48 protein-coding genes (2 of these 48 running past the window's edge) are annotated in these 56,798 nt (G+C 72.1%); 24 read left to right on the top strand and 24 right to left on the bottom strand.

All coding sequences use genetic code 11. From position 1 onward, the window contains the following. The 3 genes in view from ACR68M_RS01125 to ACR68M_RS01115 are tightly spaced (at most 6 nt apart) and all read left to right on the top strand, a layout consistent with a single transcriptional unit that may run on beyond the window. Positions 1–1,155, top strand: partial view of an FHA domain-containing protein gene (locus ACR68M_RS01125; protein WP_441248464.1) — the end only. Its footprint begins 1,182 nt before the window's first position; 1,155 of the gene's 2,337 nt are visible here — the last part of the coding sequence; the start codon falls outside the window, past its left edge; the stop codon is at positions 1,153–1,155. Between the two features lie 6 nt (positions 1,156–1,161). Beyond that, positions 1,162–1,650 (top strand): hypothetical protein, encoded by a 489-nt coding sequence (locus tag ACR68M_RS01120; protein WP_441248463.1) that lies wholly within the window; start codon positions 1,162–1,164, stop codon positions 1,648–1,650. After that, on the top strand, positions 1,647–2,615 hold the full coding sequence (locus ACR68M_RS01115) for a serine/threonine-protein kinase (protein WP_441248462.1): 969 nt from the start codon (positions 1,647–1,649) through the stop codon (positions 2,613–2,615). The genes ACR68M_RS01120 and ACR68M_RS01115 overlap by 4 nt, the downstream gene beginning before the upstream one ends. Positions 2,616–2,635: 20 nt before the next feature. Here the strand turns inward: ACR68M_RS01115 and ACR68M_RS01110 are convergent, their stop codons facing one another. Continuing rightward, the gene (locus ACR68M_RS01110; RefSeq protein WP_441248461.1) at positions 2,636–3,832 is read right to left on the bottom strand and encodes a streptophobe family protein; all 1,197 of its coding nucleotides are present in this window, start codon (positions 3,830–3,832) and stop codon (positions 2,636–2,638) included. A gap of 113 nt (positions 3,833–3,945) precedes the next feature. On the opposite strand from ACR68M_RS01110, the gene ACR68M_RS01105 reads away from it, so the two are divergent. Both ACR68M_RS01105 and ACR68M_RS01100 read left to right on the top strand, forming a co-directional pair. Beyond that, entirely contained in the window at positions 3,946–5,133 is a 1,188-nt protein-coding gene (locus ACR68M_RS01105; protein WP_441248460.1) for a DUF6777 domain-containing protein, read from the top strand. A gap of 16 nt (positions 5,134–5,149) precedes the next feature. Beyond that, positions 5,150–5,359, top strand: a complete 210-nt coding sequence (locus ACR68M_RS01100) for a DUF2277 domain-containing protein (protein ID WP_441248459.1) — start codon at positions 5,150–5,152, stop codon at positions 5,357–5,359. Positions 5,360–5,367: 8 nt separating this feature from the next. Here ACR68M_RS01100 and ACR68M_RS01095 read toward each other — a convergent pair whose 3' ends face one another. Further along, a complete protein-coding gene (locus ACR68M_RS01095) occupies positions 5,368–6,114 on the bottom strand; it encodes a FadR/GntR family transcriptional regulator (RefSeq protein ID WP_441248458.1) in 747 nt (248 codons plus the stop codon). Positions 6,115–6,301: 187 nt separating this feature from the next. On the opposite strand from ACR68M_RS01095, the gene ACR68M_RS01090 reads away from it, so the two are divergent. Genes ACR68M_RS01090 through ACR68M_RS01070 form a run of 5 tightly spaced genes read left to right on the top strand, consistent with a single transcriptional unit; the run spans position 6,302 to position 12,048 of the window. Continuing rightward, positions 6,302–7,825: an amino acid permease gene (locus ACR68M_RS01090; RefSeq protein ID WP_441248457.1), complete on the top strand. Its 1,524-nt coding sequence runs from the start codon at positions 6,302–6,304 to the stop codon at positions 7,823–7,825. Next, positions 7,822–9,180 carry a glutamine synthetase family protein gene (locus tag ACR68M_RS01085; RefSeq protein ID WP_441248456.1) on the top strand — a complete coding sequence of 453 codons (1,359 nt, stop codon included), beginning with the start codon at positions 7,822–7,824 and terminating at the stop codon, positions 9,178–9,180. The genes ACR68M_RS01090 and ACR68M_RS01085 overlap by 4 nt, the downstream gene beginning before the upstream one ends. Beyond that, positions 9,177–9,908 (top strand): gamma-glutamyl-gamma-aminobutyrate hydrolase family protein, encoded by a 732-nt coding sequence (locus ACR68M_RS01080; RefSeq protein ID WP_441248455.1) that lies wholly within the window; start codon positions 9,177–9,179, stop codon positions 9,906–9,908. Before ACR68M_RS01085 ends, ACR68M_RS01080 begins: the two co-directional genes overlap by 4 nt. Further along, positions 9,905–11,275 (top strand): aldehyde dehydrogenase family protein, encoded by a 1,371-nt coding sequence (locus ACR68M_RS01075; protein WP_441248454.1) that lies wholly within the window; start codon positions 9,905–9,907, stop codon positions 11,273–11,275. The genes ACR68M_RS01080 and ACR68M_RS01075 overlap by 4 nt, the downstream gene beginning before the upstream one ends. Positions 11,276–11,280: 5 nt before the next feature. Beyond that, entirely contained in the window at positions 11,281–12,048 is a 768-nt protein-coding gene (locus ACR68M_RS01070; RefSeq protein WP_441248453.1) for a 3-oxoacyl-ACP reductase, read from the top strand. Positions 12,049–12,058: 10 nt separating this feature from the next. Here ACR68M_RS01070 and thrS read toward each other — a convergent pair whose 3' ends face one another. The 4 genes from thrS to ACR68M_RS01050 form a co-directional block, all read right to left on the bottom strand. Beyond that, positions 12,059–13,252: a threonine--tRNA ligase gene (thrS, locus tag ACR68M_RS01065; RefSeq protein ID WP_441248452.1), complete on the bottom strand. Its 1,194-nt coding sequence runs from the start codon at positions 13,250–13,252 to the stop codon at positions 12,059–12,061. A 175-nt stretch (positions 13,253–13,427) separates the two neighbouring features. Next, a complete protein-coding gene (locus ACR68M_RS01060; protein WP_441248451.1) occupies positions 13,428–15,524 on the bottom strand; it encodes an MMPL family transporter in 2,097 nt (698 codons plus the stop codon). Positions 15,525–15,536: 12 nt separating this feature from the next. Beyond that, positions 15,537–19,205, bottom strand: coding sequence for a SpoIIE family protein phosphatase (locus ACR68M_RS01055; RefSeq protein WP_441248450.1), 3,669 nt, complete (start codon positions 19,203–19,205; stop codon positions 15,537–15,539). 220 nt (positions 19,206–19,425) lie between these two features. Further along, a complete protein-coding gene (locus tag ACR68M_RS01050; protein ID WP_441251797.1) occupies positions 19,426–20,358 on the bottom strand; it encodes an ROK family protein in 933 nt (310 codons plus the stop codon). Positions 20,359–20,498: 140 nt separating this feature from the next. On the opposite strand from ACR68M_RS01050, the gene ACR68M_RS01045 reads away from it, so the two are divergent. Both ACR68M_RS01045 and ACR68M_RS01040 read left to right on the top strand, forming a co-directional pair. Next, positions 20,499–21,713: an MFS transporter gene (locus ACR68M_RS01045; protein ID WP_441248449.1), complete on the top strand. Its 1,215-nt coding sequence runs from the start codon at positions 20,499–20,501 to the stop codon at positions 21,711–21,713. Between the two features lie 403 nt (positions 21,714–22,116). Then, entirely contained in the window at positions 22,117–22,878 is a 762-nt protein-coding gene (locus tag ACR68M_RS01040) for a transglycosylase family protein (RefSeq protein ID WP_441248448.1), read from the top strand. A 91-nt stretch (positions 22,879–22,969) separates the two neighbouring features. On the opposite strand, the gene ACR68M_RS01035 is transcribed toward ACR68M_RS01040, so the two are convergent. Both ACR68M_RS01035 and ACR68M_RS01030 read right to left on the bottom strand, forming a co-directional pair. Next, on the bottom strand, positions 22,970–23,440 hold the full coding sequence (locus ACR68M_RS01035; RefSeq protein WP_441248447.1) for a hypothetical protein: 471 nt from the start codon (positions 23,438–23,440) through the stop codon (positions 22,970–22,972). Between the two features lie 46 nt (positions 23,441–23,486). After that, positions 23,487–24,014 (bottom strand): GNAT family N-acetyltransferase, encoded by a 528-nt coding sequence (locus tag ACR68M_RS01030; protein ID WP_441251796.1) that lies wholly within the window; start codon positions 24,012–24,014, stop codon positions 23,487–23,489. Between the two features lie 100 nt (positions 24,015–24,114). On the opposite strand from ACR68M_RS01030, the gene ACR68M_RS01025 reads away from it, so the two are divergent. Next, positions 24,115–24,921 (top strand): hypothetical protein, encoded by an 807-nt coding sequence (locus ACR68M_RS01025; protein ID WP_441248446.1) that lies wholly within the window; start codon positions 24,115–24,117, stop codon positions 24,919–24,921. On the opposite strand, the gene ACR68M_RS01020 is transcribed toward ACR68M_RS01025, so the two are convergent. Then, a complete protein-coding gene (locus tag ACR68M_RS01020) occupies positions 24,900–26,426 on the bottom strand; it encodes a M1 family metallopeptidase (RefSeq protein WP_441248445.1) in 1,527 nt (508 codons plus the stop codon). The genes ACR68M_RS01025 and ACR68M_RS01020 overlap by 22 nt on opposite strands. Before the next feature lie 185 nt (positions 26,427–26,611). Between ACR68M_RS01020 and ACR68M_RS01015 the strand changes: the two genes are divergently transcribed. Continuing rightward, positions 26,612–27,139, top strand: a complete 528-nt coding sequence (locus ACR68M_RS01015; protein WP_441248444.1) for a gamma carbonic anhydrase family protein — start codon at positions 26,612–26,614, stop codon at positions 27,137–27,139. 167 nt (positions 27,140–27,306) lie between these two features. Next, positions 27,307–28,203, top strand: a complete 897-nt coding sequence (locus ACR68M_RS01010) for an AurF N-oxygenase family protein (RefSeq protein WP_441248443.1) — start codon at positions 27,307–27,309, stop codon at positions 28,201–28,203. A 389-nt stretch (positions 28,204–28,592) separates the two neighbouring features. Here the strand turns inward: ACR68M_RS01010 and ACR68M_RS01005 are convergent, their stop codons facing one another. From ACR68M_RS01005 to ACR68M_RS00985, 5 genes are all read right to left on the bottom strand, one after another. Further along, entirely contained in the window at positions 28,593–29,204 is a 612-nt protein-coding gene (locus tag ACR68M_RS01005) for a GNAT family N-acetyltransferase (RefSeq protein ID WP_441248442.1), read from the bottom strand. Between the two features lie 57 nt (positions 29,205–29,261). Then, complete coding sequence (locus ACR68M_RS01000) at positions 29,262–29,708, bottom strand: DUF4231 domain-containing protein (protein ID WP_441248441.1); 447 nt, start codon at positions 29,706–29,708, stop codon at positions 29,262–29,264. Between the two features lie 74 nt (positions 29,709–29,782). Continuing rightward, a complete protein-coding gene (locus ACR68M_RS00995) occupies positions 29,783–30,565 on the bottom strand; it encodes an SGNH/GDSL hydrolase family protein (RefSeq protein WP_441248440.1) in 783 nt (260 codons plus the stop codon). A gap of 124 nt (positions 30,566–30,689) precedes the next feature. Then, positions 30,690–33,503, bottom strand: a complete 2,814-nt coding sequence (locus tag ACR68M_RS00990) for a penicillin acylase family protein (protein ID WP_441248439.1) — start codon at positions 33,501–33,503, stop codon at positions 30,690–30,692. 59 nt (positions 33,504–33,562) lie between these two features. Continuing rightward, positions 33,563–34,510: a pseudouridine synthase gene (locus ACR68M_RS00985; RefSeq protein WP_441248438.1), complete on the bottom strand. Its 948-nt coding sequence runs from the start codon at positions 34,508–34,510 to the stop codon at positions 33,563–33,565. A gap of 140 nt (positions 34,511–34,650) precedes the next feature. On the opposite strand from ACR68M_RS00985, the gene ACR68M_RS00980 reads away from it, so the two are divergent. Both ACR68M_RS00980 and ACR68M_RS00975 read left to right on the top strand, forming a co-directional pair. Next, positions 34,651–35,106, top strand: coding sequence for an N-acetyltransferase family protein (locus ACR68M_RS00980; RefSeq protein WP_441248437.1), 456 nt, complete (start codon positions 34,651–34,653; stop codon positions 35,104–35,106). Between the two features lie 350 nt (positions 35,107–35,456). Beyond that, positions 35,457–35,966, top strand: a complete 510-nt coding sequence (locus ACR68M_RS00975; protein ID WP_441248436.1) for a DoxX family membrane protein — start codon at positions 35,457–35,459, stop codon at positions 35,964–35,966. A 120-nt stretch (positions 35,967–36,086) separates the two neighbouring features. Here the strand turns inward: ACR68M_RS00975 and ACR68M_RS00970 are convergent, their stop codons facing one another. Further along, on the bottom strand, positions 36,087–38,087 hold the full coding sequence (locus tag ACR68M_RS00970; RefSeq protein WP_441248435.1) for a galactose oxidase-like domain-containing protein: 2,001 nt from the start codon (positions 38,085–38,087) through the stop codon (positions 36,087–36,089). A 334-nt stretch (positions 38,088–38,421) separates the two neighbouring features. On the opposite strand from ACR68M_RS00970, the gene ACR68M_RS00965 reads away from it, so the two are divergent. Beyond that, positions 38,422–40,728 carry a Dyp-type peroxidase gene (locus ACR68M_RS00965; protein ID WP_441248434.1) on the top strand — a complete coding sequence of 769 codons (2,307 nt, stop codon included), beginning with the start codon at positions 38,422–38,424 and terminating at the stop codon, positions 40,726–40,728. Positions 40,729–40,854: 126 nt separating this feature from the next. Here the strand turns inward: ACR68M_RS00965 and ACR68M_RS00960 are convergent, their stop codons facing one another. The 3 genes from ACR68M_RS00960 to ACR68M_RS00950 all read right to left on the bottom strand — a co-directional run bounded on the left by ACR68M_RS00960 (position 40,855) and on the right by ACR68M_RS00950 (position 44,009). Next, the gene (locus ACR68M_RS00960; RefSeq protein ID WP_441248433.1) at positions 40,855–42,384 is read right to left on the bottom strand and encodes a helix-turn-helix domain-containing protein; all 1,530 of its coding nucleotides are present in this window, start codon (positions 42,382–42,384) and stop codon (positions 40,855–40,857) included. Between the two features lie 155 nt (positions 42,385–42,539). Beyond that, positions 42,540–43,757 (bottom strand): cytochrome P450, encoded by a 1,218-nt coding sequence (locus tag ACR68M_RS00955; protein WP_441248432.1) that lies wholly within the window; start codon positions 43,755–43,757, stop codon positions 42,540–42,542. 51 nt (positions 43,758–43,808) lie between these two features. Further along, on the bottom strand, positions 43,809–44,009 hold the full coding sequence (locus ACR68M_RS00950) for a ferredoxin (protein WP_441248431.1): 201 nt from the start codon (positions 44,007–44,009) through the stop codon (positions 43,809–43,811). 335 nt (positions 44,010–44,344) lie between these two features. On the opposite strand from ACR68M_RS00950, the gene ACR68M_RS00945 reads away from it, so the two are divergent. Then, a complete protein-coding gene (locus ACR68M_RS00945) occupies positions 44,345–44,908 on the top strand; it encodes a hypothetical protein (protein ID WP_441248430.1) in 564 nt (187 codons plus the stop codon). A gap of 47 nt (positions 44,909–44,955) precedes the next feature. Here ACR68M_RS00945 and ACR68M_RS00940 read toward each other — a convergent pair whose 3' ends face one another. Beyond that, the gene (locus ACR68M_RS00940; protein ID WP_441248429.1) at positions 44,956–45,693 is read right to left on the bottom strand and encodes a DUF998 domain-containing protein; all 738 of its coding nucleotides are present in this window, start codon (positions 45,691–45,693) and stop codon (positions 44,956–44,958) included. A 212-nt stretch (positions 45,694–45,905) separates the two neighbouring features. On the opposite strand from ACR68M_RS00940, the gene ACR68M_RS00935 reads away from it, so the two are divergent. After that, positions 45,906–46,112 (top strand): hypothetical protein, encoded by a 207-nt coding sequence (locus tag ACR68M_RS00935; protein ID WP_441248428.1) that lies wholly within the window; start codon positions 45,906–45,908, stop codon positions 46,110–46,112. A 129-nt stretch (positions 46,113–46,241) separates the two neighbouring features. Here the strand turns inward: ACR68M_RS00935 and ACR68M_RS00930 are convergent, their stop codons facing one another. Further along, on the bottom strand, positions 46,242–47,207 hold the full coding sequence (locus ACR68M_RS00930; RefSeq protein WP_441248427.1) for an ABC transporter substrate-binding protein: 966 nt from the start codon (positions 47,205–47,207) through the stop codon (positions 46,242–46,244). A gap of 326 nt (positions 47,208–47,533) precedes the next feature. On the opposite strand from ACR68M_RS00930, the gene ACR68M_RS00925 reads away from it, so the two are divergent. Both ACR68M_RS00925 and ACR68M_RS00920 read left to right on the top strand, forming a co-directional pair. After that, positions 47,534–48,958, top strand: coding sequence for an amidase (locus ACR68M_RS00925; RefSeq protein WP_441248426.1), 1,425 nt, complete (start codon positions 47,534–47,536; stop codon positions 48,956–48,958). Further along, positions 48,955–49,569 (top strand): maleylpyruvate isomerase N-terminal domain-containing protein, encoded by a 615-nt coding sequence (locus tag ACR68M_RS00920; RefSeq protein WP_441248425.1) that lies wholly within the window; start codon positions 48,955–48,957, stop codon positions 49,567–49,569. Before ACR68M_RS00925 ends, ACR68M_RS00920 begins: the two co-directional genes overlap by 4 nt. Before the next feature lie 61 nt (positions 49,570–49,630). Here the strand turns inward: ACR68M_RS00920 and ACR68M_RS00915 are convergent, their stop codons facing one another. After that, positions 49,631–50,290 (bottom strand): transcriptional regulator, encoded by a 660-nt coding sequence (locus tag ACR68M_RS00915; RefSeq protein ID WP_441248424.1) that lies wholly within the window; start codon positions 50,288–50,290, stop codon positions 49,631–49,633. Between the two features lie 105 nt (positions 50,291–50,395). Further along, positions 50,396–51,070, bottom strand: coding sequence for a YbhB/YbcL family Raf kinase inhibitor-like protein (locus tag ACR68M_RS00910; protein ID WP_441248423.1), 675 nt, complete (start codon positions 51,068–51,070; stop codon positions 50,396–50,398). A gap of 222 nt (positions 51,071–51,292) precedes the next feature. Here ACR68M_RS00910 and ACR68M_RS00905 point away from each other — a divergent pair, with 222 nt between their 5' ends. Then, complete coding sequence (locus tag ACR68M_RS00905) at positions 51,293–51,973, top strand: DUF6445 family protein (RefSeq protein ID WP_441248422.1); 681 nt, start codon at positions 51,293–51,295, stop codon at positions 51,971–51,973. A gap of 43 nt (positions 51,974–52,016) precedes the next feature. On the opposite strand, the gene ACR68M_RS00900 is transcribed toward ACR68M_RS00905, so the two are convergent. Then, positions 52,017–54,896, bottom strand: coding sequence for a hypothetical protein (locus ACR68M_RS00900; protein ID WP_441248421.1), 2,880 nt, complete (start codon positions 54,894–54,896; stop codon positions 52,017–52,019). Positions 54,897–55,182: 286 nt separating this feature from the next. Between ACR68M_RS00900 and ACR68M_RS00895 the strand changes: the two genes are divergently transcribed. Next, on the top strand, positions 55,183–56,703 hold the full coding sequence (locus tag ACR68M_RS00895) for a hypothetical protein (protein ID WP_441248420.1): 1,521 nt from the start codon (positions 55,183–55,185) through the stop codon (positions 56,701–56,703). A 27-nt stretch (positions 56,704–56,730) separates the two neighbouring features. Here the strand turns inward: ACR68M_RS00895 and ACR68M_RS00890 are convergent, their stop codons facing one another. Beyond that, positions 56,731–56,798, bottom strand: the 3' portion of a protein-coding gene (locus ACR68M_RS00890; RefSeq protein ID WP_441248419.1) for a rhomboid-like protein. 586 nt of this gene lie beyond the right edge of the window; the window shows 68 of its 654 coding nt (coding positions 587–654); its start codon lies beyond the right edge, outside the window; its stop codon occupies positions 56,731–56,733.

Raw genomic sequence — 56,798 nt, 5'->3', positions numbered from 1 at the left:
ATGGACCGCTCCGTGATGCACATGCTCCGCGCGCTGGCCGACGACGGCCGCACCGTCATCGTCGTCACCCACAGCGTGCTCAGCCTCGACCTCTGCGACCGGCTGCTGCTGCTCGCCCCCGGCGGCCGCACCGCCTTCTACGGCCCGCCCGGCGAGACTCTCGGCTTCACCGGCCACGAGCAGTGGCCCGAGGCCTTCGAGGCCTTCGAGAACGACCGCGCCCGCGACTGGGCCGGCGACTACCGGCGCTCCGACGAGTACCGCCGCTACATCGGCGACCAGCTGGAGCGCCCCCGCCGCACCCCCGCCGAGACCCCGGCACCCGTCCAACCCCCGCCCCCGCAGGGCTGGTTCGCCCAGCTCGGCACGCTCTGCCGCCGCTACGCCACCGCGCTCGCCGCCGACAAGACCTTCCTCGCCGTGATGATCGCGCTGCCCTTCGTGATGGGCGCGATGGCGCACGCCCTGGCCGGCAGCCACCTCGACCAGAACAGCGCCCTCAACGCGCTGCTCATCCTCTGCGTCGGCGGCGTGCTCACCGGCGCCGCCAACGCGGTACGCGAACTCGTCAAGGAACGCGTCATCTACCAGCGCGAACGCGCCGTCGGCCTGTCCAGATCGGCGTACCTCTGCTCCAAGATCGTGGTGCTCGGCACCGTCACGGTGGTGCAGGCCGTCGTCCTCACCATGGTCGGGCTGGCCGGTGTCCGGCTCCGGCCGCAGGGCGGCGGCGGAGTCTTCATGCCGCCGCTGATCGAGATCACCCTCGCCGTCGCGCTGCTCTCCGTCACCGCGATGATGCTCGGCCTGGTCATCTCCGCACTGGTCCGCAAGGAGGAGGTGACGATGCCGCTGCTGGTGCTGCTGGCCATCGTCCAGGTGGTCTTCTGCGGCGCGTTGCTCCAGCTCAACGGCGTCCTGGTGCTCGGCCAGCTCTCCTGGCTGATCCCCTCCCGCTGGGCGCTCGGCGCGATGGCCGCCACCGTCGACCTGCACGCCGTCGTCCCCGGCAAGCTCACCGACGACCCGCTGTTCGCGCACCGGGCCTCCACCTGGCTGCTCGACATGGGCATGCTGGTGGCCCTCTCGGTGCTCTTCGGCTTCCTCGTCCTGCGCCTGCTGCGGCGGCACGAACCTGCCGTGATGCGCGGCTGACCCGCCATGGACGACCCCTTCCGCCCCACCCATGTGGCCCCCCAGGACGGCCTGCCGACCTGGGCCGGGCCCGACCCGTCCCGGCCCAGCGCCCGGATCGACCCGCTGCTGCCCGTCCGCCTCGCCGAGACCAGCGGCGACTGGGCCCGGATCGTCTGCTCCAACGGCTGGACGGCCTGGGTCGACGGCCGGATGCTGATCGCCCTCCCGCAGCGCCCGCCCGGCACCGTCGGCCCGCTCGCCGCCACCGAGGACCCGCGCCCGCTGCTCGCCGCCCTGGAACAGACGCTGGCCCGCTACCGCGCGCTCGTCGACGACCTCGCCGACGGCAGGATCGACCTGGCGGCCTTCCGCACCCGCAGCCGGGGCCTTCGGGTCGGCGCCGTGCTGGACGGCCCGGCGGCCTGGCTGCTCGACCTCGACCACGGGCGCTGGTACTACAGCGACGGCACCCGGCTGGCCACGTACGCGACCGTCGACCGGCCCCCCACGTGAGCGCCCCCGCCGATCTGAGCGGGCAGCAGCTCGCCACCTACCGGCTCGGCAGAGTGCTCGGCCGGGGCGGCATGGCGGTCGTCTACCAGGCCGAGGACCTGCGGCTCGGCCGGACGGTCGCCGTCAAGCTGCTCGCCCCCGAGCTGGCCCGCAACGACGTCTTCCGCCGCCGCTTCGCGGGCGAGTCGCGGATAGCGGCCGCCATCGACCACCCGCACATCGTGCCGGTCTACGACGCGGGCGAGGCCGACGGCATCCTGTACATCGCGATGCGGTACGTGAGCGGCCGCGACCTGCGGGCCCTGCTGGACGACCAGGGCCTGCTCTCGCTTCACCAGACCATCAGGATCACCGCCCAGGTCGCCTCCGCGCTGGACGCCGCCCATGCCCACGGCCTCGTCCACCGGGACGTCAAACCCGGCAACATCCTGGTCGCCGAGGGCACCGACCGGGACCACCCCGAGCACGTCTACCTGACCGACTTCGGCCTCACCAAGAAGTCGCTGTCGCTCTCCGGCCTGACCACCGTCGGCCAGTTCGTCGGCACCGTCGACTACGTCGCCCCCGAGCAGATCGCCGGCAAGCCCGTCGACGGCCGCTGCGACGTCTACAGCCTGGCCTGCGTGGCGTACGAGGAGCTCACCGGCGCCCCGCCGTTCCGCCGCGAGGACGACCTCGCCCAGCTCTGGGCCCACCTGCACGAGCCCGCCCCCGCCGTGAGCGGCCTGCGGCCCGAGCTGCCGCGACAGCTGGACGCGGTCTTCGCGCAGGCACTGGGCAAGGACCCGGAGGAGCGTTACGCCAGCTGCCTCGGCTTCGTCGCGGCGCTGCGTGCGGTGGACGAGGGGGTGGCGGTGCCGACGCCGACCGAGCTGGTGCCGGTGCTGCCGGAGGCGCTGCGGGTGGAGCCGGTACTGCCGGCGCCGCCGGCCTGGGCGCTGCCGGTGTTCGGGATCGGCGAGTAGACACCCGGGACCGGTCGGGGTCACTTCCGGCGGATCGGCAGGGCTCCGAGCAGGCCCGCGAGGGCGCCCCAGACGGCGGCGAGCGGGACGGAGGTGAGCAGCTCCGGCTGGAGCGAGATGCCGCCGGTGCCGCCGAGGCCGAGCAGGGAGAGGCCGTACGAGGCGGTGATCCGGGTGAGCAGGCCGATCAGCAGCACGGCCACGGCGAACGCCAGGGCGAGGTGGGCGGCGTACTGCCAACGGCGCAGCCCGGCGGGGGAGCGGCGGGCGGCGGCGACGCCGGTGAGCACCAGGGCGATCGCGGCGAGCACGGTGAGCAGCCAGGCGCGGCCGTCCTGCTGGGTGAGGGTGGTGAGGTCGAGGGTGACGTCCCGGGAGTCGGAGGTGCGGAGCACGGCGGCCAGCGCCTGCGGCATCGGCAGGCCGAGGGCGCCGTCGACGTGGCCGTACCAGGAGCCGCCCAGGCCGAGCCCGAGGGCGAGCCAGGCGAGGTTCGGCAGGCCGAGCAGGAGGACGGCGAGGGTGTCGCGGCCGTGCCCGTCGGTGACCGTCGAGACCAGCCCGGCGACCAGGCCCAGGCCGCAGTAGACCAGCAGGAGGACGAGCACCGCGTGCGAGGCGGGCCGTACGGCGGCCTGGTACCGGACCAGGCGGCTGGGCAGCGCGGCGCGGCGGGAGACGGCGAGCGCGAGGACGAGCACCACGGCGATCCAGAGCAGCCCGTACCCGGCGGTCGGCAGTGCGCCGACCCGGAACCCGACGACCGGGGCCGCGCCGAACGCCGCGCCGAGGGAGTCCAGCAGGTTGTCGCCGGTCGAGAGGGTGAAGCTGTGCCGGGCGGGCAGCCGGAGCAGCTGGAGGAGGACGAGCCAGCACAGCACCGTCCTGGCGGCCCGCCAGGCGAGACCGGCGGCGGGCACGACGGCGTGCAGGCGCAGCGGGCGGAGGAAGAGCGCACCCGCCGTCAGGGCCCCCGCGAGGCTGACGGAGAGCGGCAGCACGGTGATGCCGCCGCTGGCCGAGGCGATGAACGCGGCACTGCCCGTCAGATCGACCGGCACACCGACGGCCGCCAGCACGGTGGCGGCCAGCACGGCCGGGAAGGCGCCCTCCGGGAGGTCACCCGCGTGGGCGGCCCAGAGGCCGAGCGCTGCGGTGCCGGTCATGGCGAGCAGCGCGGCGAGAGCGGTCAGGAAGGCGTCGGCCCAGGCTTTCACGCTCCCCAGCCTCGGTCAGGGCTGCCGCTCCGGCGACCGCTCGCGGATCGCGGAGCGGGGGAGCAGGGCCGAGAATGGGGGCTTCGGGGGAGCAGAGCTGTGGAGGCAGAGACGTGACTTCCCAACCACCGCCGTCAGGGCCGCCGTCGGGTTCGGGTACCGGCGCGGGCGCCGGTTCGGGTGCGGCCGGCGGCCCGCCGTCCGGTTCGGGGGGCGGCTCCGGACCGCCCTCGGGGCCGCTGTCGGGCGGCGGTGCCGGCGCCGACCCGGGTGGCGGCTCGGGTGGCGGTAGGGGTGACGGCTCGGGTGACGGGCGGCCGCCTCGGGTGCTGGTCGGGGTCGGTGGGCGGGCGCCGAGGCCGTGGTGGCGCGGCGCGCGGGGCATCGTGGCCGGTGTGGTCGTGCTGGTGGCGGCCTTCGTGGTGACGGTGGCGCTCACCCGGGGCGGCGGCAAGGGCGGCGGAGGCGGGACTCCCAGTACGGGCGGTACGACGTTGGCGGCCGCGCAGGTCGCGCTGCAGACCGTCGCCGACACCGGGCCGGACCCGTTCACCGGTTCGGTCGCCGCCCGATCGGCGGGTGCGACGGTGGCGGCGAGCCCGTCCGCGACCGGCACGGTGGACGGGGCGGACGTCGGCCTCTACGGCGGCAGCACCAGAACGGCCAGCTGCGACGTGCCCAAGCTCTCCGGCTTCCTCACCACCGACGACGCGAAGGGCCGCGCCTGGGCCGGGGTCGAGGGCATCGACCAGGCCGGGATCGCCGACTACCTTCGCACCCTGACCCCGGTCGTACTGCGGGTCGACACCCGGGTCACCAACCACGGCTTCAGCGGCTCCGCCGCGACGCCCTTCCAGTCCGTCCTCCAGGCGGGGACGGCGGTGCTGGTGGACACCAGGGGGCTGCCGAGGGTCCGGTGCGCGTGCGGCAACCCGCTGCTGCCGCCGGCCGCGCTGCCCACCGCCGTCTCCTACAGCGGCACGCCCTGGAAGGACTTCGACGAACGGCAGGTCGTGGTGGTCAGCCCGGCGGCGAGCCCTGTCAAGCGGATCGTGGTGGTCGACCCGACCAGCGGCCAGTCGTTCTCCGCCTCGGTCGGGGCGAGCGGCTCCGCAGCGCCGAGCGGGCCGTCGAGTGCGAGCCCGGGGACGGGTTCGAGCGGCAGTGCCAAGGTGAGCGGCAGCCCGAGCGCGGGTGCGCACACGGGCGCGGGCGTCGGGAGCGGTGCGCCCAGCGGGGCCGGCAGCGCGGGCGGGAGTGCGAGCGGATCTGCGGAGGCGTCCCCGAAGAGCTCGGGCTGAGAGGCAGACTGGGGGCATGTGCCGAAGCATCAAGACCCTCAGACCGCCCCTGATGCCCGACGTCACCGAGGAGGACATCCACGCGGCGGCCCTCCAGTACGTCCGCAAGGTGTCCGGCTTCCGGGCGCCCGCCGCCCACAACCGCGAGGCCTTCGACCGCGCCGTCGAGGCCGTCACCGACGCCACCCGCGAGCTGCTCGCCGACCTCGTGGTCCGAGGGGCGTAGGGGCTGCGTCAGCCGAGGAAGCCCCGCAGGAGGGCTGCGGTGGCTTCGAGGTGCTCCTCGGTGCTGCGGCGGGCGGCCTCGATGTCTCCGGCGAGGATGGCCTCGGCCATGGCGCGGTGCTGCTCGGAGGCGTGCATGATGTTCCGCTCCAGCATCGGGATGGCGTTGAGGAGGTCGTTGAGCCGCATGCGGCTCTCCGCGATGCCGGTCGCCAGGGTGTGGGAGCCGGTGAGTTCGGCGATCGCCAGGTGGAAGCGGGAGTCGAGCTGGCGGTACTCCTCGGCGGTCGCCTCCTCCAGGTCGGTGAGGCGGCCCGTGAGGTAGGCGCGTTCGTCCGCGGTCAGGGTGCGCCTGGCAGCCTGCTCGGAGGCGCCCGTCTCCAGGACCAGCCGGTAGGTGAGGGCGTCCTCGAGTTCGGTGCCCATGTCCTGTACGGCGCGCCGGAGTTCGCCGAGGTCGGGCGGCGGGAGGCGGTACGTGACGAAGGTGCCGCCGTAGCGGCCCCGGCGGGATTCGACGCAGCCGGCCTGCTGGAGCGAGCGGATGGCGTCGCGCAGCGTCTCGCGGCTGACGTGCAGCCGGGCGGCGAGCTCGCGTTCGGCGGGGAGGCGGTCGCCGTAACCGAAGACGCCGAGTTTGATCGCCTCCAGGATCCGTTCGACCGTCTCCTCGAACGCGTTGCCCGTCCGGACGGGCCGGAAGATCGCGCCGCCCTGCCAGTCCATCTGTGTGTCGCGTTCGTCTGCGGTGTCCACCCGGGAATCGTACCGAGGTGCGACGCCCGACCGGGTGCCGAAGTGGATCACGACTTGACCCCTTGACGCGGTGACCGCTCGGGGGGAAACATGCACACCACGTCAATGGTCTGGTTTCGGTCCATTGATCGCCACAGTGTCGTGGGCGCACGTTTCGGACTCCCCCACCGAACCCTCAGGGGCGCGCATGTCTTCCGTTCAGACCACTTCCGACTCCGACGAACAACGGCTCCGCGAACTCGGCTACACCCAGGAGCTGGCCCGCTCCATGTCGGGTTTCTCGAACTTCGCCGTCTCCTTCTCGATCGTCTCCATCCTCTCCGGCTGCCTGACGCTGTACGGCTTCGGCATGGCCACCGGCGGGCCCGCCCTGATCACCTGGGGCTGGCCTGTCGTCGGCGCGATGACGCTCTGCGTCGCGCTGGCGATGGCCGAGATCTGCTCCGCCTACCCCACGGCGGGCGGGTTGTACTACTGGGCCGCCAAGTTGGCGCCCTCCCACGGGCCCGCGTGGGCCTGGTTCACGGGCTACTTCAACTTCATGGGCCAGGTCGCGGTGACCGCCGGCGTCGACTTCGGCGCCGCGTTCTTCACCAACGCCTTCCTGGAGATGCAGTGGGGCATCGCGGCGACCCCGGCCCACACGGTCGAGATCTTCGCGGTCATCCTGCTGCTGCACGGGCTGCTCAACACCCGTGGCGTGAAGCTCGTCTCGCTCCTCAACAACGTCAGCGTCTGGTGGCACGTCGCGGGCGTGGCCGTCATCGTCGGGGCGCTCGCCCTGCTGCCGTCCCACCACGCCTCCGCCTCCTTCGTGTTCACCAAGTTCGTCAACAACACCGGCTTCCACAGCTCGTTCTACGTCGCCCTGCTGGGCCTGCTGCTCGCGCAGTACACCCTCACCGGCTACGACGCCTCCGCCCACATGACGGAGGAGACCCAGGACGCGGCCCGCTCCGGGCCCAAGGGCATCGTCAACTCCGTGCTGGTGTCGCTGGTCGCGGGCTGGATCCTGCTGCTGGGCATCACCTTCGCGATCCAGGACTACGACGGCGCGCTCGCCAGCTCGACCGGGGTGCCGCCTGCGCAGATCTTCCTGGACGCCATCGGTCCGACCGGCGCGAAGCTGCTCCTGCTGATCGTGATCGGCGCCCAGTTCTTCTGCGGGATGGCCTCCGTCACCGCCAACTCCCGTATGATCTACGCCTTCTCGCGGGACGGCGCACTGCCCGGCTCCCGCCTCTGGCACCGGATCAACCCGCGCACCCAGACCCCCACCAGCGCCGTCTGGCTGGCCACCGGCGGGGCCTTCCTGCTCGGCGCCCAGGACCTCTGGAACGCCACCGCCTACGCCGCCGTCACCTCCGTCTCGGTGATCGGGCTCTACATCGCCTACGTCATACCGGTGTTCCTGCGACTCCGTCAGGGTGACGCCTTCCAGCGCGGCCCGTGGCACCTGGGCCGTTGGAGCAAGGCGATCGGTACCGTGGCGGTGCTCTGGACCGTCGTGATCACCGTGCTCTTCATGCTCCCCACCGTCAGCCCCATCACCGCACTCAGCTTCAACTACACACCCGTCGCGGTCGCCGCCGTGCTCGGCTCCGCCGGATTGTGGTGGCTGGTCTCGGCCCGGCACTGGTTCACCGGGCCGAAGGTCCAGAGCCTCGTGGAGACCACCGACGACCGGCCGAGCGAACTGGAGAACCGATGAGCAGCCCCCAACTGACCCTGGAAGACCTGCGCGTCCTCGTCGCCGGAGGTGAGATCGACACCGTCGTGCTCGCCATGACCGACATGCAGGGCCGCCTCCAGGGCAAGCGGATCGCCGCCGGCTTCTTCCTCTCCGACGTCGTGCCGCACGCGGCCGAGGGCTGCGGCTACCTGCTCGCCGTCGACATCGACATGAACACCGTGGACGGGTACGAGAGTTCGTCCTGGGAGACGGGCTACGGCGACTTCGTCCTCAAGCCCGACCTCGGCACCCTGCGCCGGGTGCCCTGGCACCCCGCCACCGTGATGGTGCAGTGCGACGTGGAGAACCACGACGGCACCCCCGTCGACGTCTCGCCCCGGCAGATCCTGCGCCGCCAGCTGGACCGGCTGGCCGCCCACGGCTGGCACGCGTACGCGGGCACCGAGCTGGAGTTCATCGTCTTCCGGGACAGCTACGAGCAGGCCTGGGACAAGGACTACCGCCAGCTCACGCCCGTCAACCAGTACAACGTCGACTACTCCATCCTCGGCACCTCCCGGATCGAACCGCTGCTGCGCCGCCTGCGCAACGAGATGACGGGTGCCGGGCTGACCGTCGAGTCGGCGAAGGGCGAGTGCAACCTCGGGCAGCACGAGATCGCCTTCAAGTACGGCCCCGCACTGGTCACCTGTGACGACCACTCGGTCTACAAGACCGGCGCCAAGGAGATCGCCTCGCAGGAGGGCGTCAGCCTCACCTTCATGGCGAAGTTCAACGAGCGCGAGGGCAACTCCTGCCACATCCACCTGAGCCTGCGCGACGACAGCGGCGTCTCGGTGATGGCCGGTGACGGCCCGCACGGCTTCTCCAAGGTAATGGAGCACTTCCTCGCCGGGCAGCTCGCCTGCCTCGCGGACTTCTCGCTGCTGCTGGCCCCGACCGTCAACTCCTACAAGCGGTACGCACCGGGCAGCTTCGCGCCGACTGCGATCGCCTGGGGCCGCGACAACCGCACCTGCGCGCTGCGCGTGGTCGGCCACGGGCCCTCGCTGCGCTTCGAGAACCGGGTGCCCGGTGGCGACGTCAACCCCTACCTCGCGGTCGCCGCGCTGATCGCCGCCGGTCTGCACGGCGTCGAGCAACAGCTCACCCTGGAGCCCGAGTTCACCGGCAACGCGTACGCCTCGGACGCCCCCCGGGTGCCGTCCACGCTGCGCGACGCGGTGGCGGCGTTCGAGGCCAGCAAGGTCGCGTCCGCCGCCTTCGGCGAGGACGTCGTCCGCCACTACACGCACGCCGGCCGGGTCGAACTCACCGCCTTCGAGACGGCGGTGACCGACTGGGAGCGGCGCCGCGGATTCGAGCGGCTGTGACCGAGCGGCCGCTGGTGGGGATCACCAGCTACCTGGAGGAGGCATCCTGGGGCGTCTGGCAGCAGAACGCCGCCGTCCTGCACGGGAGTTACCTCGACGCCGTGACGCGGGCGGGCGGCATCCCCGTCGTCCTGCCGCCGCACGGCAGAGGCGCCGGGCGGCTGCTGGCGCGGCTCGACGCCCTCGTCCTGGCGGGCGGCGCCGACATCGCCCCCGACCGGTACGGCGAGCCCGCCCACCCGCGCACCGGCAAGCCCCAACCAGTGCGTGATGCCTGGGAGTTCGAGCTGCTGGCCGGGGCGCTGGAGCGCGACCTGCCGGTGCTCGGCATCTGCCGCGGCATGCAGCTGCTCAACATCGCGCTCGGCGGCTCGCTCGTCCAGCACCTGCCCGAGCGGACCGGCGACGAGAGCCACCAGATCGCCTCCGCCGTCTACCACCGCCGGCCCGTGACGACCGGCGCGGGCAGCCGGATCGCCGAGCTGCTCGGCCCGGCCGCCGAGGTCCCCTGCTACCACCACCAGGCCGTCGGCAGGCTCGGCAACGGCCTCGAAGCGGCCGCCTGGGCCGCCGATGGCGTGATCGAGGCCGTCGAACTGCCCGGCCACCGCTTCGTGCTGGGCGTCCAGTGGCACCCGGAGGCCGACCCGGCCGACACCCGGCTCTTCGACGCCCTCGTCGAGGCCGGCACCGATACCGAGACCGGAGTGAAGGAGAGTCACCGATGACCAGCCCCGACCTCTTCGAGGTGGTCAACCCGGCCACCGAGGAGGTGATCGAGACGGTCGCGATGGCCGGTCTCGCCGAGACCGACGCCGCGATCGCCCGCGCCAAGGCCGCGTTCGACGGCTGGCGCCGGGTCGCGCCCGCCGACCGCGCCCGGCTGCTGCGCGCCTTCGCCGCCGCCGTGGACGCCGACCGCGAGCACCTGGCCCAGCTGGAGGTCACCAACGCGGGCCACACGGTGGGCAACGCCCGCTGGGAGGCCGGCAACGCCCGCGACGTCATCGAGTACTACGCCGCCGCGCCCGAGCGGCTGTTCGGGCGGCAGATCCCCGTCGCAGGGGGACTGGACGTCACCTTCCAGGAGCCGCTCGGCGTCGTCGGCATCATCGTGCCGTGGAACTTCCCGATGCCCATCGCCGCCTGGGGCTTCGCCCCCGCGCTGGCAGCAGGCAACACCGTCGTCCTCAAGCCCGCCGAGCTGACCCCGCTCACCGCGCTGCGGCTCGCCGAGCTCGCCCTCCAGGCAGGCATCCCGGCGGACGTCTTCCAGGTGCTGCCCGGTCGTGGCCCGGTGGTGGGGGAGCGCTTCGTCACCCACCCGGACGTCCGCAAGGTGGTCTTCACCGGCTCCACCGCCGTCGGCAAGTCCGTCGCCAGGGGCTGCGCCGAGCAGGTCAAGGCGGTGACGCTGGAGCTGGGCGGCAAGAGCGCCAACATCGTCTTCGCCGACTCCGACCTCGCCAAGGCCGCCGCCACCGCACCGTACGCCGTCTTCGACAACGCCGGGCAGGACTGCTGCGCCCGTTCGCGCATCCTGGTCGAACAGACCGTCTACGACGAGTTCCTGGCACTGCTGGAGCCGGCCGTGCTCGGCGTCCGGGTGGGCGACCCGCGCGACGAGAAGACCGAGATGGGCCCGCTGATCTCGGCCGCCCAGCGCGCCCGGGTGGCCGGCTACGTCCCCGACGACTCGTCGATCATCGTGCAGGGCCGTACTCCCGAAGGGCCGGGCTTCTGGTACCCGCCGACGGTACTGGCCGTCGGTCCGGCCTCGCCGGCCTTCACCGAGGAGATCTTCGGCCCGGTCGTCGCCGTCGTCCCCTTCCGGGACGAGGCGGACGCGCTGCGGATCGCCAACTCCACCGAGTACGGCCTCTCCGGCTCGATCTGGACCCGGGACGTCGGCCGGGCGCTGCGGATGGCACGCGGGGTGGAGGCGGGCAACCTCTCCGTCAACTCGCACTCCTCCGTGCGCTACTCCACCCCCTTCGGCGGGTTCAAGCAGTCCGGCCTCGGCCGGGAGCTCGGGCCGGACGCCCTGAACGCCTTCACCGAAACCAAGAACGTCTTCATCTCGACCGAGGAGTGACCACCATGACCAACCGTCTCGAAGGCCGCGTGGCCGTCATCACCGGCGCCGGCAGCGGCATCGGCCTCGCCACCGCCCGCCGTTTCGCCGCCGAGGGTGCGAAGGTCGTCTGCGTCGACCTCGACGAGGCCTCCGGCAAGGCCGCCGCGCTCGAGGTCGGCGGCCTCTTCATCCAGGCCGACGTCACCGACGAGGACGCCGTCCGCGCGATGTACGAGACCGCCGTCGCGGAGTACGGCAGCCTCGACATCACCTTCAACAACGCCGGGATCTCGCCGCCCGACGACGACTCCATCCTCACCACCGGCCTGGACGCCTGGAAGCGCGTCCAGGAGGTCAACCTCACCAGCGTCTACCTCTGCTGCAAGTACGCCATCCCGCACATGCAGCGCCAGGGCAAGGGCTCGATCATCAACACCGCGTCCTTCGTCGCGGTGATGGGCGCGGCGACCTCGCAGATCTCCTACAGCGCCTCCAAGGGCGGCGTGCTGGCGATGTCCCGCGAGCTGGGCGTGCAGTTCGCCCGCGAGGGCATCCGCGTCAACGCCCTCTGCCCCGGCCCGGTGAACACCCCCCTGCTCCAGGAGCTGTTCGCCAAGGACCCGGAGCGCGCCGCCCGCCGCCTGGTCCACATCCCCCTCGGCCGGTTCGCCGAGCCGACCGAGATCGCCGCCGCCGTCGCCTTCCTGGCGAGCGACGACTCCTCCTTCATGACCGCCAACACCTTCCTCGTCGACGGCGGCATCTCGGGGGCGTACGTCACCCCGCAGTAGGCCCGGCTGCTCAGACGCCCGCCTCGTCCAGGATCTGTGCCAACGCCGCCTCCACCGGCAGGGGTTCGAGCCGGCGGCCGTCCCGCAGGCGCAGCGCGAGCTGCCCGGTGGCCGCCTCCCGGGGGCCGATGACCGCCTGGTAGGGGGCGAGCCGGGCGGCCCGGACCCGGGCACCGAGGGTGCCCTGGTCGGGGCCGGCGAGCTCGGCCCGCAGGCCCAGGTCGAGGCAGCGGCGGACGAGCTGCCCGGCGGCGGGCAGCTCCTCCTCGGAGACCGGGAGGGCCACCACCTGGACGGGGGCCAGCCAGCTGGGGAAGGCGCCGCCGTGCTGCTCGATCAGGTGGGCGACGGCGCGTTCCACGCTGCCGATGATGCTGCGGTGGATCATCACCGGGCGGTGCCTGGCGCCGTCCGGGCCGATGTAGTGCAGGTCGAAGCGCTCCGGCTGGTGGAAGTCGATCTGCACGGTCGAGAGGGTCGACTCGCGGCCCGCACTGTCGGCGATCTGCACGTCGATCTTCGGCCCGTAGAAGGCGGCCTCGCCCTCGGCCTCCTCGTACGGCACGCCCAAGCCGTCCAGCACCTCCCGCAGCAGGGCGCTGGAACGCTCCCACAGCCCCGGGTCGGCGATGTACTTGCCACCCGGCCCCGGCAGCGAGAGCCGGTACCGGGCGCCCCGGATGCCGAGCGCCCGGTACGCCCGGCCGATCAGCTCCAGGGCGCCCCGGGCCTCCTCGGCGACCTGCTCGGGGGTGCAGAAGATGTGGGCGTCGTTGAGCTGGATCGCCCGCACCCTGGTCAGCCCGCCCAGTACACCGGACAGCTCCGAGCGGTACATGCCGCCCAACTCGGCGAGCCGCAGCGGCAGTTCGCGGTAGCTGTGCGGGCGGGAGCGGTACATCACGGCATGGTGCGGGCACAGGCTCGGCCGCAGCACGAACTGCTCGCCGCCCAGCTCCATCGCCGGGAACATGTCCTCGCTGTAGTGCTGCCAGTGGCCCGAGATCTCGTACAGCTCGCGCTTGCCGAGCACCGGCGAGTACACGTGCCGGTAGCCGGCCCGGCGCTCCTCGCGCAGCACGTACTGCTCCAGGCTGTGCCGCACGGCGGCCCCGGCGGGCAGCCAGTACGGCAGGCCGGAGCCGATCAGCGGGTCGGTGTCGAACAGGTCCAGCTCGCGGCCGAGCTTGCGGTGGTCGTGCATGGCGGTCTCCTCACGAGGGGGAGGGCGAGTGACCGCACGGCGAAGCCCCGGGGCACTCGCCCCGGGGCTTCGGACAACAGCTGTCAGCGCGCCGGGACACTCCTCGGCGTCGTCGTCATCGCAGCTGCAAGCCTCATGCTTTCGACGTTAGCAGAGCACCGTGCCCGGACGGCACTCATTTCCGTGACAGCGCGTGCGGCCACCACATCCGCCGGTCCAGATCCATCGTCAGCGCCGTGACCAGCACCGAACGGACCACCAGCGTGTCCAGCAGCACGCCGAGCGCCACCGCGAAGCCGATCTCGGCGAAGCCCACCACCGGGAGGGTGCCCAGCACACCGAAGGTGCTGGCCAGGATCAGCCCGGCGGAGGTGATCACACCGCCGGTGGCGGCCAGCCCGGCCACCGCGCCCGCACGGGTGCCCCGGTGCTGCGCCTCCTCCCGGACGCGCGTCATCAGGAAGATGTTGTAGTCGATGCCGAGCGCGACCAGGAAGACGAAGACGAACAGCGGGAAGGCGTTGTCCTCGCCCTCGAAGTGGAACACGTGCGTGAAGAAGAACGCGCTGATGCCGAGCGCCGCCGCGTAGCTGAGCACCACGGTGGCGATCAGCACCAGCGGCGCCACGATCGCCCGCAGCAGCCCAGCCAGGATCACCATCACCACGACCAGCACCACCGGGATGATCGCCCGGTTGTCGTGGCTCGCCGCCCGCTGGATGTCCAGGACGACCGCCGTGTTGCCGCCGACCTTCGCGTCCGCGCCCGGCACGGCGTGCACGGCGGCCCGGACGCGGTCGACCGTCGCCTTGGCCTGGCTGCTGTCCGGCGGGTCGGTCAGCGTCGCCTGGAAGAAGGCCGTGCCCTTGCTGACCAGCGGTGGCGTGGTGTCCGCGACACCGGGCGTGCTCGCTGCCGTCTGCCGGACGGTCGCGGCGGACCCGGCGGTGCTGAGGATCGACAGCGGTGATCCGGTGCCGGCCGGGAAGTGCTCCGCCAGCACCTGCTGGCCGGTCACCGAGTCGGGGGTGCCAGTGAACGTCCCGGCCGTGCTCAGGCCGTTGGCGTTCAGCGAGATCAGCCCGAGGCAGCAGGCCGCCAGCGCCAGGCCGGTGCCGATCCAGACCTTGCGCGGCCGCCGCCCGATCCAGCCGCCGATCCGGGCCCAACGGCCGCTCGCCGTCGGCTCCGGCGTGCCGAAGGCCGGGCGCACGGGCCAGAACACCCACCGCCCGCAGATCACCAGCAGCGCGGGCAGCAGCGTGACCATCGCCAGCAGCGCGACCAGCACCCCGATCGCGCAGACCGGGCCGAGACCCCGGGTCGAGTTCATCTCGGCGATCAACAGGCAGAGCATCGAGAGGACCACCGTCGCCGAACTCGCCCCGATCGCGGGCCCGGCGCGGTGCAGGGCGAAGGCCATCGCCTCGTGCCGGTCCTCGTGCCGGCGCAGCTCCTCCCGGTAGCGGGCCGTCAGCAGCAGGGCGTAGTCGGTGCCGGCGCCGAGCACCAGCACGATCAGGATGCCCGCACTCTGCGCGTTCACCGTCAGCCCGGCGTGCTTGGCTAGCAGGTAGATCAGCGCCTCGGCGCCCGTCAGCGCGGTGCCCGCGCAGAGCAGCGGAAGGATCCAAAGGACGGGCGAACGATATGTGAGGAGAAGCAGGACCACCACCACGCCCACCGTCGCGACCAGCAGCGTGCCGTCGATGCCCGCGAAGGCAGCCGCCTGGTCGGCGCCCACCCCGGCGGGGCCGGTGACGTGCGTCGCCATGCCCTGGTTGTCGGTGGCGGCCGTCGCGCGCAGGCTGTCCACGGCCGGGCGGAGGTCGTTCCAGCCGCCGGTGCCGATGTCGACCGGCACGATGGTCTGCAGCGCCTTCCCGTCGGCGGAGGGCACCGGGCCGATCACCCGGCCGAGCACGTGCGGGGCGCCGGCGAAGGCGGTCGCGTCCTGCGCCGCCTTGACGCGGTCGACCGCCGTGATCCCGGTGTCGCGCTCGTACACCACCACCGCCTGGGCCAGGTCGACGGGTTGGAAGGCCCGCTGCTCCTTCAGCACCTGCGTCGACTCGGCGCTGCCGGGCAGCCAGCTGGAGGCCTGGTTGTCCTCCGCCCCCATCAGCTTGCCCGCCAGCGGCCCGGCCACGGCGACCAGCACCAGCCAGAGCAGGAGCACCACCCACTTGCTGCGCCGTCCGCAGGGGAGGGCGGCGAGTCGACGGGCGGGTCGGGCCGGAGTGGGCGGGGTCGGAGCGGGTCGGGTGTCCATGGTGGTACTGCCTTAGGGAGGTGGGCCGGGGTGCCACGCGCCGCCGGGCGGGATCTCCAGCTCGTACCAGACCACCTTGCCTTCGGTGGTGCTGCGGCTGCCCCAGCGGTGGGCCAGTTCGTTGACGAGGTGCATGCCGCGCCCGCCCTCGTCCGAATCCGCCGCGCGGCGCAGCATCGGCGGGTGGCTGTCGATGTCGGCGACCTCGACCGTCAGCAGGCGGTTGCGGAAGATGCGCAGTTCGGTGGGGGCCCCGGCGTGTGTCAGGGCGTTGGTGATCAGCTCGCTGGTGAGCAGCTCGGCCAGGTCGCTGAGCGTGCCCAGCTCCCAGCCGGCCAGCGTGTCGCGGGTGAACCGGCGGGCGTGCCCGACCATCGCGAGATCCCCGGCCAGCGGCAGAACGGCCAGCCGGTACGTGTCGACGGGGCGCACGTGCGCCATGATCACGGCGATGTCGTCCTGCCCGCTGTGCGCGTCGAGGGCGGCGAGCACGGCGTCGCAGGTCTGCTCCAGGGTCGGCTGCCGGTCGGCGACGGTGCGGCGCAGCACCTCCAGGCCCTCGTCGAGGTCCTGGCCGCGCCGCTCGACCAGCCCGTCGGTGTAGAGCACCAGGATGCCGTCGTCGGGCAGCGAGAACCGGACGCTCTCGAACGGCACCCCGCCGATGCCGAGCGGCGCCCCGGTCGGGAGCTCCAGCAGTTCGGCTGCGCCGTCCGGAGTGCCGACGACCGGCGGCAGGTGCCCGGCGGAGCAGGCGGTGCAGCTGCGGTCGAGCGGGTCGTAGACGACACAGACACAGGTCGCGAACTGTCCCTCGCCGACGGCCGAGGCGGCCTCGTCGAGCCGCCGCATCACCCGCGCCGGGTCCATGTCCATGGTGATCAACGTCCGGGCCACGGTGCGGAGTTGTCCCATAGTCGCGGCCGCCCGGATGCCGTGGCCCATCACGTCGCCGACGATCAGCGCGACCCGCCCGCCGGAGAGCGGGACGACGTCGAACCAGTCACCGCCGACCTCGCTGACCACACTGCTCGGCAGGTACCGGTACGCGATCTCCATGCCCAGCGAGCGGTGCACCTCCTGTGGCAGCAGACTGCGCTGGAGCGTCAGCGCGGTGTCCCGCTCGCGCCGGTACAGCCGGGCGTTGTCGATGCAGACCGCCGCCCGCGCCGCCAGCTCCTCCGCCATCGCCACGTCCGCCGGGCCGAACGGCTCCGGGTTCGCCGTCCGGATGAACTCCGCGCCGCCGAGCACCACACCCCGGGCCAGCAGCGGCACCATCAGGTACGAGTGCACGCCCGCCGCCAGGCTGGGCTCGACCCGGTCCGGCGAGGCGACGATCCGGTGCAGCGCGGCCTCGTCCACCTCGGCGACCAGGATCGACCGCCCGGACCGCAGGCTCTCCGCGTACAGCTTCGCCGACCGGGTCGCCTCGCCGACCGCGTCCGCCGCGCCGGCCATCGTCGCGGAGTCACCGATCTCGCCGACGGCCACCGCCCGCATCAACGCCCGGCCGTCGGGCGGCACGGGGGCGGGATCGTCGCCCTCCAGCACGGCCTCCAGCAGGTCGACGGTGACGAAGTCGGCGAATCTCGGGATCACCGTCTCCACCAACTCCTGTGCGGTGCGCTGCAGATCGAGGGTGGTACCGATCCGGGTGCTGGCCTCGTTGAGCAGGGCCAGCCGCTGCTGGGCGGCGTGCGCCTCCTCCAGCGCGAGCTGCCGCTGCCGGGCCGCGTCCCGCTCCCGCGTGTAGAGCAGCGCGTTGTCGATCGACACCGCCGCGCGGGCCGCCAACTCACCGGCCAGCGACAAGTCCTCCTCGGTGTAGACCTGCTCGGTGACATTGCGGAAGAACGCCGCCACGCCCACCGTCGAACCCCGGGCGATCAGCGGCACCACCATCATCGAGCGAACCCCGTCACGCTCGATGGCCGCCGCCCGCTCCGGGTCGTCGGCGAACCAGGTCATCCCGGACTGGTCCAACCTCGGTACCAGCAACGGCCGTCGGTGAGCCAGCGCCCAGGCGTACGGCGTGGACGGGTGGAAGCGGTGCACGCTGCCGACCGGCGCCACCGGCTGCATCGCGGAGGCGGGCGAGGTGTGGAAGGCCATCCGGCGCAGCAGCGCGGAGCGGTCGGCCCGGTCCGGCGGCGGGGAGGTCTCGCCCTGCACCAGCGAGTCGAGCACTTCCACCACCACCATGTCCGCCAGCCGGGGCGTCGAGATCTGCGCCAACTCCCGGGCGGTCTGGGCCAGATCGAGTGTCGTACCGATGCTCGCCGAGGCCGAGTTGACCAGTGACAGCCGCTCCTGCGCCGCCTTCGCCTCGCGCAGCGCCTGCGCCCTGGTCAACACGATCTCGTGCTGGCGCTGGTAGAGCCGGGCGTTGTCGATCGCGACCGCCGCCCGGGAGACCAGCTCGTCGCCGATCGTCAGATCCGCCTCCAGGAAGGACTCCCGCTCCCCGCGCCGGGAGTACACCACCATGCCGAGCACCGACCCCCGGGCGACCAGTGGCGCTATCCGCACCGAGCGCGAGCGCCTGCCCCGGTAGGCGCGCATCCGCTCCTCCGGTATCCCCGGGCCCAGCAGCGGCAGCTCCCAGGAACGCGCCACCAGGCTGCGGCCCGAGGCCATCGCCTCGGCGTAGGCGGACTCCGGCGGTATCCGGTACACCGCCTCCGTCGGCAGATGCTCCACCGGGTACTCCGGGTCGACGGTCGAGAGCGCCAGACGCCGCACCCAGCGATCGCCCGAGGCGTCGTCCGGCTTGCCGGAGACCAGCCGCTCCAGCACGTACACCCCGCTCACGTCGCACAGCCGCGGCACCATCGCCTCGGCCAACTCCGTTGCCGTGCGCCGCAGATCGAGCGTCGTGCCGATCGACGCGGTGGCGTCCACCAACAGCGAGAGCCGCTCGGTGGCGCGGGCCGCCCGGGATTCCGCCCGGTAGTGCTCCGTGACGTCCACGATGGTCGAACTCACGCCCAGCACCTCGCCGTTGGGCTGGTCCAGCCGGAAGTACGAGGCCGACCAGGCACGGTCGTTGTCCGGATCGCCGGGAGTGCGGCCGTGCGAGCGGGTGTCGATCACCGCCCGGCCGGTCGCCAGCACCTGCCGCATCACCGACTCCACCTCGGTGGCGTTGATCCCCGGCAGGATCTCCGTCACCCGCCGCCCGAGGTGCTCCTCCACCGCCATCCCGTTCACCGCCGCCAGCGCGTCGTTCAGCCGGACGAACCGCAGCTGCGGGTCGTAGACGGCCATCCCGACCGGCGACTGCGTGAAGAACCCGTCCAGCACCGTGAGGTCCGCCTGCAGCTCGCGCAGCGCCGTCACGTCCGAGGCCACCGCCAGCACCAGCGGCCGCCCGTCCGGGCCCGCGATCGGATGCGTACGGAACTCCAGGTTCACGTGGTGCCCCGCCCGGTGCAGCACCGGGAACACCCCCGACCAGGCCTTCCCGCTCACGATCCCCTCGAACAGCCCGAGCACCTGCGACCGCTGCTCCTCGGTCACCAGGATCTGCGCCGCGAACGCGCCGACGGCCTCCTCGGCGCTGTACCCCAGCAGGGCTTCGGCGTCGGTGCTCCAGTGCAGGATGCGGCCGTCCCCGTCGATCAGCGCGGTGGCGATCGGCACCATCAGCAAGCCCTGCTGCTGCTCGTCGGTCTGCATCACGCAACCGCCCGGGGGTCGGAACTAAGCCTTGTCATCGTCCCACGGCGAGCTCCGGCGCTCACGGCGAAGCCGCCAGGGGCGCGCACGTCGCACCCTGCTGCGCACCTCGGTCTCGGGGTGCAACTGGCTCGGACCGCCCGGTGACAGGCGGAGGCCTTTCGTTCGCGCACGCAGTGAATCAAGCAGAGCCCCGCGCCCCTGAAAGCAAAAGCTGCGGCTACGCCGCCACTGCGGCGGCGCCGACCAGGCCGGCGTCGGGGCCGAGCTGGGCGCGGTGGAGGTGGAGGCCGGTGGTGAAGGGGAGAGCGGCGTAGGTGGTGAGGTGGCGGCGGAGGGGGGAGAGGAGCAGCTCGCCGGCCTGGGCCACGCCGCCGCCGATGACCACGGCGTCGAGTTCGACGAGCGTCGCGGTGGCCGCGATCCCTGCGGCGAGGGCGCGGCCCGCCCGGTCGTAGGCGGCGAGGGCGAGCGGGTCGCCTGCGGCGGCCGAGACGGCCACTGCGGCGGCGGAGGTGTCGGCGCCGAGGGGGCGCCAGCCCGTACGGAGGGCGTGGCGGGCGATCGCGGGGCCGCTGGCCAGCTGCTCCAGGCAGCCCCGGCCGCCGCAGGGGCACGGGTCGCCGTTCAGGTCGACGCTGATGTGGCCGATGTGCCCGGCGTTGCCCGTCCGGCCGGTGTGCAGGGCGCCGCCCAGCACCAGCCCGCCGCCGACCCCGGTGGAGACGACCATGCACAGCGCGTTGTCGTACGGCCGCGCCGCGCCGAAGCGGTGCTCGGCGGCGGCGATCGCGATGCCGTCCCCGGCCAGCACCACGGGCAGCCGGCCGCCGAGGTGCCCGGAGATCCGCTCGACCACGGGGAAGGCCCGCCAGCCGGGGATGTTGACGGGGCTGACGGTGCCCAGGGCGGTGTCGACCGGCCCGGCGCTGCCCACGCCGACTGCCCGGACTCCCGTCCAGGCGGGGGAGGCGGTCAGCTCGTCGAGGGCGTCCAGCAGGGTCTTCAGGACGGTCTCGCCGTCGGAGTCCGCGGGGGTGGGCCGCTGGGTGCGGGCCAGCAGGGTGCCGTCCTCGGCCACCAGGGCCGCCGCGATCTTGGTGCCGCCGATGTCGACAGCGGCGACCGGCCCGGCCTGGGTGTCCACGAGCATCTCCTCCCACGGCGCGACCACTCGGCCGCGCACGGTCCGAATTCTGGCACTCACCCGGCCGATACAATCACGCCGCACCCCTCGTACGACCGGCGGTCAGCGGCGCCCGCCTCCGGCCCGAACCTCGGAGATTCCACGTCATGCCGCTGGCGCTCGTCGCCCTTGCCGTCGTCGCGTTCGCGATCGGCACCACCGAGTTCGCCGCTATGGGGCTCGTGCCGCAGATCGCCGGCGACCTGCACGTCTCGATCCCCCAGGTCGGCTGGGTGATCTCCACGTACGCGGTCGGCGTGGTGGTCGGTGCGCCGCTGCTCACCGCCGCCACCGCGCGACTGCCCCGGAAGGCCGTGCTGACCGGGCTGGCCGCACTCTTCACCTTCGGCAACCTGCTCTGCGCCGTGGCGCCGGGGTTCTGGCCGCTGGTCGGGGCGCGGTTCGTCACCGGGCTGCCGCACGGGGCGTTCTTCGGTGCCGGGGCGGTGGCCGCCGCCGAACTTGCCGCGCCGCACCTGCGGGCCCGTGCGGTCTCGGTGATGTTCTCGGGGCTGACGATCGCCAACATCGTCGGCGTGCCCGGCGCGACCCTGCTCGGCCAGCACCTGGGCTGGCGGGCCGCGATGCTCGTGGTCGTCGGCATCGGCGCGCTCGGCACGCTGGCGATCGCCCGGCTCGTCCCGCAGCTGCCGAGCCACCCGCACGGCGGGCTGCGGCAGGAGCTGGCGGCCTTCCGGAGCGGGCAGCTCTGGCTGGCGCTCGGCACCGTGGTGTTCGGCTGCGCCGGCCTGTTCGCCTGCTACAGCTACATCGCGCCGATCCTGACCGAGGTCGCGGGCTTCGGCGAGGGGTCGGTGACGCTGGTGCTGGCGCTGTTCGGCGTCGGGATGACGCTCGGCAACGCGATCGGCGGGTACGCGGCCGACCGCGCGCTGCGGCCCGCGATCTGCGCGGCTTTCCTGTTGATGGCGCTGGCGCTGGCCGCGTTCTCGGTGACGGCGCGCACCGAGTGGTCGGCGGCGGTGACGGTGGTGCTGATCGGCCTGTTCGGCTTCGCGACCGTGCCCACCGTGCAGACGCTGGTGCTGCAGAAGGCCCGGCGAGCGCCCACCCTTGCCTCGGCGACCGTCCAGGGAGCCTTCAACCTGGCCAACGCCCAGGGCGCGTTCTTCGGCGGGCTGGCGCTGAGCGCGGGCCTCGGCTGGGTCTCGCCCGCGCTGGTCGGAGCCGGGTTGGCGGCCGTCGGATTCGTGATCGCGGCGCTCTCCTGGGCCCTCGACCGGGAGGGCGACGAGGCCGCTGTGAGCGGGGCCACCGCAGGCGCCGAACCGGCGGCGCAGAATCTCGCGGTGCGTGTCTGAGCCGTCGCGGCGGGTGCAGAACGTGCCCGGCGTCACGCGGTTCGGGGTGTGGCGGCGGGCACAACGGCGGCCTCGGCGATCTTGACCGAGGGCCGGAATCCGCCTGAGCACTGGCCCGCACTTCTGCCATTACCTGCGGTAACAAGGTGCTGAGCTGGGATTTCGCCAGAATCCTTGTCTCTGCCCCCGGTTCGCTCGTAACTTCGTAACCAGTGCACCGAGCACTACCCGGGTTTCACCCCCGCAGCGCCCACCCACCCGGTGGTCGTGAACGCGGAGCGGGTGGCCGGGGCGGCAGGCCACGTACGAGACGTGAGCGGCCGCCCGTCGAGCGAGACGTACCGACCTGACCCTCGCGGGTCTCGTCGTGATGTCCACCCCGGGGTTTCCGAGAGGATCTGCATTGACTTTCCGTAACGAGACCGCCGCTGCCACCACCACCGCCCCGAAGCGCAACCGCGTTCGGATGGCCCTCATGGGTGGCGCCCTCGTGGCCCTCCCGGTGGCCGGCCTCGTCACGGCCACCTCGGCCTCCGCCGCCTCCGTGTCCACGTGGGACGCGGTCGCCCAGTGCGAGAGCACCGGCAACTGGAGCATCAACACCGGCAACGGCTTCTCCGGCGGCCTGCAGTTCACCCCGAGCACCTGGGCCGCTTACGGCGGCACCCAGTACGCGTCCTCCGCCGACCAGGCGAGCAAGGCGCAGCAGATCGCCGTCGCCGAGAAGGTGCTCGCCGACCAGGGCCCCGGCGCCTGGCCGGTCTGCTCCGTCAAGGCGGGCCTGACCAAGGGTGGCGCCGCCGCCCAGGTCGACACCTCGTCCTCCTCCTCCTCTTCCTCCTCCGCTGCGGCCTCCCGCTCGGAGCAGCGCGCCCCGCTGGCCGCCACCCCGAAGGCTGCTGCCCCGAAGGCTGCCGCGCCGAAGGCCGCCACCCCGAAGGCTGCGGCCCCCGCCGAGGCCCCGAAGGCCGCCAAGAAGACCCCGGCTGCCCCGGCCGCCCCCGCGAAGAGCAACGGTGGCACCTACACCGTCAAGAGCGGCGACACCCTGAGCTCCATCGCCGCCTCCAAGGGCCTGGACTGGAAGTCGCTCTACAGCAACAACGCCAAGGTCATCGGCGGCGACGCCGACCTGATCCTGCCGGGCCAGGTCCTCAGCGTCTGACCTGTCCGGGTCACCCCGCTCGTCCAGGAATCCGGCCGTCCCGTGCTGCACGCACGGGACGGCCGGATTCCGGCGTTTCCGGCGCCTGCCGTTACGGGTGCTGCGGCTTCGGCTGTTGCTGGGCCTGCGCCTGGGCGTCCGACTGCCAGGTGATCCGGCCCTTGATCTGCACGGCGCCGGACAGGTCCTCGGGGAGGTCGGCGTCGATGTCGCCGCCGGCCGACTGCCCGGGGCGGAGGTCGTCCCAGGTACAGGTCACCGTCGACGCCGTCTGGGAGACGACGCAGGGGCCGGAGACGTTGGTGATGGGGAGGTGCGGCGTCAGTGTGCTCTTCAGCGTGACCTTGTGGACGGCCTCGTCGGTGGCGTTGGTGACCGTCCAGTGCCAGCGGACGTGGTCGCCCTCCTCCGAGATCTGCGGGGCGTCGTACTTGAACTCCACCGACCCGGCGGCCCGGGGTGCGGCGGCGGCCGCCGGGAGGGGAGCGAGCAGGGCGGTGGCGGCGACAGAGGCGGCGACGGCCGGGCGGAGGTAGCGGCCGCGGGTGCGGTTCGTCTTCATGATCTTTTCAACGGCCCGCCGGTGACCTCGGTTACGGCCTCGCCCGCTACGGGCGGATGCGGTAGAGGACGCTCGCCCGGAGCGGGCCCTCGGGGACGTCCGGGTCGTCGAAGTCGTCGGCGGGGTCGCGGGTCATGCCCAGGCGCTCCATGACGGCCTGCGAGCGGAGGTTGCCGACGGCGGTGACGGCGAGGATCTCGGGCAGGCCGAGCTGCCGGAAGCCGAGGTCGAGGCAGGCGCGGGCGGCCTCGGTGGCGTAGCCGTGGCCCCAGGCGCTGCGGGTGAGCCGCCAGCCGATCTCGACGCCGGTGAAGGGCATCCCGTCGTCGACCGCGTCCAGGCCGGTGAAGCCGATGAACTCGCCGGTCGCCGCCACCTCGACGGCCCAGAACCCGTACCCACGCTCGGTGATGTCCTGCTGGAAGCGCTGGATCGAGCCCGCAGCCTGCTCCCGGGTGAGCAGGCCGGGGAAGTACTCGCGGACCTCGGGGTCGGCGTTCATCGCGGCCCACGGGTCGAGATCGGAGTCCCGCCATCCGCGCAGGTGCAGGCGTTCGGTACGCAGTTCTGACATGTCTGACATGGCGCCCAACCTAATGCGGCCGGTGCGGCCGGGCGAGCACATTACGGTCCGTGCGGGGGTGGCCGGGCCGCTGTCCGGGTAGGCGCTCTGCATGGGAATCATGCGCAGGCGCGGCAAGCAGGCCGGGGCGGAGCCGGGGGACGGCCGGGCCGCCGAGGAGCTGGCGGCGCTCTCCACCGAGATGGAGCGCCGGGAACCCCGGGAGACCACCGGGGCGCGGCGGGCCGCTGCGCTGGTCTCCTCGATCACCGGGCTGCTCGGCAAGGGCGGCGCCGCCGCCGGGAAGGGCGGCCGGGCGCTCGCCGACCGGCTGCTCGACGCGGCGCCCCGCATCCCCGTCCGCGACCTGGCGACCCTGCGGGCCCAGCACCCGGACGCGGCGACCCCCGAGGAGTTGGCCGACCGCCTGGTGCTGGGCGCCTGCCGGGCCTCCGGCGCGGTCGGGGCGAGCATCGGCGCGGCGGCGATGCTGCCCGTGCCGCCCGCGATGCCGCTGGAGATCGCGGCGGAGGCGCTGGCCGTGGCCGCCGTCGAGATCAAGCTGATCGCGGAGCTGCACGAGGTCTACGGCCAGGCACCCAAGGGCACGCTCGCCCAGCGGACCGCCGGGTACGTCACCGCCTGGGCGGACCGGCGCGGCATCGACCGCTCGGCGTTGATCGCCCCCGCCGCCAGCCTGGCGGCTGTCGCGGTGGGGGCCGAGGTGCGGCAGAAGGTCCGCAATCGGCTGGTCCGCAGCTCGTTGCGGCGGCTGCCGTCGCTCACGCCGCTGCTGGTGGGCGCCGGGATCGGCGCGACGGTCAACCGCCGGGACACCCGCAAGCTGGCTGCTCAGGTCCGGGCGGACCTGAGCAGCCGCGCCCCGCTCGACCAGTCCTACTGGCTCGCCCCGAGCTGACCCCCGACGCGGGTTCCGGCTCGGCTGTCGGCGTGGCTCCCGGCTCGGCTCCCGTGCTCGCCGGTGGCCTCGATCTGCTGCCAGGAGTGCGGTTGGCGCAGGGCGGCCGGCGCAGGCCCGGCGGGCTTGCCGGGGGTGTAGAGCCAGGTCTGCAGGAGCGGGCCGAGCGGCTTGCCGGAGATCCGTTCGGCGAGTGCCTGGAACTGCGCGACGGTGGCGTTGCCGTAGCGGTGCTCGGTGGGCCAGGCCCGCAGGATGCGGAAGAACGCCTCGTCGCCGACCGCACCCCGCAACTGCTGGACGGCGAGCGCACCACGGTCGTACACCGCCAGGGCGAACGGGTCGTCGGCACCCGGGTCACCCGGCTCGACCTGCCAGAACGGGTCGTCGGCGGGGTGCGAGGCGTAGACGTAGTCGGCCAGCTCCTGGGCGGTGCCCTCGCCCTCGTGCTCCGACCAGAGCCACTGGGCGTACCGGGCGAAGCCCTCGTTCAGCCAGATGTCGCTCCAGCGCTCCAACGAGACGCTGTCGCCGTACCACTGGTGGGCCAGCTCGTGCACGACGACCGAGGTGTTGGCACCGCCCGCGAACTGGGCCGGGCTGTAGAAGACCCGGGTCTGCGTCTCCAGGGCGTAGTGGGTGGGCACGTTCGGCACGTACCCGCCGACGCTGCTGAACGGGTAGGGCCCGAAGATGCCGCTCAGCCAGTCGACGATCTCGCCGGTGCGCTCGACGCTGGCGCGGGCCGCGCCGTCGTTGTCGCCGAGGTCCTTGCTGTAGGCGTTGATCACCGGCACCCCACCGGCGCTGGTGCCGGTGGTGAGGTCGAAGCGGCCGACCGCGAGAGTGGCGAGGTAGGTCGCCTGGGGCTTGTTCTCGCGCCAGTTGTAGCGCGTCCAGCCGCGCTGCGAACTCTGCGAGGTGAGCACGCCGTTGCTGATCGCCTGCGTCCCCTCGGGGACGAGCACGGAGACGTCGAAGGTCGCCTTGTCGGCCGGGTGGTCGTTGCTCGGGAACCACCACCAGGCGGATTCGGGCTCGTCGGCCGCGACCGCGCCGTCCGGGGTGCGGTGCCACGCGGTGAAACCGTACCGGGAGACCTCGGAGGGGGTGCCCGAGTACCGGACGACGACGGTCACGGCCGACCCCTTGGGCAGCGGGGCCGCCGGGGTCACCACCAGCTCCTGCACGCCGTCGGCGGCGAACCGCGCCGGGCGGCCGTTGACGAGCACCTCGCTCACGTCCAGCGCGAAGTCGAGGTCGAAGCGGGAGAGGTCCTGCGTCGCGGTGGCGAGAATCGTCGCAGTGCCCTCCAGGAGGTCGGTGGCCGGCTGGTACTTCAGCCTGAGGTCGTAGTGCGAGACGTCGTAACCGCCGTTCCCGTACGTCGGGTAGTACGGGTCCCCGATCCCCGGCGCGCCCGGGGTCGGGGCGGCGGCCGAGGCCGGTACGGCGAGCAGCAGCAGTACGGCGCTCGCGGCGGCGGCGATGATCCTCTTACGCACGAAGGGCCTCCGGTGCGGTGGGTGACGGTTGGTCGGACGTAAGTCGGATGGTTGTCCGGCGCCAGGGCCTTCCATGCCTGTTTCGTGAAATGTTCACGCTAAGACCGCCTGCAGAAATAGGGGATGGTAAGCGGCAAGGGGAGTGTGATCTGCTACCGGCAACCGAGCAGAGATGAGGGAGTGTCATGGCAGAGCCGTTGATCGCCGCCGTCGGGGGCCTGGTGCCCGAGGTCCACCCAGGTGCCTTCGTCGCGCCGAACGCTGTGGTGGTCGGCGCCGTGACGCTCGCCGAGGGGGCGAGCGTCTGGTACGGCGCAGTGCTGCGGGCCGACGCCGAGACCATCGCGGTCGGCGCGGCGAGCAACGTCCAGGACAACTGCACGCTGCACGCCGACCCCGGATTCCCGCTGGTGGTCGGGCAGCGGGTGACGGTGGGTCACAATGCGGTGCTGCACGGCTGCGTGATCGAGGACGACGTCCTGGTCGGCATGGGTGCCGTGGTGCTCAACGGCGCCCGGGTGGGCACCGGCTCGCTGGTGGCGGCCGGTGCGGTGGTGCCGCAGGGCGCGCAGATACCGCCAGGCTCGCTGGTCGCCGGAGTGCCGGGCAAGGTCCGCCGGGAGCTGACGGAGGACGAGCGCGCCGGGATCAAGTTGAACGGCGAGGGCTATCTGATGCTGGCGTCGGCGCACGCGGAGGCGTACGAGGGCTGACAGCTGCTGGCGCCGGGCGCAGAATGCCGGGCGCCGGGCGCAGAATGCCGGGCGCCGGGTGCCGCCCGGCGATGGTGGCTGTCGTCACTATTGACTCACTGTCTAATAATCCCTAGCTTCAGAACAAGAGGGCTTGGACCGGGCAGGGCAGCGAGAGGGGTTGGGCCATGACGACGACGGCCGAGGAGCGCACCAGGGGGCGGCAACGGACGGCCGAGCGCCTGCTCGCCTCCAGCGCGAAGCTCTCCTTCGACCCGCTCAAGGACGTCGACTGGCAGTCCGAGCCGGTCGAGGGCGCCTACTACGCCCCGCCGAACCGTCTCTCCCTCTACGGCACCCACCTCTGGGACAGGCTGACGGAGGCCCAGCGGATCGAGCTGAGCAAGCACGAGGTGGCGAGCATCGCCAGCGTCGGCATCTGGTTCGAGGAGATCCTCATGCAGATGCTGCTCCGGCACGCCTTCGACCGTGACCCGACCACCGCGCACGTGCAGTACGCACTCACCGAGATCGCCGACGAGTGCCGCCACTCCGTCATGTTCGCCAAGATGATCTCCTGGATGGGCGTCCCCGCCTACGGTCCCGGCCGGCTCTCGCACGAGCTGGGCCGGTTCTTCAAGGCGACCTCCACCCACAGCCAGACCTTCGGCGGCACCATGTACGTCGAGGAGATCCTGGACTCCTTCCAGCGCGAGATGATGGCCGACGAGAGCCTCCAACCGCTGGTCCGGCAGGTCTCCCGCATCCACGTGATCGAGGAGTCCCGGCACATCACGTACGCCCGCGAGGAGCTCGTCCGCCGCGACCTCGGTGCGCTGCGCCGCCGCTGGGAGCAGCTGCTGCTCGGCGTCGTCATCTACCGTGCGACCAAGAGCCTGATCCACCCCGCCCTCTACGCCGCCGTCGGCATCGACCCGCGTGAGGGCCGGGAGGCGGCCAAGACGAACCCGCACTGGCGGGCCACCAAGAAGGAGATGGCGGCCAAGGTGATCGGCGTCCTCGACCGCGCCGGGCTGGTCGGGCGGACCAACCGCTGGCTGCTCCGGGGCGTCGGCGTGATCTGAGCCCGCTCGTGGCAGCCGGCCGCTGGCAGGTGGCAGGTGGCAGGTGGCAGGTGGCAGGTGCAGCGGTGCCAGTGGCACGGCCGGGCCGACGGTGGCAGACTGGCAGTAGCTGATCAGCCAGCGGGCCCAGATGGGCCCGACAGCTCCATGAGACGGAGCAGACCGGCGTAGGTGAGCCGGACGAGACCGAAAGGTCCGAAAGTCAGTCCCGCTGGGACGGGGCTCGGCCGCAGTCCGGGGGACCGGACGACAGGCCGCATGTGTCAACTAGTTCAACCTGTGTAACTTGTTCAACCTGTACAACGTGTGTCGACTCCGCGCAGACGGAGAGGGAGGCCCGGCCGGACGAGCCGGGCCTTTCGGCATGTCCGGCGACGGCTGCCGCGCGGTCAGAGCCGGGGACGGCCGCGGTGCTGCTCCCACTCGGGGGCCAGGATCGCCATCACGGTGTCATCCACCCAGGCGCCGTCGTAGTGCAGCGCGTCACGCCGGACGCCCTCGATCACGAACCCGGCCTTCTGGTAGGCGCGGAGCGCGCGCGGGTTGAACGCGAACACCCCGAGCGAGATCCGGTGCAGGCCGAGCTGCTCGAAGCCGTGGCCGACGATCAACCGGGCGGCCTCGGTACCGAAACCACGGTTGCGGCCGGGCTCGGCCAGCGCGATCCGGAAGTTGCAGCTGCGGTTGTCGCCGTCCCACTCGTTCAGCACGACCTCGCCGACGCAGCTGCCGGTCTCGCGATCGACGACGGCCAGGTCGAGACGGTCCGACTGCTCGTTCCGGGTGCCGTACCAGGCGCGCATCCGCTCCTCGTCGTGCTCGCTCCACGGCTGCGGGTCGGTCGGCCCGTGGTCGCTGCCGGTGAGACGGCCGACCTCCGGGTCCTGGAGGAGCGAGCGCAGCGTCGGGGCGTCCTCGTCGAGCCGGAACGGACGGAGCGTCACCAGCTCACCGTGGAGCGTGGGCTTGGTGGCGAAGTCCGGAGACTGGGGTGAGTTCACCGGGGGATTCTCGGCAGTGACAACCCCGGGCCGCAAACGAATTACCGCGCCGCCGGGTCAGGCTGCGCGGTCCTGGAGCATGCCGACCCAGTCGCCGCTCTCCGAGCGGACCAGCTCCTCGGTACGCGCGACCAGGATGCGGGCGGCCTCGGCCGGGTCCTCGTACGGAGCTGCGCCGGTGCTCCAACTCGCCACCTCGCCCTGGAGGCTGACCAGGTACCTTCTCAGCCGTATCCAGTTGTCGTTCCACCGGAACAGCTGCCGCAGGCCGGTGCCCACGACCACCGCCGCGCCCAGGGCGCCCGCGACGGTGGTCGAGGCACCGGCCGCCGCGCTGACCGGGACGGCCGCTCCGCACAGCAGGATCAGTACTTCCGAGGCCAGATGGTAGTAGTACTGGCGGCGGGCCTTCTCGTCGTACCAGGCCAGCCGCTGGACGACGGTCGGCGGGAGTTCGGTGTCGGCGGGGCCGCGCAGCTGGGCCCACCAGTAGTCGCGCTTCATGCGGCGAGCCTACCGGCGGGCGGAAGGCGGGCCTGCGGTGCTGTCACGGGGCAGTGCGGCGGTGCGGCGGTGCGTCAGAGAGGCAGCAACTCCGGCCGCTTGGCCTCGACGAAGTCACCGGAGGACTCGCCGCGCAGGCGGCGGGTGACCCAGGGGAGGAGGTAGCTGCGGGCCCACTGGAGGTTCTCCCGGCGGACGTCGGCGGGGGTCGGCTCGGGCTGGGCGGGCCAGGGAGCGTCCGGATCCTCGTCGACGGCGAGGCCGAGGGCGCGGGCGGCCAGCAAGGCGACGCGCTGGTGGCCCTCGGGGGAGAGGTGCAGGCGGTCCTCGCTCCAGGCGCGGCGGTCGTGCACGGCCTTGAGCGCCCAGAGGTCGGCGACGGCGCAGTCGTTGCGGTCGGCGATCGCCCGCAGGTGGCCGTTGAAGGTGGCGATCTTGCCGCGCAGCAGGCCGAGCACCGGCACGCCCCGGGTGTCGAAGCCCGTCGCGATCAGCACCGTGCCGGTGTGCTCGCGCAGCTCCAGGACGGCCGCTTCGAAGCGCTCGGCGACCTCGTCCGGGTCGCTTCCGGGGCGCAGGATGTCGTTGCCGCCCGCGCAGAACGTCACCATGTCCGGCTGGAACTGCCGTACCTGGGGCACCTGTTCGGCGATGATCTGGTCGAGCAGCCGCCCGCGCACGGCGAGGTTGGCATAGCGGAAGGTACCCGTCGGGTGACGCTCGGCGAGCAGCGCGGCGAGGCGGTCGGCCCAGCCGGCGAAGCGGCCGTCGAGGCCCGGGTCGTTGAGGCCCTCGGTGAAGCTGTCGCCGAGGGCGGCGTAGGAACGTGGGGCAAGAATCTCCTGGTGGTCAACCATGACCTGAATAGTTCACTGTGAGAAGTGACCTACGCCACCGTAGGTGGGTGATCGCGCAGCGTGATGTTGGCCACGGCGCCCCGAATCCGTCAGGTCGGGGCGCCGTGGCCGGTCGTGGCAGGGGTCAGCGGTGGGACTGGAACTGGACGACCTGCTGGTAGGTCGGCCGGTTCTGCCAGGTCGTCCGGGCGTCCGTCACGCCGCCGAGCGGGCGCTGCACGATGGTGTCGGCGCACCACTGGTCACCCGCCGCGCAGTCCCCGTCGCCGGGGTAGACCTGCGCCGGGGTCTGCGCGAGCGCCTTGCCCAGGCTGGTCAGCAGGACGGACCGGCAGGCCGCCAGGTCGCCGCCGCCGCAGTACGGCTGGGCGAGACCACCGGCGACGTGATCACCGAGGAGGGAACGCAGATCCTTGTCGACGTAGCTCCACCACCCGTACTGGAAGGCCGAACCCTTGTGCGGAATGGACTCGTTGGCGCTCACCCCGCCGCTGGTCGGCCCGGTCTGGCCGCCGGAGGGGGACTCGTTGATCTGGAGTGCGCCGGTCAGCGCGGCGAACAGCGGGTCACCGAGGCCGGGGCGGAAGACGCCGTCGGCGAGCAGCGGCCACCAGGCGTCCATGGTCCGGACGGCATCCGCGTCCGAGTAGCTGTGGCTGCCCGCCGAGGTCTCCTTTCGCTGGGCCCCGGCCGAGCGCCAGTTCTCCAACTTCTGGACGGCGGTGGCGAGTGCGGGGTCGGTGACCGGAGCGCTGCGGATCACCCGGAGCAGCTCGGGCAGCACGTCCTCGGCCCGCAGGTCGGCGAGGGCGGCGCTCTCCATGGCCTGGACGAGCGAGGAGCGGGTGACCTTGCCGCCGTTCGCCAGCTGGGCCTTGACCCGGTCGTCGAGCAGATTGCCCCGGTGCACCGAGCCGTTGCCGAAGCCGGAGGTGTTGAACTGCGAGGCCTGCTTGTTGTTCCAGGAGATGTAGTAGTCCTGGTCGACCGACTGCGGGTGCTCGGCCGGCGGGGTGTACCGGGCGGTGTTGGCGGTTGGGTCGAAGTCCCGCCACTCGTAGGATGGTTGGGCGAGTACGGGCAGCCCGGCGTCCACTCCTGGGGCGCGGACGGGGTTGCTGCCGGAGTTGTAGTACGCGATGTCCTTGGAGTCGGCGTAGAACCAGTTGAAGGTGTAGTTGATGTTCTGCGCCGCCTGCTGGAAGCTCGCCGGGTCGTGCACCGCCCCCGGGTCGTTCAGCATCTGGAAGCCGATGATCGAGTCGGCCTCGTGGCGGTAGGTGGAGCGCAGCGAGGTGAACGCGACCGGCTGCCCGCCGACCGTCCCGCGGGCGTTCACCAGCCCGTAGTTCGAGCGGTACATCACCAGCGTGTAGGAGCCCGCCGGGGTGGAGTCGGCGGTGGTCGGGCTCCACGCGTCCTTGCGCTCCAACCGCTCCAGCGGCACGCACTGGCCGTGCCAGAGGTAGGAGTTGGCGGCGAGCGTCACCGGCGATCCGTCCGTGGTGCAGAGCGGCACGGCGTAGGTGTCGGTGATGTCCTGCCCGGCGGAGGTCGCGCTCCAGGCGTAGTCCTGCCCGCGCCCGAGCTGCACGTAGAAGCTGAGCCCGGCGAAGGCCGCGCCGCGTGCGCTGATGCCGGGGCCCTGGAGCTCCTCCAGCATCAGCAGCTGCGGGGCGAAGTACCCGGTCTGCGGGCCGAAGACCGCGACGGGGTGCCCGTCGTCGGTGTGACTCCCGGACACCACGAGGGCGTTGGACATGCCGTGCTTGGCCGTCAGCAGATTGCCCGGCAGCACGCCGGGCGCCTTGGTGGCGGCGGCGGTGGCGGAGCCGGTCGCGTCGTAGACCAGCTTCTCGGGCACCACCGAGCCCGGGTCGGGCAGCGCCGCGCCCTGCGGGTCGTCGGGCACCTGGGCGTACGGGAACTGCTGCCCGTCGTGCAGCGTCTGCACGGCCTCGGGGTCGTCGGCCTCCCGCAGCGACTTCCAGACCGCGTCGCCGGCGTCCTTGCCGTACCGGGCCTCCGCCGCCAGCTTCACCTGCGCCGAGGCCAACTCACCGCCGCCACCGGCCCCGAAGAGCGCGCCCACCACCGAGGCCAGCGCGACGAGGTCGGTGAGCTTGAAGGCGTCGATGCCGCCCTCGTTGGTGATCGGGTTGATGTGCCCGGTGAGGTCGTACTCCCCGGGGAAGTAGCGGCCGTTGTAGGACTCCTTGACGTACTGGTTGATGCCGTCGATGTACGCCTGCGCGTCGGAGAGCGCCTGCCGGGCCCGGTCGCCCTCGTTGGCGATGGCGTCGATCTGGCGCTGCAGCTCGGCCTCGGTGTACGGCGCGGCCTGCCAGAAGCTCTGCTCCAGCTGGCGGTTGGCGCCCGCCCCGCCCGCGAAGCCGGAGAGCGAGCCACGCCCCACGTGCCGGAAGAGATCCATCAGCCAGAGCCGGTCCTGCGCGGCGGCGTAACCGGCGCCGTACTCCGTCCCGTACCTGGTGGTGCCGGTGATGTGCGGCACGCCCGTCGCCTTGTCGCGCACGATCTTCACGTCGGAGCGCGGCGAGGCGGTGCTCGTGACCTGGTCGGCGGGGACGCCGAAGGAGGCGTCGTTGAAGAAGCTCCTGAGTTGACTGTCCGTCAGGGACGGGTAGGCGGAGGCGAGTGCCGCGTACGGTCCGAGCTGGTCGTCGGTGTGCGCGGGGCGGGTGCCGAAGGCCTTGTTGCCGAGGATGTCGGCGAGAGTGGCGTTGCCGTTCTCGCCCGGCGGCAGGATGTCCACGCAGTGGCCGCCGCAGAGGTCCCCGGCGACGGCCGGGGCGGCGGTGGGGGCGGCGGTGGGGGTGCCGGCGTGCGCCGGGAGAGCGGCCAGGCCGGTGGTGGTGAGCAGGGCGACCGCGAGGGCGGCGGCCTTGAGTCTTGGTGCATGGATGCGTGAGGGCATGCCAGCTCCTCCGTTGAGGCTACGGGGAGTTGACGGTAGGTCTGCTACTGGCCGGTTGGCTAGTGGCGTGCATGCCATTTCTGTCCGGCGGCCGTCCAGGCGGCGAGCTCCAGGCCACTGCGGAAGCAGTGCTCCTCACCCGTCACGGGGTCGGTGAACTCCAGGGTCCTGGCCAGTAGTTGCAGCGGACGCGAGAAGTCGTCGAGGGCCGCCTCCGGCAGCACCCGCGGGTACAGCGGATCGTCCAGCAGCGGCAGCCCGAGACTGCTCATGTGCAGCCGCAACTGGTGGGTCCGCCCGGTGACCGGCAGCAGCCGGTAGCGCCCGAGACCACCGCGCCGCTCCAACAGCTCCACCCGGCTCTCACTGTTGGGCTCGCCCGCCACCTCGCGGGCCGCTAGCTCGCCGCGCTCCTTCACGATCCGGCTGCTCACCGTGCACGGCAGCTCCAGCGTCTCGTCGTACGGTGCCACCGCCTCGTACGTCTTGCGGACGAGCCGCTCCTGGAACAGCGACTGGTACGCGCCGCGCAGCCCCGGCTCGATCACGAACATCGCCAGGCCGGCGGTGAGCCGGTCCAGCCGGTGCGCGGGGCTCAGCTGCGGCAGGCCGAGCTCGCGGCGCAGCCGCGCGAGCGCGGTCTCGGTGATGTGGCGGCCGCGCGGGGTCATCGCCAGGAAGTGCGGCTTGTCGACCACGAGCAGGCGCTCGTCGCGGTGCACCACCGTGACGGGGAACGGCACCGGGACCTCCGGCGCCAGCTCCCGGTGGAACCACACGTACGCCCCCGGCACGAAGGGTGCCCCTGGGTCGAGCGGCCCGTCGACCCCGTGCACCGCCCGGTCGGCCAGCATCGCGTCGACCACCTCGGGGCCCACCGGCAGTCGGTCCACCAGGTGGTCCCGTACCGTCGCCCAGTCGCCCACCCAGGGCAGCCGAAGGCGCACGGGGTCGATCCCGTGCCGCTGCGGCAGTGGTGCGGGCGGCACCACGGTTCTGTGTCCCATCGTCCCCAGCCTAGGCGACACCCTCCCCGGCACGGCTCTCGCGGCGCCCGCCCGGTGCCGTCAGGCGGTCGAGGCGCCGCCCAGACCGGGTCGGTGAAAAGGGGTGCGCAGGCGAGGAGGGTGTGCCAGAGTCGCGCGGTGTGACTAGAGACGATCTTCTGTTGAGGCGAGCTGTCGATGCCGACGCGGCGGAGGCCGCCGAGGTGTGGCTGCGGTCGTACACGGCGGCGCTGCCGGGTGTGGTGCGGGCGCACGACGACGACGAGGTCCGCGAGTGGTTCCAGTACATCGTGGTGCCCGAGCGCGAGACCTGGGTCGCGGTGGCCGGGAGCGCCGTGGTCGGTGTCCTGGTGCTGGACGACGGCTGGGTGGACCAGCTCTACCTGGAGCCCGAGTGGCGCGGCCGTGGGCTCGGTGACCGTTTCGTCGAGCTGGCGAAGGAGCGCCGCCCCGAAGGTCTGGAGCTGTGGACCTTCGAGGTGAACGGCCCGGCCCAGCGGTTCTACGAGCGGCACGGCTTCGCCGAGGCCGAGCGGACCGACGGCCGGAGCAACGAGGAGCGCGAGCCGGACATCCGGTACGTCTGGCGGCCCTGACGGCACGGGCCCGAAGGTCCGAAGGCCAGAACAGTTCCTGTGCGCATCAACTCCTGTATGATTCAACCAAGTTGAGTTGTCCGCGAGTTGGACGCAGGGCGTCCGGCGGGGGATATCCGTCCGGGACTCTGCTGAGTCCCCGCCGCGCGCGGCCGGATCCGACGGAGTCCCGACACTGCTGGGTCACGTGATCCGGAGCGTGTTCGCGAGAACCCCACAATTCCGTTGCCGCTGCTGCTCGGCATTCCGAGCGGCAGCCGTGCTCGGCGGCAGGCGTGCCGAGGCCGCGCTGTCCGGCGGTGGGGATCGTGACGGTAATTCAGACCGAACGCTCAACGGAGGTGGCCACCATGGCTCACATTCAGTCGCTCACGGCATTGCAGAGGAACATTCACCAGCTGGTGCACACCCATGCGATGACGGTGCTGCGCTGGACGGTCGGGATCGTGTACATCTGGTTCGGTGCGTTGAAGCTGTTCAACGTGACTCCGGTCGGCCAGCTGGTCCGGGATGCCGTCCCGTTCCCGACGCCGGACTGGTTCGTGCCCGCGCTGGGTGCCCTGGAGATCGTGATGGGCTTCTGGTTCCTCGCAGGGCGTGGTCTCCAGCGGCTGCTGCCGCTTTTCGTCCTGCACATGCTCGGCACCTTCTCGGTGCTGCTCTTCCTCCCTGGCCAGGCGTACCAGCACTACCGCCCCTGGGAGTTGAGTCTGACGGGTGAGTTCGTGGTGAAGAACGTCGTGCTGCTGACCGCCGGGCTGATCGTCTGTATCAAGCCCCGGGGCAGTGCTCCGGGGGCCCCGGAGGCATCCGTCGCGACCGGGTCCGAGGGGGCCGCCCGGGTGACCGCGCGGGTCTGAGCCGGCAGCGGGTACTGCTTGAAGCCTCCTGCCCGGAGCACCCTGTGCGGGGCTCCGGGCAGGAGACTTGGTCGGTTCGGGGTGGGGTCCGAGGGTCGGGGGTCGGGTCGGGTGGGGAGGTCAGCCGATCTGGCCGCCGGATTCCTTGGCCTCCAGCTTGACCCACTTGGCGGTGCTCGGCACCCCGGCTGCGTCGAGCAGGAAGAGCATGTAGTAGCCGGGCGGCGCCGATGCTGCCAACGGCGGTGTCTGCAAAGTGAGTTGGCCGCCGCTGCGGCCGGCGATCTGGACCTCGACGTGCCGCTGGCTGGTGTCCACCGAGTGGGTGGAGGTGATCGGCGCGAGCAGCACGGCCCGGCTCACCCGGTCCGGGGTCGAGGTGCTCACGGTGAAGCCCGCGTTGTAGCGCAGCGGTGTGGTGGGCGCCGAGTCCAGTGCGGGCCGGGTGCCCGAATTCAGGTACCAGGGCTCGTAGATCTCGATGCTGCCGTTCATCCCGGAGTTGATGTCCGGGTTGTCGGCGATCTGCTGGAGCTCGTCCCCGGTCACCATGATCCGGCCGTCGGGCAGGATCACCGCGTTGGAGTGGTAGCCGCGCGGCAGCCGCTGGACGGGCCCGAGCTTCCAGTTGCCCTGGGCGTCCCGCATCTCGACCTGACGGTATTTCAGATCGCCGTTGGGGTTGAGCGCTCCATTCCCGTAGTCGCGGATGTCGTAGGCGCCGTTGACGGTGAAGAGCGTGCCGTCGGGCAGGATGAGCGTGTCGTCCTGGGTGCGGCCGAACGCGCGGGGCTTCTCCGTGCTCCACTTGCCGCCGGAGAAGAGGTACGTGTTCGGGTTGTCGCGGTTGCCGCCGAGCACCAGGACGGAATCCGGCCCCTTGAAGCCGCCGGGTAGCGCGACGGCCGAGCCGTAGTTGCGCTGGGCGCCGTCGGGCCGGGCGGGCAGGTCGCTACGGGTCTCCAACTTCGGGTCGAAGAGCCACTGTTCGGTGGTGGTGCGGCCGAATCCGTAGATCTTCCCGTCGTTGAGCGAGAACAGCTGCGGGTAGTCGGTGCTGTACGGCGCGTCGGCCTTGAACCGGTCCACCGCCGAGAGCGGCACGACGGCCGGGTCCTTCGGCACGGCCACCGACTTGGCGGGGAAGCGCTCCACGATCGGGGTCGGCGTGCCCCAGCCCAGTTCGGAGTGGCCCGACATGATCAACTGGCGCCCGTCCTCGCCGGTCACCACTGAGGGGTACCAGCGGCCCACGGACATGTCCGGGTTGCGCGTCCAGGTCTCCTTCACCGGGTCGAAGATCAGCGAAAGCTTGGCCCCGGTACCGAAGTTGCCACCGAAGTTGCCGCCGAAGACGCCGAGCATGCCATTCGGTAGGAAGGAGTGCCCGGCGCAGAAGAACGGCGCCGGCCGGGAGACCCCGGTGCCGTCGTCGAGGACGACGTCCGGCGGCGGGACGGACTTGAACGCGTCGGCACCGGTGCCCTTCGCCGGATCCCAGAGATAGGCGCGGCCGCGGTTGTCCGAACCGATGATCTGCGTCGGCGCGGGCTCCTGCGTCGGGTCGGTCACGACCGGCTCGAACGAGAAGATCAGCACCTTGCCGGTCGGCAGTGCGGCGATGTGGTCGCCGTAGTCGGGGGACGGGAAGTAGTCGGTGAACCGACCGAAGATCTTGGGGTCGAACGCCTTGTTGGTCGTCGTCTGGGTGTTGGTCAGCATCGCGAACCGCGCGGTGCGGACCGACTGCGCGTACGGCGCCGAAACGGCCCGTGTGCCGGGCTGTGTGCCGGGCTGGGCGCCCCGGGCCTCCAGTCGCGTCCAGGCGCGGTACTCGGCCTCGTCCCGGCCCAGCGCGGCCAGCTCGTCGGGGCGTACCTCCGCGCGCAGCTGATCGAGGGTGAGGCCGTCGCGGGAGGAAGCGGTGGGGTCGGCCGAGCCGGTGCGGGGCGCGGCGTGCAGGGGTGTGGCGAGCGCCGTGGTGGTCGCCAGCGCGGCGACGACCGCGCAGGCGGCGAGCGCGGACCGCCTCCTGCCCCGGGGTGGCGTCGTTCGGGGCGGAGTCGGGCGGGACGGTTCGGTGGAGGGCGGTTGGGTGGAGGGCGGTTCGGTGCGGGTCATGGGACTCCGTAGGGGGAGGGTGGCACAGGCAGTGACCGTCCGGCGGGTACGGAGAGTGACGTGATGGCCGAGTATGCCGGGGTGCTTGAGGGTGCTGCCTGAGCTGTGGTCGGCCGATGCCCGGGATGTCGGGCGGAGACGTAGCGGTGGGTCTGCCGGACGGTCTCAAGTCTCACCACCAGGGCGAGTTGCTGCCTCCCGAGGTCGGGCGGACGGGTGACGCTCCGTCGCATTCGGTGGCTGGGCGGAGCTGCGGACCCGTCACGGTTCGAATACGTACCTTATGGTGAAGATTACCCTCCGCAATCGCGGTGCACTCAGAGCCGGAGCATTCATGGCAGTCGACCAGCCACTGACCGAACCACCCGCAACCGACCTCTCGATGCGGGACAGCGACGAGATCCAGGGCGACGTGCTCGCCGGATTCAAGAAGGACCAGATGGTCCTGCTCTTCCTCAAGTTCGAGGACGGGATCAGAGCGCGCACCTGGCTGCAGCGCCTGACCCCGCGCATCGCCACCACCCGACAGGTGGCCACCTTCAACAAGGCCTTCAGCGCCGCCCGCCAGCGCTCGGGCGGCGACCCGACCGGGCTCAAGGCCACCTGGCTCGGCATCAGCTTCACCTACAAGGGCCTGCAGAAGCTGACCGACAAGGAACCCTGCCCCGCCGCCGCCAAGGACACCTCGCTCGGCGCCTTCCAACAGGGCCCGGTGGACCGCGCCGGCATCCTCGGCGACACCGGGGCGAACTCGCCGTCCGGGTGGATCTTCGGCAACAACAAGACCGAGGAGTCCATCCACGCGGTGCTCACCATCGCGGCCGACACCGTGGAGGACCTGCGGGCCGCCGTCACCGAACAGCGTGAGGCCGCCGCGCAGTGCCTGGTCTCGGTGATCTTCCAGCAGGACTGCGCAACCCTCCCCGGCAGCCGCCGTGGAAAGGAGCACTTCGGCTTCAAGGACGGCGTCAGCGAGCCCGGCGTGCGCGGCTTCGACGATCCCGACCCGCTGCGCCCGGAGTGGGTCAAGGGCCACCCGGGCACCCGGCTGATCCCGGCCGGCGAGTTCGTCGCCGGGTACCCGCAGATCGACCGGTCGGACATCGGCGGGCCGACGAAGCTCCCGGCCTGGGCGTTCAACGGCTCCTTCCAGGTCGTCCGGCGCCTCGGCCAGGACGTGCCCGGCTGGTGGGCGCAGGTGGCCCGGCAACTGCCGATCCTCAAGGAGAAGAAGGCGGTGCCGGACACCGCCACGATCGAGTGGCTGGCGGCCCGGGTGGTCGGCCGGTGGCGTTCGGGCACGCCGGTCGCCAAGTGCCCGGCCGCCGACACCCCGTTCAACACCGTCGCCTCCAACGACAACGACATCAGCTTCGGCAACGACCTCAACGGGAAGGTCACCCCGCTCTGGTCCCACCTGCGCAAGACCAACCCGCGCGACGGACTCCAGGAGCGCCCCGGCGACCCCGTCCAGCCGGAGGACCCGGTCATGGACCGCCGCCGCATCATGCGGCGCGGCAGCCCGTACGGGCACCCGTTCGACCCGGCGGTCGAGGGGCCGGGTGGTCCGGACGCGCCGCGCGGGCTGCTCTTCGTCAGCTACCAGACCGACATCGTGACGCAGTTCGAGTTCATCCAGCAGCTCTGGATCGACAGCCCCAGCTTCCCCCCGAACCGCAAGAACCCGCCGGGCCCGGACGCCATGGTCGGCGCCACCGGCACCGTCACCTGGGACCAGGACGGTGACAACCCCGTCCCGCTGGGCTTCCAGCAGTTCGTCCGGACGGAGGGGTGCGTGTACGCCTTCGCCCCCTCCATGACCGTCCTGCGGTCGCTGGGCGAGGGGCGTCTCCCCGACCACGGGCTGCCCGAGATCGGGCAGCCCGTCGACACCTTCCTGCCGGTGGCGGATCTGCAGCGGAAGAACGGCAAGAGCTTCTACTGGGCCTACCGCACGGTCGGCGGCAAGCAGCAGTACCGGGTGATCTCGATCGCCGACGGCGACGCGCACACCGACGTGCTGGAGAAGGCTGACCGGCCGGTCTCGGAGTGGGACTCCCTCGACGGCGTGAGCTCGGTCGACTTCTACCTGCCCTACCCGGACATGCAGCGCAAGGACGGCAAGAGCTGGTACTGGGTCTTCCACACCGTCGACAACCAGCAGATCTACCGCGTCGTCACGATCGCCGACGACGACGCGCACACGGACGTGATGGAGCGCGGGGACGGCCCGATCAGCCGGTGGGCGTCGCTGCGCGGCGTCACCAAGGTCGACTTCGTGCTGCCGATGCCGGACTTCCAGCGCAAGGACGGCAAGAGCTGGTACTGGCTCTTCCACACCGTCGACGGCCAGCAGGTCTACCGGATGATCTCCATCGCGGACGGCACCCGGCACACCGACGTGATGGAGCGCGGCGACCGGCGGATCTCGCTGTGGGGCAGCTTCGCGGGCATCGACCGGGTCACCACCGTGCTGCCCATGCCCGACCGGCAGCGGGTCAACGGCCTGAGCACGTACTGGGTCTTCCACCAGGACAAGTACCGCATCGTCACCATCGCCGACGGTGACGCTCACACCGACCGCCTGGTCGTGCCGGACCGCTCGGTCAGCCTGTGGAAGTCGCTCGGCCAGATCAGCTGACGCCGAGTCATCTGCGGGGTGGGGCGGAGGGGCGGCGCGACGACCGGGAGTGCTTCAGCCGGCGGTCGCGCCGTCCCGTGAGCGCCGGGACTGCCCCTGGGACTGCGCCCTTGGCCTGCGCCCGGGTCAGATGTCCCGGAAGGTCTCGATCCGGGCGCCGATGGAGTTGAGGCGCTCGGCGAGGTCTTCGTAACCTCGGTTGATCACGTAGACGTTGCGCAGGACAGATACGCCTTCGGCGGCGAGCATCGCGAGCAGGATCACCACGGCCGGGCGCAGCGCCGGCGGGCACATCATCTCTGCCGCGCGCCAGCGGGTCGGGCCCTGGACGAGCACGCGGTGCGGGTCGAGCAGCTTGACGTCGGCGCCGAGCCGGGTGAGCTCGGTCAGGTAGATGGCTCGGTTGTCGTAGACCCAGTCGTGGATCAGGGTGGTGCCCTGCGCGGCGGCGGCGATCACCGCGAAGAACGGGATGTTGTCGATGTTGATGCCGGGGAACGGCATCGGGTGGATCTTGTCGGCGGGAGCGGTGAGCTTCGACGGACGGACGGTCAGATCGGTGAGCCGGGTGCGTCCGTTGGCCGCCGGGTACTCGGGGGTCCGGTCGTAGTCCAGGCCCATCTGCTCGAGGACGGCGAGCTCGATCTCCAGGAACTCCACCGGCACCCGGCGGATCGTCAACTCGGAGGAGGTCGCGACGGCCGCGGCAAGCAGACTCATCGCCTCCACCGGGTCCTCGGCGGGGGCGTAGTCGACGTCGCGGCTGATCCGCGGCAGGCCGTGGACGGTCAGCGTGGTGCTGCCGACGCCCTCGATCCGTACGCCGAGCTGCTCCAGGAAGAAGCAGAGGTCCTGGACCATGTAGTTCGGGCTGGCATTGCGGATGACGCTCACGCCGTCGTGCCGGGCGGCCGCGAGCAGGGCGTTCTCGGTCACGGTGTCGCCGCGCTCGGTCAGTACGATCGGCCGGGCCGGGGAGACGCCGGGTGTCGCGGTCGCGTGGTAGCTGCCGCTGGTGGTGGCGACCTCGAGGCCGAACTGCTGGAGGGCGTGCAGGTGCGGCTGGACGGTCCGCGTGCCGAGCTCGCAGCCGCCCGCGTACGGGATGGTGAAGTGCTCGGTGCGGTGCATCAGCGGGCCGAGGAACATCAGCACGCTGCGGGTGCGGCGGGCGGCCTCGACGTCCATCGAGGCGAGGTCGAGCTCTGCGGGCGGAGTCAGTTCGAGGTCGCGGCCCTCGTTGATCCAGCGGACCTTGACACCGATGCTGCCCAGCACGTCGAGGATGCGGTAGACCTCCTCGATCCGTGCGACCTGACGCAACGTGGTGCGACCGGTCGTGAGGAGCGAGGCGCAGAGCAGGGCGACGCAGGCGTTCTTGCTGGTGCGGACGTCGATCGCCCCTGACAGCTTCGTCGCGCCGGTCACGCGCAGGTGCATGGGCCCGGCGTAACCGAGCGAGACGATTTCGCTGTCGAGGGCCTCGCCGATGCGGGCGATCATGTCGAGGCTGATGTTCTGCTTGCCCTGCTCGATCCGGTTCACCGCGCTCTGGCTGGTGGAGAGTGCGTCGCCGAGCTGTGCCTGGGTCAGGCCTCGGTGCTGGCGGGCGTCGCGGATGAGCTTGCCGATGCGCAGGAGATAGTCGTCGGTCACGGATCGCACTTTATCTCACATGTGAGATGAGAGATGTGGTGAGAGTGTGGATGCATGTGAGGTTTAGCCCCGTGGGCCTGTGAACATGCAGGTGGTGATATCTGCAGTGGGCGGATTTTCGGTGAGGGTGGGGGCGGGTTTCGGGGGCAGGGCGGTTACCAGGCGACCGGGAGTGCGTCCACGCCGTGGACGACCATGGTGGTCCGGTAGGTCAGCTCCTCCGTGCCGACTGCGAGCCGGAGCTCGGGCAGGCGCTGGAACAGCGTCCGCAGCGCTATCTGCAGCTCGGCCCGAGCCAGGGGCTGCCCGAGGCACTGGTGTACGCCGAAACCGAAGGCGAGATGCCGACGCGCGTCACGGTCGAGGTCGAGGGTGGCGGCGTCGGGGAAGACCTCTTCGTCCCGGTTGGCCGTGGAGAGCATGCACAGGACGCCCTCGCCCTCCCGGATGAGCGTGCCGCCGAGGTCGATGTCCGCCGTTGCGGCCCGGGGCAGGCCGATCTGCACGATCGACAGGTAGCGCAGCAGCTCCTCGATCGCCGTCCGGGCCTCCGCCTCGCCGGAGCGCAGCCGTGCGGCCTGGGCCGGGTTGCGAAGCAGGGCGAGCGTCGAGAGCGCCGTCATGTTCGCGGTGGTCTCGTGGCCGGCGATGAGGAGCAGCAGCGCGGAGGAGGCGGCCTCCTTGAGCGTCAGGTCGTCCCGGACAGCAAGTCGGCTGACGATGTCGTCCCCAGGGGTGCGGCGCTTGCGGGCCGCGAGATCGGCCAGGTAGGAACGGAGTTCGCCCTGGGCGGTGGCGACCTGCTGCTCACTCGCTGCCGTGTCCAGCACCGTCCGGCTGAGCTGCTGGAAGTACTCGTGGTCCTCGTACGGCACACCCAGCAGCAGGCAGATCACCAGGGACGGGACGGGTAGGGCGAAGTCGGTGACGAGATCCGCGGGACTGCCCAGGGCGATCATCCGGTCGAGCGCCTCGTCGACGATCCGTTGGATCTCCGGCCGAAGCTGCTCGACCCGTTTGACCAGGAACTCGGTGGTCAGCATACGACGGAGCCGAGCATGGCCCGGGTCGTCCATCCGGATGAAGGCCGGATTCTCGATGGCGAGCTGGCGGCGCCCCGGCGTCAGGAAGGGGAAGCCGGGGCGGTGGCCCTCCGCGCTGAATCGCTGGTCCGCCAGGACCGCGCGGACCTCCTGATGGCCGGTCACCAGCCAGCAGGACGAACCGTCCCAGAGCTCGGTGCGGGTGACCGCCGCACGGGCGGCGGCCTGCTGGTAGGCGGACGGCGGGTCGAAGGGGCAGCGGTCCGCGGTGGCGGGCAGGACGAGGACCTTGTCGGTGTCGGTGTCGGTGTCGGTGCCGGTGGCGTTCACGGGTGTCGGACTCCTTCCGAGGGGGCGGCTGGTGCGTGCGAGTGCTGACGGTCAGGGGAGCTCGGCGGCGGTGATGGCCTGGCCGGGGCAGAGGGCGGCGGCGAGTCGCACCTCTGCGGCGAGGGCGGGCCCGGGGTGGTGCTCGAGGACCTGGACCAGGCCGTCGTCGTCGCTCTGGTCGAAGACGCTGGGGGCGGTCAGGACGCACTGCCCTGAACTGCAGCAACGACTCTGGTCGGCGGTCACCTTCATCGCGGGCCTCCGGTCTGTCGACTCGTAGGGAGAGGGGAATCAGGTTGCCCTGGGCAACCAACTCCGTCGGTTGCAATCTAACGCGTACTGAGTCGCACACGAAGAGCGCTACCGGCCTTGAGTGGAGAATGGCCGGTTTGCGTCCCTGGGTGAAAGGGGGCAGCCACGTGTCTTGGAGCTTCGGTCTGCCCCTGCGGGGAGGTACGGCCTACCCGTGCCCAGGGGGTGGGGTAAACCGAACCCCGAAGATCCGTGCCAGCACACCTGACGGAGGGTCGGGCGAACGACAGGATTGGGCATGTCGAAAGCCAGTCCTACCGATCAAGGAGATCGCGATGACGATCATTCCGCAGCACGTGTCTCTCAACGGGCGCGTCAGCAAGCTCTTCACCGCAACAGCCCGGCGCCGCGCTGCGTACGCGCTGTTCTCCCTCCCGATCGGGCTCGCCGCCCTGCCGATGGCGGCAGCCGGCCGCGCGGCGGCAGGGCGTCACCGTGGTTTCGTTCTCCGGATGCTCGGCCTGCGCGCGGGCCGGACGACGCACCTGCCGCGCCGGGTGCTGGTCCACGGGCTGCTGAGCACGCCGGTCAACCTGCTCGCCTCGGTGATCACCGGGTACGGCTGGTCGATCGTCGTGCTCAACATCGCCTATCCGATCCGCCCGTTGATCGGTCTGCCCGGCTACGACCCCAACGCCTGGGGCGGCCCGACGTATGCGGGGGCGTGGGCGTTCCACGCTCTGGCGGGAGGGGTGCCCGCCATCTTCGTCACGGCCCTCGCTGCGCGCGGCTTCGCCGCCCTGCAGCAGCGGATCGCCCGCCGCCTGCTGGTCGGCCCGACCCCGAAGGGCGACGCCACGACGCTCATAGCCGGAAGCCACCAGGGCCCCCGCCCGTAGGCGTGAGCCCCGGCGACTTCATCTGGGCCTCGGTCAGTACCCAGCACCTACCGGGCGCGCGCTTGGGGGAGCGTGTCGGAGGCTTCGGGCTCGGCCAGGAGGTCATGGCGCGTCGGAGAGGACAGCCGGTACGTCTTCAGAGCGAGCAGGACGACGCCGGCGGAGCCCAGCAGGGCGAGCGCTCGTTCGGCGTACCCGACGCCGTTGTGCCCGCTGAGCCCGGCGAAGGCGAGGAAGCCGAAGAAGAACAGTGGGCTGGTGCCCAGCGCGGCCCCGGACCAGCTCTTCCAGGCGGGGTTCGCGCGGAACCGGACGGCCAGGAGTGGCGGGGTGATCACCATGATCACGAATCCGGCCAGCCCGGTGACCGCATGGGCCGCCGCATGCCAGGAACCCGCGAACGGGTTGGTGGGGCAGCCTGGGTCGGCCACCCGGCAGTCCAGCCGGAAGAATATGCCTTCCACCGGGTCCAGCCCCCACGGCGACGCTGCTACGAACCAGGCTCCGGCCGATGGTCGGCCCCCGGTGACGTTCAGCGTCGGGGCAAGCGCGAGCAGGGCGAAAGCGATGGTGAGCACGCCGGCCACGGCCTGCGTCGCCAGAACGGGCCACGGGTGGGCGGCCGTCAACGCCCCCAACTCGCTGATGGTGCCTGCCGAAATCGAGTGGCCGGTGCCCTGGACGAGATCACCGACCAGCCACGACCCGGTGAACAGCACCTGCGCCACCACGGCGCCGACCGCCAACGCCCGTCGGGGAGATCTCAGTTGCTCGCCATTGCTCATGATACGTGTGTATCACTCGTTGGATGCGCAGGGAAGGCCCGCCCGGATACCTGGGCACCTGGATGCCTGAATACCGCAGGTCACGGCCCATCAAGACATTCGGCCCCTGGCGGCCCAACATCCGCCCCGGGCAGCGTCGGCGCTGTTGATCGAGCGCCAGGCCGTGACTTCTCGCCGGATCGGCCGTTTGGCGGGGTATGAAGAAGCGAAGCATGCTCGCCGTCGCGTCCCTGGCAGCTGGAGTGGTGGCCTCCCTCACCGCGCCGAGCGCCCACGCGGCCCCGGGCCATGGGAATGGCCTCCTGCCCTTCACCCCCGGTGTCCTGAACGCCGGCAGCCTCCTCGGCGCGCTGGGCACCAATGGTGGGGACGCCCCGCACGACTCCGCCGAGGGTCAGCCCGACCGGCCGTTCCACTGACCTTTGCTGGGCTCCACTGACCTCGGCGCCGAAGCGCCGAACTGCCGTGCAGCGACGTCGGGGCCGCCCCCAGGTCCGAGACACCCGAGGACGGCCCCGCCGTCGCTGCACGGGAGCAGTAGTCAGTGGTCAGCTGGCGGCGCCGTTGACCACCGCACCCTGGATGGCCCCCGAGTGGACGTTCCACTTGGTGAGGATCTTGTCGTAACTGCCGTCGCGGATCAGCTGGTTGAGCGCCTTGGTCAGGACATCCCGCAGGGCGGTGTCGTCCTTGTTGAGCGTCAGTGCATACGGGCTCGACTGGAGCTGTCCGCCCACGAGTTGGAACTTGCCGCCCTGGGCCGCCTGGGTGTTGTACTCGGCGATGGGGTAGTCGTTGAGGTCGGCCGCAGCAGCGCCGGAGGCGACCTCGGCCAGTGCCTGCTCGTCGGTTTCGAGCAGGTGGAGCTTGAGAGGCTTGGAGATCCTGGTGCAGGCGGCGATCTGACGCGTGGCCATCTCAGCTTGAATGGTGCCGCGCTGCATGGCGACGGTGTGATCGCACAGATCGTCCAGCGAGTTGATCCCCAGCGGGTTGGAGTTCTTGACGAGGATCGACGTGCCGGTGATGAAGTAGTCGACGAAGTCCACGCCGGGGTTGGTCGGCCGGTCGGCGTCGTCGAGGCCCTGCTGGCGCTGCTTGGTGTCGATGACGGCCGACATGGCGAGGTCGATCTTCTTCGACTGGACAGCCGGGATGAGCGTCTCGAACGGCATGTCGACGAACTCGATCCGCAGGCCGAGGTAGGAGCCGATGGCGGCAGCGAGCTCCGGGTCCAGCCCGGCCGGGGCGCCGTTCTGGTCTTTGAAGTCGACCGGCGCGTAGTTGAGGTTGGAGCCGATCCGCAGCTTCCCGGCGGACTTGACGGCCTGCGGCAGCCGGTCGTGCAGCTCCGCCGCCGTCTGGGCGGCCGGGCTGACACTGCTGCCGCAGCCGGAGAGCAGCAGGCCGCCGGCGCCGACAGCGGCAGCAGCGGTGCGGGCGGAGAGCATGCGGGGCTGCAGGGTGCGGGGTGGGCGCGTGCGGGCGCGCGAGGGCATGACGGTGACGTGCACGGTGGTGGTTTCTTCCTGAGGGAGGGAAGGGAGGGGAGCGCCGCCGGGCTGCTGGGGTTGCGCAAGGGCAGACCTCGTAGAGGTGCCGTCGGCGGCCGCGGAGGGATGGGGCGCGGCCGGTTCGGCTGAGGTCCGCCACCGGGACGGAACTGGGATCATTGCATTTCGCCGTGGCCCTCCGCTGCGCCGGGTGTGCCTACCCGTCGGTTCGACCCGCCGGTAACCCGAGGAGCGATATGGCTTGTCCGTCGCAGTCGCCGCTGGCTAAGTTGGCGCTCCGGATACCCCGTCCGGGTGCTGTGTCCGGGTGCTGCGGAGGAGTGGGCATGACGACGAGCTGGGTCGGACGTACGGCGGGGGAGATCGCCGAGGCCGTCCGGCGGGGTGAGGTGACACCACGCCAGGTGGTCGCCCAGCACCTCGACCGCATCGCCGCGACGGACCGGCGTATCGGTGCCTTCCGCAAGGTACTCGCCGAGCGTGCCCTGCGCGATGCGGACGCCCTCGCGGGTCGTGCCGACCTTGCCACGCTGCCGCTGGCCGGTGTACCGGTCGCGGTGAAGGACAACCTCGCCGTCGAGGGCGAGGCGACCCGCAACGGATCGGCGGCCACCTCCGACACCCCGGCCGCCGCCGACCACGAGACCGTACGCCGCCTGCGCGCCGCAGGTGCGGTGGTGGTCGGGCTCACCAACGTGCCCGAGCTCTGCGTCTTCGGCACCACCGACAGCGTGTTCGGCACCACGCGAAACCCCTGGGACCTCTCCCGCAGCGCGGGCGGATCCTCCGGCGGCAGTGCTGCCGCGGTCGCCGCCGCGATGGTGCCGATAGCGCTGGGCAACGACGGCATGGGCTCGATCCGTATCCCGTCCGCGAACTGCGGTGTGCTCGGCCTCAAGCCGGGCCCGGGGCTCGTCCCGGCCGGGCTCGGCGTGGACGGCTGGTCCCAGATGGCGGAGAACGGTCCGATCGCGACCTGTGCAGCCGACGCCCGGCTGATGCTGGACGTCCTCTCCGGCTCCTCGGGCGCCGCCGCTGCCCCTGCCGACGCCGCCGCAGCACCGGGGACCGAACCCTCCCCGCTGCGCATCGCCCTCTCCACCCGCTGCCCGGCTCCCGGCATCTCCGTCGACCCCTCGTACGCCTTCGCCGTCGGCGACACCGGCCGGGTGCTCGCCGCCGCCGGGCACCGCGTCGTCCAGGCCGAGGTGCCCTACCCCCTCTGGCTCGGCGCCGCCTCGGTGGCCCGCTGGCTGGCCGGGACGGCTGCCGACGCCCAGCATCTGGACGCAGACCGTCTCAACCCGCGAACCCGTCGGCATGCGGCCGTCGGCCGGGCCGTCGCCAGCGCCGGTCTGGTCCGCCCGGCCCAGCGGGCCGGCTGGCAGCGGCGGCTGGACGTGTTCTTCGCCGACCACGATGTCCTCGTCACCCCCGCCCTCGCGAGCGGGCCACCGCCGGCCGACACCTGGCACGCCCGGAGCTGGACGGCGAACGTGCTCTCCAACATCCGCTACGCGCCGTTCAGCCACCCCTGGAACCTCGCCGCGTGGCCGGCCCTCACCATCCCCGGTGGTACGTTCCCCGGCAGTACCGTCCCGGGCGGTGATCACCCGGTCTCCGGCGCCCGACTGCCGCTCGCCGTCCAGCTGATCGCGCCGCCCGACGGTGAGTACCGCCTCCTGCAGCTCGCCGCAGAGCTCGAAAGCCGTCGCCCCTGGCAGCGCACCGCCCCCGGGCCCACCCAGTGACGGCCCGTGCCGACCAGGCAGGTGTCGACGGCGCCCGAGCCGGAGCCGGAGCCGGTGTCGACCAGGCGCTGGCCGAGCTGCTGCGCGTGCTGACCCCGCACACGCAGGCCGACTGGAGCGTGAAGGCCGGTTCGCTGGAGTGGAGTTGCCATGAGACGGCGACCCACATCGCGCACGACCTGCTCGCCTACGCCGGTCAGCTGGCCGGTGGGGCGGCCGCGGCGTACCTGCCGTTCGACCTCGCCGTGGCGCCCGGAGCGACACCGGGCGAGGTGTTGCAGGTGGTGACCGCGTGCGGGCGTTTGCTGAGTGCCGCGATCGCAGCTGCAGACCCGAGTGACCGGGCCTGGCACTGGGGGCCGTGCGACCCGGCTGGCTTCGAGGCGATGGGCATCGCCGAGATCCTCCTGCACACCTACGACGTCACCCAGGGCCTCGGGATCGCCTGGCAGCCGCCGGACGGCCTCAGCCGGGCCGTGCTCGACCGGTTGTTTCCCGGCGCTCCGTCGGGTGGAGCGCCGCAGGTGCTGCTCTGGTCCACCGGCCGTGCCGAGCTGCCCGGTCGTTCCCGGGGCACCTCATGGACATGGCAGGCGGCGGTGCAGGGTTAAGCCGGCCCAACCAGAACCGGCCCAACCCTGTACCCATCCGACCAGAACCCGTCCGGTCCGGTCAGAGGACGGCCGTCCAGAAGGCGGCCTCGTACGACTGCATCATCCGGGCCGCGTGCCGGGCGGCCTCCGGGTCCTCGCCCTCGTCGAGGGCGGCCTGGAGGATACCGAGGGCGGTGGGTTCGAAGCCGGGTGGGAGCTCGGCGAAGTAGCCGAAGAAGGCGGCCTCGGCAGGGGTGAGGCCGTAGTGGCGGGGGAGGGCGGCGGCGATCCGGCCGCAGTAGCCGCCCCAGAAGCCGAAGTTGGCCAGCAGCGCGAGGGTGATCTCGCTGCGGCTGCCGAACTGCGCGAGCCAGGCCAGGTAGTGGGCGTAGACCTGGGCGGCCGGGCGGGGGCGGTAGGCAGCGAGGTCGGTCGGGCCGAGCCCTACTGCGGCGGCGAAGGTGGCGAGCAGGGGGAGTGCCTGGTCCTCGCCCTGGGCCAGCCCGAGGAAGAACGGGTCGGCGGTGTCCGGTGCGGCTTCGGCGAAGCGGGCCGCCAGCAGGGCGAAGCTGCGACGGTCGCTGCGGATGATCCGGTACTCCTCCCCGGCGATCCGCCGGAGGGCGTCGACGGGTGCGGATCCTGCCTCCACCAGCTCGACCAGTCGGTTGTCGGCGGCGGCGGGAGCGAGTTCGGCGGTGGTCTGCTCGTACAGTTCCTGGGCGCTGGGACGGCCCACGGGCACCTCCGGCGGTCGGGCGGGGCGGGGCAGGGACGGGCGGGGCGGGTGGACGGCACCAACGTACCGTCCACCCGCCCCGATCCGGCCTCGCAGCACCGGCCGTCAGCGCGGGAGCTTGAACGTCCCGACGATGACGGTCGAGCCGAGGACGTAGGGGCGGATCGCGTCGGTGGCCTGCTCGTACGTCAGTCCTGCGGCGGGGAGAGCCGTGGCGGAGAGGGCGTAGAGGGTGAAGACGTAGTGGTGGGTCTGCCCGGTGGGCGGCGGGCACGGGCCGCCCCAGCCGACGACCGGGAGGCCGTGGGTGTCCCAGCTGCTGGCGCCCTGGGTGTACTGGGTGGCGCCGTGGCCGTCGAGGCGGTGGCTGGCGCCCGGGATGTCGTAGACCACCCAGTGGTGCCAGCCCCCGGCGATGGGGGCGTCCGGGTCGTTCACGAGCAGGGCGTAACTCTGTGTTCCGGCAGGGGCGTTGCGCCAGTCGAGCTGCGGCGCGAGGTTCTTGCCGTGGCAGCCTGCGTCGTCGCCGTAGGTGCCGCCGAACTCGCTCCAGAGCGGCAGCCGCCCGCCGTCGCGGAAGTCGGGGCTGGTGAGCGTGAAGGGCTTGAGCGTGCCCTGCGGAGCCGCGACCGCGCCGGCACCGGCGAGCGTGCCTGCGCTGACGGGTGAGGCGACGCCGACGGGTGAGGCGGCGCCGCTGAGGCAGAGCGCGGCCGCCAGGGCGGCGGCGGAGAGCAACGCGTGGCGGGCGCGTGATCGATTCGGGCTGAAAGTGGACATGTGGACCCCCGTGTTCCGGACGGACGGATGGACGGACGAACTCGTGATGATCTGTCAACCAACCAGCGCGGCAAGCTAACTGTCGGCCGGGGAACGGCGTCAAGACGTCGACACGGGCAGCCTGTTCGACTCAGGGGCAAAACATGTCCATGCCATGGATTTGGCAGAACGTTGACCAAAACGCGGGAGAACAGTGGTAAACGCGGATTGTACGGTCGGCGCATGCCCCCACAGCTGCGCAAACCCCCTGGCCTCCCCGTCCTCCCGTACCGCAAGCCGACCCTCGGCCGGGACTACTGGGTCTTCGACGACGTGCTGCCCAATGTGGACGAAGTCCGGGCCCGCTGTCTGGCCAAGGACGACTGGACGGAGGGCTACCCGCACAAGCCGGAGAGCTGGCCCGGCCTGCGGACCATGCCGGGGCTCGAGCCCGCCGAGCTGGCCCGCGTCGAGCGGCTGGTGATGAAGGCGACGGGTGCGCAGAAGCTCTGGGTGCAGGAGACGCCCGGTGGCGGCATCCTGAACCACAACTGCATCCAGGTCGTCGGCGAGGGCGAGTGCGAACCGCGCCCGCACACCGACTCGCGGGCCCTCTGCCGGTACGCCGCCGTGCTCTACCTGACCCCCGGCGCGCCCAAGACCACCGGCACCAGCTTCTACCGGCAGAGCATGCCGGGCGGCCTGCTCGGCGGCAACATCGTGCAGGCCCCGCACACCAACCTGGTCGAGGCGCTCGGCACCCGCTTCGTGCCGGCGAACTCCTTCACCGAGGACCTGGCCGTGCCCAACAAGTACAACCGCCTGCTCCTCTACAACGCCAACCTCATGCACACCGCCACCGCCTACTGCGGCAGCACCCTGGAGGACAAGCGGATGACCGGAGTCTTCTTCTGGATGGCGTGAAGTGCAGCGGGCTTGAAGTGAAGTAGTAGATGGGCGCGGCGGCTCACGGCGTGCACTGCTGCAGTTCGGCGGTGTCGCCCGCCGGGCGGCCGCAGATGCGGTCGATCCGCATCGCGCCGTCCGCCGCCCGCCGGACGCGGATGACGTTGATGCCGTGGCCCGGCTGGGTCTCGGTGTCGGCCGCCAGCGGGCGGGTATTGCGGAAGTCTATGGTGCCGGTCGCGCGGTTCTTCAGGTCGACGGCCCGCAGGCCCGCCATCACGGCCGCGAGGCCGCCGTCCTGCGAGGCGCCCGCCTTGGCGGCGGCGGACTGCAGCGCGGCCGTCGCGTCGTAGCCGAGCGCGACCGCGCCGTCCGAGAAGAGGTCGTCCTCGTACGGGTTGGCCCCGGCCGGCCGGATGTGCAGTTGGCCGGCGGCCGCCTGGGCCAGGTCCGACGGGCCGGCGACGGTGGCCGAATCGGTGAGCGCGATGTAGTAGAGCGTGGCCTGCGGGGCTATCCAGGTCGCGCCGCTGCGGAACTGTGCCTTCGTCAGGTCGTCGCCGGTCAGCACCGTCAGCGGATGGTGGCAGCCGGGGTCGTTGGTCAGCCGCCGCATCAGCTGGTTGACGTCGTCGGCCCGGCCGGCCAGGTAGATCACCGAGAGCGGGTGGCCGGATCCGCAGCTCTGGCGCAGCGCGTCCTCGTAGTCCGGGTCACCGTTGTCCGTCAGGCCGTACTCCAGCGGGTGGCCGCCCGTGAGCTGGAAGCCCGCGCCGGTGAGCATCTGGGTGCCGTACTTGGCCTGCTCCTGGCTGTACTGGTCGTGGTCGGGGTTGGGGCGCCTGGTGAAGACCGCCGCCCAGCGGTCGGCCGGCGCGAGGCCGAGCCCGTCGACGACCTTGCGCAGGGCGGTGGCCTCCTCCTGGTCGGTGGCGGCCAGGCCGAAGTAGTTGACGTGCCGTCGGGCCAGGTCGGTGCTGGAGTCGCTGGTGTCGACCACCGACAGCCCGGCCTGCTGGAGCAGGTCGACCGTCCGGTCGCTGTCGGTGGTGTCGCGGCCGAGCCCGACCACCCCGACGATCGAGTGGTCCCGCCCCGCCAGCGCGACGATCCGCTGCACCATCTCGGTCTGGAAGTACATGTCCTGCCCGCCGTTGGCGATCAGCACCCTGATCTTCAGCGGGTCGCCCGCGTTGTTGCCGAGCTGCGCCAGGTGCACGCCCGCGAGCTCCTTCAGGCTGTTCAGCGCCCGCGACTCCTGCCCGGCGGCAGTGGTGAGCGAACCGGCGTACACCACCGTGACGTACCGCACGCCCGGCAGTGCCTCGATGCGATCGTTCTCCTGCCGGATGTCGTCCTCCAGCGTGCCGAGGTCGATGCCCGCCCCCGCCGTCTTCGGGTCGCTGTCCTGCGCGGGCAGCAGACCGCTCAGCCGGATGCCGCCCGCGCCGGCGAACGAGACCCCGCCCGTCGCCACCCCCACGCACTCGCGGGTGCCCGCCTGGTCCGTGCGCCGGACGGAGTCCTGGTTCGACCCGAGCAGCCGGCCCTCGCAGTACTGGTGCGAGAGCTGCTGGCTGCGCGCCAGCCCGGCCCCCGCCGTCAGCACCAGCACGGCCAGCACCGTCCAGCGCGACCACAGGAACCACAGGGTGCGCGGCACCGCCACCGCCGCCAGCCCCGTCGTGTTGCCCGCGCTCAGCTCCGGCCGGGTGAGCCGCACCGGCAGCGTCCAGGCCAGCGCCCGCCCCCGGCTCGGCGCCTGGCGTACGCGGAGATTACTCACCCAGGTCTCGTACGGTCCGTTCCGCCGGACGGCGCTCGCTGGTGACCCGGCCGCACCGGGCTCGCCGCGCTCCAACCAGCCCGCGACGGCGGCGTGCGGGATGCCGGCGATCACCAGCAGCGGGTCCTGCTCGCTGCGGCGGCTGCGGACGTCGCTGATCGCGCCGAGCACCTTCAGCCCGCCGTTCTCCGCGTCGGCCCGGGGGAGGAAGACCACCGGCGGCACCCGGCGCTTGCGCCCGCGCAGATCCGGCGCCCACGCGCGGTGCGCCGACCGGAGGTCCTCCAGCAGTGCCAGTGTGCGGAGTTGGAGGTGGAACTGCTGGGCGCGGTCCTTCTCCTCCGGCGGGGTGTCGGCGAGCTGCGCCTTGATGATCTCCCCGGCCACCTCGCGGGCCCGCGCCTGCGTCACGTCCCAGGACATCCGCGGCCGCCAGATCGACCAGGCGGCGGCCTGCCGCCCGGAGGCGGCGAGGAAGGTCGTGGTGGCGAACCAGCGGCTGGCCTGCCCGAGCCAGGACAGCGGGGCGGTGTTGCGGCGCACCCACCCCGTCGTCAGCAGCACCAGGAACGATGCCAGCACCACCCCGAGCACCACCTCCCAGTGCGCCTGGGTCAGCAGCGTCGTCAGCCCGGCCAGTACGAACGCGCCGATCAGCGTGGTCGAGTTGAGCAGCGGGGAGAGCGTCTGCTGGAGGTCGATCCGGCCCGTCCGGCGTGCGGGCCGCCAGTGCAGGTCCCGCAGCCGAGTCAGCACCGCCTCCACCTGTTCGTCCAGTGGCTGCTGACCAGCCGCCAGCACGTGGGCGGCGGCCGCCTCGATCGCCTCCACCAGCCGTGACCGCGGTGTCGGGTAGCTGCGGTACCAGAGCGGCCCGCGCCGTGCCCACGGGCCCCGGGCCGTCGCCTCCAGGATGGCGATCGCGTTCCGGTGCGGGTCGCCGCCCTGCGGCCCGACCACCAGCCGGTACGGCAATCCGCCGTTCTCCTGTGCCTCCTGCACGGCGCTGACCAGGTCCTCGACCTCCCGGTCCAGCTCCGGGTCGGCCTCCGCCGCGTGCAGCACCACCACCGGCATCGGCAGCCGCGCGTCGCTGAACTGCCTCACCAGGTCCTTGAACAGCGTGTCGACCTCGTACTTCGCGGTTGTCGGCATCCCGCCGAGCGTCCCGTCCCCCCGCCCCGAGCGCTGAACCACGCAAGCCCCCCGCACGTGCCCCGGCCCCGGACACCACCACCAGCACCTGTCGGGCCGATCGTCAGATGGCGAGTTTAGACCCGTGCGCGGCTGCGGGACATGGCTGCGGGACCTGGCCTGGCGAAACGGTTCGCAGCGCCCCCTCGGTGTCTTGATCACCAAGGCCCGGTCTGCTTTGCTGACCTGTGCTCGCGAAGGCACGGGAAACAGGGCCAGGGCGGGCGGGGAAGGGGGACGGGACCGCATGCAGAAGTCTGACAGTCCGATATCCGACGGCGCGGGAGCCGCAGGAGCGAGGGCGGACTCCGGTGTTCCCGCAGGGGCGGGCGACGCGCCCGACCTGCTGGGGCGGCCCGAGACGCGTACGGCCCGCGCCCTCCGCCGGGCCGCCGTCACCCTCCTGGTGCTCACGCTCACCCTGGCCCTCGCCCACCTCCACGACCCGCGCCCGGTCTACGGTCCGCTCGTCCTGCTCGGCCTCGCCTCGGCAGCCGGGCTCGGCTGGAGCATCGCCGTACGGGCACGGGTCGTGGAGGTGGGCGAGGGCCGGCCCGGCGCCCACCCGGTGGGCACCCCTCGCCCACCCGCCAGGCTGCCCCTGCCCCGGCCCGGCGCGGGCTGGCGGCACCGTGTCTACCTGGCGACCCTGCTGCTGCTCGCCTTCGCCGTCCTGGCCACCCTGCCCAGCAACGGCGTGGACCGTCGCTACCGCGCCTTCCAGCGCGCCGGAGCCGCCGTCACCCAGGGCAGGATCGCCCGGCCGCCCGAGCAGCAGAAGACCGTCGACCACGCCTCCGGCAAGGGCCGGCACGACCGGCACTCCACCGCCGCACTGACGGTCGACCTGCCCGACGGCCACGGTGGCCACGAGCACGTCCGGGTGCCGGACGCCTCCGCCGACACGGTCTTCCACCAGGGTGACGCCGTCACCGTCCTCTACGCCCCCGGCGCACCCGGGCTCGGCGGAGTCGTCGACGACTCCGAGGACCTCGCCGCCTATCTCCCCGGCCTCCTGCGGCCCCCGGCCGTACCGGTGCTCGCCCTGCTCGGGGTGTACGCCTTCCTGATGCTCGGCTGGATCTCCACCGCCGTCTCCCACCGGGGCCGCGCCAAGGCCAAGGTGATCCGCGACGACTGCGCCGCCGGGCCGCTCCCGGCGGCCCGCGCCGAGGTGGTCGCCGCCGTCCGCCGCGACACCACTGGCCCTGGCAGCCGGCCCGGCACCGCGGCCGTCAGCTCCGAGCACTGGCTGGAACTCCGCTGCGAGGGAAGGGCGGTGGAGCTCTACCTCACCGACCCGCACGCCGCGCCCTACCTCGCAGCCCGGCTCCGCGGCCGCCCCGGCTGGCTGCTCGCCGCGAAGCGCTGGCGGCTCATCAAGGACAACCAGCCGCTGGCCTTCGTCACCGACGACGGCGAGGTCGTCTGGGGCGAGACCCGCAGCTGGGCCCCGGGCTTCGCCGGGACCTTCGGCGAGCACCGCCGCCGCACCGACCCGGGGCTCCGCCCCACCGACCCCACCCGTACGGCCCGCCTCGCCCCCCGCGTCGTCCACCCCGCCTGGACCACCGACGGCGCGGCCGCCGTGCTGCTCGCCCTCACCGCCCTCGCCGTCGCCCCGACCCTCGCGACCGCCGACGGCCCCTTCGACCACCCGTTCTGCTACGGAGCCCCGCTGCTCAGCGCCGCCCTCGCCGCCCACGCGCTCGGCTGGCACCGCCGCATCCGCAGACTCCCGTGGACCGTCCGGGCGGTCACACCCTGACGTTCACGCCCTGACGGGCGGCAGCGCTCAGCGGCGCAGCCGCCGGACGAGCGCGACCGGGTCGAAGCTGCCGGGCCGCCCCCGGGTGATCGGGT

Origin of the sequence: Kitasatospora sp. McL0602, assembly GCF_052076145.1 — a bacterium.
GTDB lineage: Bacteria > Actinomycetota > Actinomycetes > Streptomycetales > Streptomycetaceae > Kitasatospora.
This window is presented reverse-complemented; position numbering and strand designations above follow the sequence as displayed.

Bases quoted from the DNA above. Each gene is read 5' to 3' on its own strand.
- ACR68M_RS01120 (WP_441248463.1), top strand. From the start codon at position 1,162: ATGGACGACCCCTTCCGCCCCACCCATGTGGCCCCCCAGGACGGCCTG.
- ACR68M_RS00925 (WP_441248426.1), top strand. From the start codon at position 47,534: ATGACGACGAGCTGGGTCGGACGTACGGCGGGGGAGATCGCCGAGGCC.
- ACR68M_RS00975 (WP_441248436.1), top strand. From the start codon at position 35,457: ATGGCTCACATTCAGTCGCTCACGGCATTGCAGAGGAACATTCACCAG.
- ACR68M_RS01050 (WP_441251797.1), bottom strand. From the start codon at position 20,358: ATGCTCGTGGACACCCAGGCCGGGCCGGTCGCCGCTGTCGACATCGGC.
- ACR68M_RS01000 (WP_441248441.1), bottom strand. From the start codon at position 29,708: ATGAAGCGCGACTACTGGTGGGCCCAGCTGCGCGGCCCCGCCGACACC.
- ACR68M_RS00970 (WP_441248435.1), bottom strand. From the start codon at position 38,087: ATGACCCGCACCGAACCGCCCTCCACCCAACCGCCCTCCACCGAACCG.
- ACR68M_RS00905 (WP_441248422.1), top strand. From the start codon at position 51,293: ATGCCCCCACAGCTGCGCAAACCCCCTGGCCTCCCCGTCCTCCCGTAC.
- ACR68M_RS01045 (WP_441248449.1), top strand. From the start codon at position 20,499: ATGCCGCTGGCGCTCGTCGCCCTTGCCGTCGTCGCGTTCGCGATCGGC.
- ACR68M_RS01075 (WP_441248454.1), top strand. From the start codon at position 9,905: ATGACCAGCCCCGACCTCTTCGAGGTGGTCAACCCGGCCACCGAGGAG.
- ACR68M_RS01035 (WP_441248447.1), bottom strand. From the start codon at position 23,440: ATGAAGACGAACCGCACCCGCGGCCGCTACCTCCGCCCGGCCGTCGCC.
- ACR68M_RS01100 (WP_441248459.1), top strand. From the start codon at position 5,150: ATGTGCCGAAGCATCAAGACCCTCAGACCGCCCCTGATGCCCGACGTC.
- ACR68M_RS01030 (WP_441251796.1), bottom strand. From the start codon at position 24,014: ATGTCAGAACTGCGTACCGAACGCCTGCACCTGCGCGGATGGCGGGAC.
- ACR68M_RS00900 (WP_441248421.1), bottom strand. From the start codon at position 54,896: ATGCCGACAACCGCGAAGTACGAGGTCGACACGCTGTTCAAGGACCTG.
- ACR68M_RS01055 (WP_441248450.1), bottom strand. From the start codon at position 19,205: ATGCAGACCGACGAGCAGCAGCAGGGCTTGCTGATGGTGCCGATCGCC.
- ACR68M_RS01015 (WP_441248444.1), top strand. From the start codon at position 26,612: ATGGCAGAGCCGTTGATCGCCGCCGTCGGGGGCCTGGTGCCCGAGGTC.
- ACR68M_RS00985 (WP_441248438.1), bottom strand. From the start codon at position 34,510: ATGGGACACAGAACCGTGGTGCCGCCCGCACCACTGCCGCAGCGGCAC.
- ACR68M_RS00990 (WP_441248439.1), bottom strand. From the start codon at position 33,503: ATGCCCTCACGCATCCATGCACCAAGACTCAAGGCCGCCGCCCTCGCG.
- ACR68M_RS00995 (WP_441248440.1), bottom strand. From the start codon at position 30,565: ATGGTTGACCACCAGGAGATTCTTGCCCCACGTTCCTACGCCGCCCTC.
- ACR68M_RS00965 (WP_441248434.1), top strand. From the start codon at position 38,422: ATGGCAGTCGACCAGCCACTGACCGAACCACCCGCAACCGACCTCTCG.
- ACR68M_RS01010 (WP_441248443.1), top strand. From the start codon at position 27,307: ATGACGACGACGGCCGAGGAGCGCACCAGGGGGCGGCAACGGACGGCC.
- ACR68M_RS01060 (WP_441248451.1), bottom strand. From the start codon at position 15,524: ATGGACACCCGACCCGCTCCGACCCCGCCCACTCCGGCCCGACCCGCC.
- ACR68M_RS00945 (WP_441248430.1), top strand. From the start codon at position 44,345: ATGACGATCATTCCGCAGCACGTGTCTCTCAACGGGCGCGTCAGCAAG.
- ACR68M_RS01070 (WP_441248453.1), top strand. From the start codon at position 11,281: ATGACCAACCGTCTCGAAGGCCGCGTGGCCGTCATCACCGGCGCCGGC.
- ACR68M_RS01085 (WP_441248456.1), top strand. From the start codon at position 7,822: ATGAGCAGCCCCCAACTGACCCTGGAAGACCTGCGCGTCCTCGTCGCC.
- ACR68M_RS00935 (WP_441248428.1), top strand. From the start codon at position 45,906: ATGCTCGCCGTCGCGTCCCTGGCAGCTGGAGTGGTGGCCTCCCTCACC.
- ACR68M_RS00910 (WP_441248423.1), bottom strand. From the start codon at position 51,070: ATGTCCACTTTCAGCCCGAATCGATCACGCGCCCGCCACGCGTTGCTC.
- ACR68M_RS00940 (WP_441248429.1), bottom strand. From the start codon at position 45,693: ATGAGCAATGGCGAGCAACTGAGATCTCCCCGACGGGCGTTGGCGGTC.
- ACR68M_RS00895 (WP_441248420.1), top strand. From the start codon at position 55,183: ATGCAGAAGTCTGACAGTCCGATATCCGACGGCGCGGGAGCCGCAGGA.
- ACR68M_RS01025 (WP_441248446.1), top strand. From the start codon at position 24,115: ATGGGAATCATGCGCAGGCGCGGCAAGCAGGCCGGGGCGGAGCCGGGG.
- thrS (WP_441248452.1), bottom strand. From the start codon at position 13,252: ATGCACGACCACCGCAAGCTCGGCCGCGAGCTGGACCTGTTCGACACC.
- ACR68M_RS01090 (WP_441248457.1), top strand. From the start codon at position 6,302: ATGTCTTCCGTTCAGACCACTTCCGACTCCGACGAACAACGGCTCCGC.
- ACR68M_RS00950 (WP_441248431.1), bottom strand. From the start codon at position 44,009: ATGAAGGTGACCGCCGACCAGAGTCGTTGCTGCAGTTCAGGGCAGTGC.